Below are 57671 nucleotides of genomic sequence, written 5' to 3'. Positions count from 1 at the left end.
TGGTATTTATTCACTCCTTTATTCTCATTCAAGCATCCCTGCCATTGTAACATAGGTTGTGATCGATCATGAACACTTGCCATGTCAGTGTATAATATAAGAGTAGCCCTAAATTAATAAAGCAAAGAACCATGCACGAGGAGGATATCAATGACAACACCTGTATATATTTTGTCTGGATTTCTAGGCAGTGGCAAAACCACCATGCTTCAACATATGATTCAAGAATGGAAATCCCTTGGCAAAACACCTGCTGTGATTATGAATGAGATCGGCGATGTCAATTTGGATGGGATGATGGTCGATCAAGATGTGGCGATGGCTGAATTATTAAGCGGATGTATCTGCTGTTCGATTCGTGCTGATCTAAGTATGGAATTATATAATTTAATGGAAACCGAAAAGCCTGATGTGATTATTATCGAAGCTTCCGGTGTGGCGAATCCAATCGAAATTCTAGATGCGGTTACAGAGACTTCATTGTACAACCGTATGGAATTAAAAAATTTGATAACTGTAGTCGATGCAGCTCATCTATGGGAATTGTATCAAGAGCAGAAAGGCAAAACATATCGTTTGATGCAAGAGCAGATTCGGTGTGCTTCTGTATTGATTTTGAATAAAAGTGATCGTGTCGATGCAATAACTATTACAAAACTAGAAGCTATTCTACGTGGATGGAATGCGTATGCACCTATTCATACGACAGTGCGCTGTGAAGTGCCGAGTACCATCTATACAGACCTTTCATCGGTCGTTGATGCCAAAGAAACATTAGCGCAAAATAAACAGACTTCAACTTCGACTGAACACAGTCATGATCATACCCATTCCGAGCATATGCACGGTTCACATAGTCATGTGATGGCATATACCCATTATTTTGAGCATCCGATTAATAGTGAAGCTTTTGAGAATGTAATCCGGTCTTTACCGACTGAAGTTTATCGTGCAAAAGGGATTCTAACATTTAACGACACCGCAAGTCGTTTTTTGTTCCAATATGCTTATCGTGAAATGGACTTTATGAAGATTACTCCACAAAAAGCAGTCCCTGATGTCGCTGTTTTTATTGGAGAGCATTTCGACAAAGAGTTGATAAAGGAACAATTGCTAGTACTGGAACAGCAAGCAGCTAAATTATTGTAAGTATGCGGTTTCAATACGAGCATAGCCGGGGTAATAGTTCAATATAACTATTCCAATCTTAACGGAGGTCATGAAAATGATGGCTAATCAAAAATTATACCATGCTCATATTGAAGCTTGTGTCGAGGCTATGAATGCTTGTAATCTTTCGTATGTAGCTAATTTGAAAGAATATAATCTTGAGAAATTGTGTGACTGTATACGTATTACTCGTGAATGTGCAGAGATCTGTTCTTTTACAGCACAATCGCTAAGTCAAGGTAGCCAATTTGCTGGTGAAATTGCTGAATTATGTGCTAAAGTGTGTGAAGCTTGTATTGATGAATGTTCAAAACATGACAATGCGCACTCTCGTGAATGTATTGAAGCCTGCCGTCGTTGTGTAGACATGTGTAGAGATTTGATGGTAGCTGTATAATCTACTACTTTATACATAGACAGTAAGGATAACCATAACTATTTTCAGAACCTTTGCATATTTGCGAAGGTTTTTTTATTGCAATTTTTAGGTTGCGTAAACCTAACACCGTATGTATAATACAATCTAAACTTTACATTTATCATTCATGAACGAGAGAGTAGCCATAACGATCACTGTTTAAGCAGCGAGCCGGGAGAGTGAAAGCCGGTAAAACATTCGTAGGTGAACCGCACTCGGGAAATGACTTATTCAAAAGGTGAACACGATCATGGATCTAATTTACCTGTATAGATAAGTCCGGCTGACACCGTTATCGTTATCAAGCGACAGTAATAGGATGATGGAGCAGATACAATGATGGTAGCATCCACATATACATACTGTACAAAGAGTGGTACCGCGGGAATGCTTATTATAAGCGCTCGTCTCTTAAGTGATAACTCACTTAAGCAGATGAGTGCTTTTTTTGTATTTTGTACATAGTCAAACCAGTACCTAGCAAAGATACAACATGAATCACCACATGAATTTTAAAATATACGTAAAGGAGAATTTACAGATGAAATTAGCTCATTTATTCAAACAACAAGTCGCTTCGATGTTGCAACCTGTAACCTTAATGACTGAAGAAGAATTGATTCAAATGCTTGAAGTTCCGCCAACGATTGATATGGGTGATCTGGCATTTCCTTGTTATACTTTTGCCAAAACATGGAGACGTTCGCCTGACCAGATTGCGACAGAAATAATAACAGCAATAGAACAACCGTTAGCAGATGCTCATATTCAGGCACAAGCTGTAGGTGCTTATATCAATTTGACTTGGGATCGTGCTTATTATGGAACTGAGATATTATCCAGTCTAGAAGAACAACAAAATACAGAACTTCAGATAGGTACAGGTAAGCGGATTGTAATCGATATGTCATCGCCTAATATAGCCAAGCCTTTTGGAGTAGGGCATTTGCGTTCAACCATCATAGGAGCGGCTTGCATCGGATCTACCAAGCCGTAGGGTATGAAGCGATTCGAGTCAATCATTTAGGAGATTGGGGAACACAATTTGGTAAATTAATAACCGCTTACTTACGGTGGGGCGATCCAGAGCAATTGAAGCTGAATCCTATAGGAGAATCGTTAAGAGTATACATTCAATTTCATGAAGAAGTTGAACAGAACCCTCGGTTAGATGATGAAGCAAGAGATTGGTTCCGCAAATTAGAACAAGGCGATGCTCAAGCTGTAGAACTATGGCATTATTTTGTAGACGTAAGTATGCAGTCGCTTCAGAAAATGTATCAACGGCTAGGGGTAGAGTTTGATGCTGTACTTGGTGAAAGCTTTTATAACGATAAAATGCCTGCTGTGATTGCGCAATTGCAGCGTCAGCAATTACTTGTCGAAAGCGATGGAGCACAGGTAGTGAGATTAGATGAACAGGAATTACCACCATGTTTGATTTTGAAATCAGATGGGACAACGATTTATCCGACACGTGATCTGGCGACTGCTATTTATCGCAAAGAAATAATGGGTGCAGATCAGTTGATCTATGTAGTAGGTGGAGAGCAGACATTGCATTTCAAACAGGTATTTGAAGTGCTTCATAAAATGGGACACTCATGGGCAACAGATTGTATTCATGTGCCATTTGGCTTAATGAAAGTTGATGGTAAAAAGATGTCTACTCGTAAAGGAAAAGTGGTCTTTTTGGAAGAAGTATTGGATCAAGCTGTAGAATGAGCAACACAGATTATTGCTGAAAAAAGTCCTGATTTGCCGAATAAAGAACAGGTGGCTGAGCAGATCGGTATTGGCGCGATTATTTTCGGGGATCTCAAAAATAATCGTCAGAATGAGATCGATTTTTCATTGAAAGACGCTGTAACTTTTGAAGGAGAGACAGGTCCCTATCTTCAATACACCTATGCTAGAATCCAAAGCATTTTGCGAAAAGTACAAACAATGAATAATTCACATCATAACCAGACCACGATCGAACTGGAAACAAATACAACGAATAGAGAATGGAGTCATGTGAGCTGGGCTTTGCTGATCCATTTATCAAGATACACATACGAATTGGAACGAGCAGCAACACAACATGAACCTTCTATTATCGCTAGATATACACTAGAAACTGCCAAGTTATTTAACCAATTTTATAACAAAGATAGGATCGTGGATGCTCCGCTGTCTGTGAAGGCTCAGCGTATGTCACTTACTATGCAAACAGGACTTTATTTGAAAAGGCTAATGACTTTACTTGGACTGCAAACGCCAGAACAGATGTGATTGCTGTATAATTGATGTGCAACAAATGAGAACTTCTATACGTCTAGGGCATTGTAAGGTTGAATAAAAACCAAATTATTCGACAGTAGACCTATTCAATGGAGGGATGATTACAAATGTGGAATCATAAGAAAAAAGCAGTAGCAGTATTAACATTATCATTGGCGATTGCAGGAGCAGGAAGTGCAAGTGCTGCTTCTACATTTACCGATGTGAAAGACAAAGATAATCAAACAATCATCAATATGTTACATGATAAAGGAGTTATTAATGGCGTGACTTCTACTCAATTCAAGCCAGATATGACACTTACACAGCCACAAGCGATTCAGATTTTGGTCAAAGCTTTTGAATTAAAAGGGGATGTAACAAAACCGGGTGATGATCTAGTTCGTAAAGCATGGTATACCGACGCTTTACGTATTGCTGAAGCTAACAATATATCGATCCCTTCATTTGATGCTGAGAAAAAAGTAACTCGTGAGCAATTTGCAATCTGGTTACATGAAGCAATTAATGTGACAGGTAATTATCCTACAACCAAAATGTTTGCAGTCTTTACCGATCAAGATCAAATTAGTAAAGAAGCTTCAGGAGCGATTCAAGATTTGGTCAATATGAATGTGATTGATCGTAGCTCTGTAGGTAAAGCATTTATGCCTACCAAAGAAATTACACGTATGCAAGCCGCAGAATGGGTATACCATGGTGTACAAATGGTAGATCGTTATAACAAAGCAAATGATGATACAACTACTCCTGCACCAGGTGAAACGGGTGATGATCAAATGGGCAATGAGCCAGAACTAAGTGTTGCTCCAGCAGATACAGCAGATCAACAAACAGTAACACTAACTGTACAACTTCCTAACCCGGGTTATTCAGTAGAAATTACTAAAGTACAGTTAACCGATGATAAGCGTGCAGTGGTTAGTTACAATGTGAAAAAACCAGCTCCAGGTGAAATGAATCCTCAAGTGATTACAGAAGGTAAAGTAACAACAACGATTCCTGATGGATATACACCTGAATTGGCTAAATAAGACTCCATTCAATAAGTATAAAGCATAAACAAAAAGACCTGAGCCACTGTATAGGAATGTACAGTTAAACTCAGGTCTTTTTTATGATGTTCTTTCTGGGGTGTAGGTCATTTTACAGTTTCTACAATATAATCATGCACCGTTTATGGTTTGATAACAGGAGGTTCAGTAATCTTTTTCTTTTCATATAGATTAGAGCTTACTTTGAACCAATCAAATAAATGAGTCACGATTACTTTAAGTACAGCATAACCAGGAACAGCTAACAAAATTCCAATCACTCCGAATAATTTACCTGCTGTCAAAATCACAAAGATAATTGTAATCGGATGAACTTTAAGAGATTTACCCATGATCTGTGGCGAAATGAGTTTACCTTCTATTAATTGTACAATCGTCCATACAATCACCATTTTTAATAACATAAATGGAGAAGTCACTAGAGCCACTATCAATGCTGGAGTAATCGCAATAGCAGGTCCCAAATAAGGAACAATACTTGTACAAGAAGCCATAATAGCTAGAATTAACGAATAATCAAGACCGATAATCTGATAGCCAATATAAAGTAAGATCCCGATACATACACTCACAATAATTTGTCCACGAATATATGAACTGATCTGATGATTCATTTCAGACATTACTTTACCGGTTTGACTACGTAAAGTCACAGGAATAAATTTCATAATGAAATTCGGTAATTTAGCGCCATCTTTAAGTAAGTAAAATAAAATAAATGGAACGGTCACAATCGATAATACGGTTTCCGTTAAAGCTCCCAAAAATCCACCAATACCAGTAAACGTCTGGTTAATAATAGAAGACCCTTTTTCCGATAAATTCTGTACCAGATCGTTCGGATTGATACTGAACGTATGTTGTATTTGCTTGGATACATCTCCGCCTAGCCAGTATTGAATCTGATTCACAATGCCATCGTAAAAGGATGGAATATTACGAATTAATTCTCGAATCTGCGTCTGAATCACAGGGATGACAAGGCTAACAATTAATACAATCAGACCGATAATAAGAAGATAAAGTAAAATGATGGAATATATTCTTTTTACTTTGCGTTTTTCCAGAAAATTGACTAATGGATTAAATAAGTAAAACAGAATACCGCTCAGAATAATAGGCAAAATTACAGTTTTAATTAAAACGAAAAGCGGGGTAAAGACATAAGGTATTTTGGAAAGTACAAAAATGTTTATTGAGATTAACAACAAGACTAGCAAAAAAATGACAAACCGATTGTTTAGAAAAAATAATTTGAATCGCTCGCTCCAAGGTCGAGTTCGTTCCATGGCCATTCATCCCCTTTAAGACATTATGCTCTAGTTATTTTATTTGAAAAGCATTAAGTTAACAATAGCTTGCCGCAAGCAAGAGAGCAAGTTACATATGTAAGGATATGAAAAAAGACACAAAAACGTTTATTGCGTCGAAAGACTCATAAAATTTACTTTGCTATGACTTTTGTCACAACGATATTGCTTATTATTTGCTAAAATTTAAATTAATAAGTGACTCTATCGTACAAAAGTGAGTATAGGTAGAAGCAAAGTATAACTCATCTCTTTACTCATTATCCAACATATGGCCTTATTTATTTCTACTCCAAATCTTAGATCTATGAGGTGTATCATGAAATTATCATTAGGTTCAAAGTTAGTTTTAAGTTTTATCGGCGTATCTATTATTACGTATGGAACAAGTGCCTTTTTTATTTTCTATTTGAAAGCGTATTTAGCAACAGAAATGAGTGATTGGTTATATGTGTCTATTATATTGTTGATGGGCATTACTTGGAGTGGGATATTAGGATTTGCGATTTCTAAATTTTTAACTAAACCAATCGTTAATCTATCCAAAGCAGCCAAGCGTGTATCCGCAGGCGATCTGATGGTAGATATCCCAGAGCGTCGTGAAGAAGATGAAATTAAAGTATTGAATGATGCTTTTCGCGTCATGGTGAACAATATTAAAGATATTATTAACGATATTGCTAGTAATACCACGACCACATCTCATAATGCTGAAAATCTAAGTCATTCGATTACCGAAGCGACCAGTCAGATTGAGTCCATGGCAACGGTAGCAGACGATATTTACCGTGGTGTAGGCAAGCAACGTGAATCTTCAGAGTCTTCACTACAGACCGCAGAACAGATGTTGGAATCTTTTCAAGAAATGAAAGAAAAGTCGTCTCATATGCGTGCCTTGTCTGGTAATATGGAGCAGTCAGTAGAAGCAACCAAAAATATCTTTTTATCACTCAAATCAGGCATGAGCACATTATCCGAATCTCAGACACAAGCGGAACAAACGGTACGTCTGTTAGATCATCAAGCTTCTGATATCGGTGCTGTTACAGGAACAGTCAAAGAATTAGCAGAGCAGACTCATTTGCTAGCGTTAAATGCTTCTATCGAAGCGGCTCATGCGGGGGAACATGGAGCAGGATTCGCTGTCGTTGCTACAGAGATTCGTAAATTGGCAGAACAAAGTAACGATTCAGCACAGAAAATTCATAGTCTGATTATGGCGGTACAAGCTCAGATTCATGAAACGGTGCAGTTGATTCATAATCAAAATGAATTGGTACAAAATGAAACCTCCAACACGCATAAAGTAGAGTCTACACTGATCGAATTTTTAAGTGTAGTGTATGAGTTTATGTCTGCGGTTCAATTGATGGAAGACTCTATTACAGAACAAACAGATCGTGTAGAACTCACATATCAGAATGTGCATACGATTCGTCAAATGGCAGATACCTTTTATGAGGGAGCCAAACAAATTTCGATGGCAACTCACGAAGAAACGGCTATTATGGAAGAAATTTCTTCATCTTCTGATGAGTTAAGCACAATGACCAGTCGCTTATTAGAAAAAACAAAAGCGTTCTCATTGTAAAATTTGAAATAAATTAGTAAAAAAGAAGCCTGCATCATCCAGATTAATGGATCATGCAGGCTTCTTTTTATGTTGTGCGTCCAGCAAGATGAGCAGGGACTTGAACTTCTTTGTCTTTCGCAGACTCGGTACCATCAGCGACCATATTGGAACCTGAACCGACTTGCATCCGGTACATCTGACGATAACGTCCATCTATTTCCATTAATTCATCATGACTACCACGTTCTACAATTTCACCACGATGCAAGACGAGAATCTGATCTGCACTGCGAATCGTAGATAAACGGTGAGCGATAATGAAAGTGGTACGTCCTTTTTTCAAAACATCCAAAGCGGATTGAATCAATGCTTCTGTCTCTGTATCAATATTCGCTGTTGCTTCATCCAGAATAAGAATCGCTGGATCAAAAGCAAGTGCTCTAGCAAATGAGATCAATTGACGTTGCCCCGCAGAGAGTGTACTTCCTTTTTCCATAACAGGTTCATCATAGCCTTTAGGAAGATCAGACAGAATCTGTTCTGCACCGACATCACGTAAAGCTTGTTCGATACGTTCACGCGAGATCTGTTCATTTTCCAAATTGACATTAGAAGCAATCGTTCCTGTAAATAGATAAGGATCTTGAAGCACGATGCCCATATGCTGGCGTAACCATTGTTTCGGCAATTGTTGAACATTTTGACCATCGATTGTAATCGTGCCTTGCTGTGGATCATAGAAGCGGAAGAGCAGGTTAATGATCGAACTTTTACCAGAACCGGTATGACCGACCAGGGCTACAGTCTGACCTTGCTTCGCTTCAAAGCTAATATGTTTGAGCACAGGATCTTTTTTGTAAGCAAAAGTTACGTCTTTAAATTCTACATTCCCTTGATAACGAGGCATAGCACCATCGGTCACTGGCTCGCCTTTTTCATCCATTAACTCGAATACACGTCCTGCGGATACCATAGATAAATCGAGTGCAGCTAGTTGATTGACCATACCTGTAACCGGTTGGAACAATCTTCCCAATACATCGACAAAAGCGTACAGTACTCCTAATGAAATGACACCTTCGACTCCGCCTAATGCAGAAGCACCGAAATACCATAACACAATCGCAAAAGTAAGACTGCGCAAAACGTTAACTAGATTATGGGAAGTAAACGCATTTAGATTTAACATTTTATTCTGATAGAACAGGTAATCGTTATTCAAATTCTCAAATTCTTCTTGAGTCTGACGTTGCTTACGGAATACACGAATAATCGACATTCCTTGAATTGATTCATTGATAATAGCATTAATTTCACTCAGTCTAGAACGAATAATCGTATTATATTTGGTTGCTATTTTACGATAAAGTACGATCCATAGAACGAGTAGAGGGATTACAAACAAACAAATCATACCCAGACGCCAGTCTAGTAAAAAGAGTGCGATATAGACACCAATCATATAGACAATCCCTGAACTAAAGTTAGCCAGTACAGCGACAAATAAATCTTTGACAGCTTCAGTATCATTCGTAATACGGGATACTACTTTACCTGCTGGCAGATTATCGAAAAAAGGAATTGGCAATCGCTGAATATGAGCATACAAGTCTAAGCGTAATTGCTGAATGACTTTGTTGGCAGACGATTGGAGCCAGTACGTTTTCCCGAATTCCATAATAATCGTGATCAACAAGAATACAAAGTACCAGCCAATTAGCTTATAAATACCCGGCAATTCAGGTTGATAAAACGAAAATAATTTGTTGGCTGTCAAAGGAACAGCTGGATAAGAGGCTGTACTTTGATTATTTTGAATCGTTAATACACCATCTGTAAATGTTCGTTCACCTTTGGTTGAAGGTACAGAACCTTCGACAAAATAAAAACTGGTTCCACTCTGGATCACATGAGCCTGTGCTCCTTTAGTTTCACCTTCTGTCCAGAAACCTTCACGTTTGTAATAGTTGCCGTTATACAGTACAGCATTTGTACTGGAAGAAGTCTGATAAAAAGGTTGTTCAATCGCGAATAAATGATTATCAATAATATTTTTAGCGATAAAGGGACCTGCAAGTTCAGCCCCTACACCGATCGCTAACATGATCAATGCTATAATAAAAGTTTTTTTCGAGCGTAACGCATATTGGTAAAGCCTTTTGGTAATCGTTTTGTTATCGAGCTTCGTTGTCGGTTGCTCGTTGTAATCTTGAGTCTCCAATGCAGACACCTACCCCTCTAAGGAATCCGCCAATTGCTGACGTTCATATTGCTCACGATACCAGCCATCCGACTGTAGCAATTCAGCATGGGTTCCTTCTTCAATAATTTTTCCGCGATCCAGTACGACGATATGATCTGCATGTTCTACCGCTGAAAGGCGATGGGTAGCGATCAATGTCGTTTTACCTGCACGTTTGGTACGAATATTTTCAATAATTCTAGTTTCTGTACGAGCATCGACAGCGGATAAAGCATCATCGAGAATCAGTACCTCAGGTTCAGAGATAAATGCACGAGCAAGCGATACACGTTGTTTTTGACCGCCTGATAAAGCTACGCCACGTTCACCCACAATCGTATCTAGACCATCAGAAAGCGTATGCAGATCTTTATCAAAAGCTGCTGTATGAATCGCATTCAACACTTCATCATCGGTAGCGTCTGATTTACCGAAGCGAATATTTTCACGCACACTACGAGAGAAAAGGATTTGTTCTTGCGGAACATAACCGATCCAACCGTGTAATTGATCTTTGGCAATATCCTGAATAGGTACATCACCAATCGTAAGATTTCCTGCTCCTGTAGGATATTCATAGAGCAGTTGTTTGAGTAGCGTGGATTTACCACTACCCGTTCTGCCGACTACGCCTAGAGTCTCACCTGCACGAATCTGTAGATTTAGATGCTCTAGATTATCGACAGTGGACGTAGGATAACGGAACGTGACATCTTTAAATTCAATTTTATGAAGGGAAGGAACATGCACAGGTTGAGTAATATCATCTACATCAGGTTTTACATAAAGAACTTCGTTCACACGATCTAGCGAAGCGCTACCACGTTGCATCAGATTGATCAATTCACCAATCGCAAACATCGGCCAGATCATCATTCCTAGATACAAGTTGAAAGAAACCAGATCGCCAAGTGTTAACTCATTATGGAACACCAGATAAATTCCGTACCCGAGTGCAATAATATAACTCAATCCCACAAATAGTCGAATTGTAGGTTCAAATAGCGCATCCACCATAACGACTCGTAAGTTTTTGCGATAGACGTCGTCAGTGATCTTTTCAAATCGATTCTCATCAAAACGTTCTTGTACATACGCACGAATAACACGTACACCAGCAACCGATTCGAGTACCTGATCGTTCATATCACCGAAAGCATCCTGTGCCAGTGTATAACGTGCATGAACCACTTTACCGTAAATCGCCATAGCCAGTGCTATAAAAGGAAGTGGAAGAATAGCCGCAATCGTTAATTTCCAGCTAATTACGAATCCCATCGCTAACAGTATCGTTAATAAAAAGAACGTGGAATCGGTAAGAGTTAACATGCCGAATCCTACAGTCATAGACACCGCACGTAGATCATTGGTGGCACGAGCCATCAAGTCACCTGTACGGTTCCGTTCAAAAAAGGGCGGAGTCATACGTAGCAAATGAGCCATAAAGCGAGTACGTAATAGACGTTCTACCAGATTTGATCCACCGAATAGACTATGCATCCATACATACGTAATTCCATAGATCACAACCAGAATAGCTAATGTGACGGAAATATAATAAACCAATGAAGACACGGTAATCGTACCGCCTGAAATCTCATCAATCGCACTGCCTAGTAACTTAGGAGGTGCTAATTCAAGTACACCGGCAATGATCAATAAAATAATACCGATCAAATACCGCTTTCGTTCGCGGCTGAAAAACCAGCCTAAATTTTTAAAAACAGCAAACATATACTCACTACCTTTCTGTCGAACACTTGTCAAAATCCACATAAAAAGACACGTCGTCTGCAAACGCAAACGACGTGTCTTGTATGGACATCATATAGCGCGATTGCTAAGCAACCGCCATATGACAAATAATTATCATGTTGGATAGAGATCAAGCGTGATTTAAAGTACGCAATCTACTTGAAGGATTCCATCTGCTGGGGTGCTCCGATATTTAATTGTGATAAAGCTACGGGAACATAGGCGTGGTTATGTACATTCATCATTTTATCCATGGAGATTCACCCTTTCTTCTTCAAAGTAGTATGCAGATGGTAATAACTTCTAAATTAGTACCTGTCTGCTGTTGATTGTATCACTGCAATTTTTGCATTGTCAACGTAAAATTCATAAAATCTTCATATTTTTTTAATATATAGCTATTTTGTTGCAAAGAAATGAATCAAAAAAGCAATAAAGATATCATGTTATAATAGGATAGAAAATAGGGTAAAGGTAAAAAAGAGAGGTGGTATAAATCATGAGTATAGCCGTATCTGATGAAGCCGCACGCTGGTACAAAAAAGAATTGAGTCTAGCTGAAGGCGATGCTGTTCGCTTTTATGCACGATACAGCAGTAACAGTGAAATTCATCCAGGGTTCTCACTAGGTATTTCTGTTGAACCACCAGTGAGCCCGGCATTAACGCAAGATGTAGAAAATATCCATTTCTATATGGAAGATCAAGATTTGTGGTATATCAACGGATATCGCCTGAATGTTGAATATATTGAGCATGAAGACGATATTCGGTATGCGTACATGCCTGAATCTCAATAAAGCTCGCTGTATTATTGGATCATCGATTCAAAAAAAGCTTCTTCCTTGTTATGAGGAAGAAGCTTTTTTTACGTATTTTACTTGGGATAATCTAAATTTATTTAGACAGTAGGTGTGCCTTCAAGAGCAAATGCGAAATCTTCGATATCGTATACTTGCACAGGAATCTTGGCTTCAATAATTCGATGAATCATTTCAAATTGATCAGTCAACATCGGTGCTTCTTTTTTTAGCGCAGAAAGAATCATTTCCGTTTCAATCGGATCAAAAGATTCGCCATAGTGAGCGTTATCCATCGCATTAATGATTTTTAATTGGACTTTTTCACTGAGTAAAATAGCCGAACTTTGAGCCCATGGAACCTGAAGAGAACGCTGAATTTTCTTTTTGTTCAAGGGTTCTTCAAAATAAGCAATCAATTGCTGAATTCTTGTTTTGACATACTGATTCTCATTATCTTCATTCATTAACGGTTCAGTACTTTCCGCAAATTCATATAACTCCATAATACTTGTGTAAGGCACAATATATTCTACCGGTTTTTCCGGATCAAGCAGTTGACCATAGATGGCGATCATAACCGCTTCAATAACAAAAGTTTGAGACATAGGTGTATCCTCCTGGATGATGCTAACACATTCAATATAAGCATTTTATCATCGATTCATATTTAGAAAGTATATCATACCTAAGCCTATCGGATAAGCATAATCGTTGAATGTGGTTGGTTATAGTCATTATAGAGGCTACGATTTGCCAATTAGTAGAGATAATAGACCTGCGGCAATCAATGGACCTACAGGTACACCTTTGAAAAAGGCTACGCCTAACAGTGTTCCTATTAACAATCCAGCCACTACAGTAGGTTGATTAGTCATTAATATCGTGCCCCGTCCACCAAGATAAGCCACGAATAAGCCAATTCCGATCGCAGCAAGCGATTTCCAGCTGAGAAAAGAAGAAAGTATCGTATCCAGTGAAATTTTACCACTGGCAAGTGGGGTCATTACACCGATCGTCAAAATAATAATACCAATTGTTAAGCCATATTTCTGTAACCATGGAAAGGCTTGATGCCAGCCTAATACGCGAATAAGCAATAAGACTAGCATAGCAATCGTTACGGTTGAGTTATTACCAATAATCCCGAGCGCCGCTAGAACTAACAAAATCAGTGCAGGTGTATCGATCGCAGCCATTTTGATAAGATCACTCCTTTCTTGACATCTTTAAATAGCAAAATGCCCGCATAAGCGGACACCTTTACATTTAAATGATTACCTTTTTTATCGTGGATAAATTTTTATTAATGAGCCAGTTGTTTGTGAATATGATTCGCAATTTTGTTACCGTGACGACGACCTGTCTCAATAAAGACTTCATTTGCATTACGACCAGAAGCGATAACGCCAGCTACATACAAACCTGGAATATTCGATTCCATCGTTTCCAGATCGAACTTCGGTTTATCCATATCGTCACTCATTTCAATCCCAGCAGATGTGAGTAATTTACGATCAGGATGGAAGCCTGTCATAGCCAAAACGAAATCATTCTCAATCGTTGCTGTTTCGCCATCATTTTGCGTAATGGTGACTTGAGACGAAGTAATCTCTGTGACTTTAGAGTTCAAGTGAAGAGTGACATTGCCTTTTAACACCTGACCTTCAAATACAGGACGTACCCATGATTTGATATTTTGAGAAAGATCGCTACCACGGTAGACCATATCGACATGAGCACCGACACGTACGATTTCAAGAGCAGCATCGACAGCAGAATTACTTCCGCCAATAACAGTTACCCGCATACCCGCATAAGGATGAGCTTCACGGAAATAGTGAGTTACTTTATCTAATTCTTCGCCCGGAATACCTAGATAGTTCGGATGATCAAAATAACCTGTAGCAATAATAACTTTACGTGCTTTATATGTTTTGTCTTCGCCATGACGATTGGTTGTCTGAATCTCAAACGTACCATCTTGTCGTGGTTGTACTTCCAAAGCTTCCGTATAAGGCTGTACACGTAGATCGTAATGACCTGCTGCACGGCGATAATAAGCTAAAGCTTCATGACGGAAAGGCTTGTCATACGGAGTAGAGAACGGCAAATCTCCGATTTCTAACAATTCAGCTGTACTAAAAAATTGCATATTCGTTGGATATAAGTAAATCGAATGTACCATATTATACTTTTCAATCAATAATGTCTTCATGCCTAAACGTGTGCATTCGATTGCAGCAGATAATCCGCAAGGTCCAGCACCAATAATAATTACATCTTCCATCACAGTGGTCTAGCTCCTTCCATAATCTCTTTTCTGTATAGACGATCTTTGTCCGTTCAGATCGTTATTAAAATAGAACCATATTTATCCTACCTTAATATGTTATAAAATTCTAGTTTGCTTAGGCACATAGACACAATTTAAGATGCAAAACGCACAAATTTGTAAAAAATTGAATCAATTCATGTTAAATGAGGTACAATAATAGTAAGCACAAAAAAGTTAGCAACTTTCTTTAGAGGTATCTGAAAACGTTTTCGCACTCGATCGCTTAGTTATCCCAGAATGAGGGAGGAGAGACCGATATGTCTGTACTTGGACTATTTAAAAGAAAAGACAAAGAAGACGTCAACAAGTTCCCGTCGGTTCATGTAACACTAGACGAATTGCGCTGTGCAGTATTGCAATTTGAACGTGAAATGGGTAATGGGATTAATCGTACCGTACTAATGAAAGAAGATAGCAGCTTGGACTTGCCACGTATCGCTCGTTATTTAGGTGGAGTGAGTGATCAGAAGTTCTATTTATCCCGAGAGACTTTTGAGATTTTTGCAGAAGAAGACAAGTCTATTCCGTATCATTTGGATCGTGTACAGCTTGCTGTAGATGATTATATGAATGAAACTGGGAAATTACCGATTGTAGAAGACTCCGTGTATTTTGAAGTGGATTCTCGAATGTTGTATCAACAGCATTATTTGCATGAGCTTCCTGAGTTCAAATTGTATATGACCGATCAAGAAATGATGGTAACCCATCGTCAGCCTGTAGCGTTACCCGATGTCAAAGCACAGGAAGATCGTTCTTACGTATTGTTGTAATTTATAATGAAGTTTAACTAGGAACATTCACAGATCAAAGAGAGTAGATTCTCTGCACACTGTATATTGATAAAACCCCGCTGATATCTAAGCGGGTTTTTTGCTGTATTTAATCAAGGTACGGTTCAAGCACTGACACAATCTGCTATACTTTTAGTAAATGATGATGTATAGAGATTACATATAGGAGTGAGAGAGATCATGAAGATTAGTGCAGTTATTTTTGATTTGGACAATACATTAATGGATCGAGATCATACGTTTCGAACTTTTTCACAAAAATTCGTTGCAGATTACTTGGGTCATGTCGATGAACAGAAAGCCAGAGATATTGTAGGGTATATGCGGATTACTGATGCAGACGGCTACCGGGAAAAACAAGGTTTTTTTGAAGAATTAGTTGAGCGTTTGCCCTGGTTAGAAAGACCGAATGCAGATCAATTATTTGCGTACTATAAAGAACATTATATGAAAGAAGCCCGTCTTATGAATCATGCCCTTGAAGCTATTCATGCATGTCAGGCTCAAGGATACAAATTAGGCATATTAACCAATGGACACCATGAAATACAATACGGCAAAGTAGAACACTTGGAATTGGAATCTTACTTCGATGTGATCCTGACTTCAGGTGAAGCAGGGATCAAAAAGCCAGATCCGAAAATTTACGAGATGATACTGGAAAAGTTAGGCACGACGGGGGAAGAAACTGTATTTGTAGGCGATCATCCTACGAATGATATCTGGGGAGCTTCTCAATCAGGGATGAGAGGCATTTTCCTGCGACGAAGTTTTGAGTGGGATAAGCAGTTAGATGTAGAACCGTGGTATGTGATCAATGAGTTGAACGAGTTGGAAGATATTTGGCAGGGAGTTAAGAAATAGTGTTGGGATACTTATAAAGAATTTAATTTAAAAATAACTAAGACCTTATTTATAAGGTCTTTTTAGCATGTCTACAGACTTAAATGAGATTTACATACATAAGCATCTACTTTAAATTTACCTACTATATAAACTGTAAACCTACAAAGTAAAAGCCCATCCTATTTTGTTTGTTACATATTAAATCTATAAACAGATTATTTTCAACCTTTACCAAAACCTATATTTCGACATATTTTGCGAAGATAAAAGGTTCTTATACTCAGAAGTGTTAGTGATGTAGACGTCTAAACAACTTGGAGTACTAACGCTTATAGTCATGATCGTTTTGACAGATTACATATGTGCAGATCGGGTGGAGAAAGGAATGAATTATGAAGTGGTATGTACAGGCGTTAGGTAAACGCAAAGTAGTAGAGTTTTTATTGTTAATTGTGTTCGTTGTTTTCTTTCTAGGGCCACTGCTCAATCTATTGATTCTAGCGGTATCTGGAAAATGGCAGTATCCTGCGGCTTTACCGCAAAGCTGGTCATTGCAATGGTGGCAATTTGTTTTGAGTCAAGATGACGTATTGCAGTCGATCTCTCTGTCCTTTTTGATCGCTACTGTCGTTACGGTATGTTCGATCATTGTATGTGTGCCTGCGGCGTATGCATTTGCTCGTATTTCATTTCCGCTCAGTAAATGGTTTTTGTTTTCTTTTTTACTGACACATGCGTTTCCCAAAATGGGGCTTTACGTATCGATTGCAGTTCTATTTTACAAATTCGGGCTGATGAACACCTTTGTTGGGATTGTGCTTATTCATATGGTCAACACATTGATGTATATGACATGGATTCCGGCTTCTGCTTTTCGCAGTGTACATCAAGCGCAAGAAGAATCAGCACGTGATGTTGGAGCAGGACCACTTCGAGTATTTTGGAAAATTACGTTTCCGATGGCTTTCCCGGGTATTATGGTCGCTTCCATTTTCACTTTTCTTGCTTCCCTGGATGAAGCGCAAGGAACACTGCTAGTCGGGATTCCTGATTTTAAAACGATGCCGATTATTATGTACTCGATTATTGCAGATTATCCCAATACAACAGGTGCTGTATTTTCAGTCATTCTCACATTACCTACAGTGATCTTGCTAGTGGCGGCACGTAAGTTTGTAAGTGCTGATGTGTTGTCCGGTGGATTTCAAGTGAAATAATCGATTTGGTACATGTTCTAGATGAAATAAGACATAGAGAGCAGGAGGAGCTATGAATACAACAGTAGAGTCGCAATTATCGATTCGGAATTTGAGCAAAGTATTCAAAACAGGCGATGGTGTGAGAAATATTTCGCTAGATATCGCCAAAGGCGAAATGGTGACATTGCTCGGCCCTTCCGGATGCGGTAAAACAACTGTTTTGCGTTCGATCGGCGGATTTTTAGAACCGGATCATGGAGATATTTTGATTCGTGGAAATAGTGTATTGAATTTGCCTCCTGAAAAAAGACCGACAGCGATGGTATTCCAAAGCTATAACTTATGGCCGCATATGACGGTGTATGAAAATCTAGCATTTGGTCTCAAAATTCGCAAATATAAAAAGCCCGATATTGAACGTGAAGTAACAGCGGCGTTGGAATTGGTACAACTCAGTAGCGCAGCAAGCAAAAACCCTACCCAATTATCTGGTGGACAACAGCAACGAGTCGCTTTGGCTAGAGCTTTATTGTTAAAGCCCGATGTGTTATTGCTAGACGAGCCCTTTTCAGCATTGGATGCCAAGCTACGGATGGAGATGCGCGAAGAATTGCGGGATATCCAGACATTAACAGAGATGACGATGGTATTTGTCACGCATGATCAGGAAGAAGCCTTGTCGATCTCAGATCGAATTGTAGTGATGCATGGCGGGCAGATTGAGCAGTTATCGACACCACAAGAGATCTATGATGCTCCGCAATCGTTATTTGTAGCTAGCTTTATCGGTCGTATCAATGTATTGAAGGGGGTGAGTGATGGACAGCATATTACAGTCGGTGAATTACGTGTACCGAATCCCAATGTAGCATTACCGATTGGAGATTGTATCGTTGCTGTCCGTCCAGAAGACATTTATCTGTCAACGCAAGCAGGGGGCTTAGAAGGTCAGATTCGTCAGGTGATGGTACTCGGTCATTATGCAGAAATATCGGTCAATTATGAAGAAGAAACGTTAAAAGTATTTGTGCCTCGCGAACAAGCAGCTACCTTACATCCAGGTCAATCTATCTCACTGATGTTTCATAAAATGAATGTTTTTCCAGCTATCAGTGTATCCGAAGTAGCACCAAGACAAGAAGCTCACGCTTAAATCATTTTAAAAGCAGTTATTTTAAAGGAGGATGTTCTTGTGTTTAACAAAGCTAAAATGAGTATGCTATTGATTCTTGGATTATGTCTAGCAATGGGTTTGGCAGGATGCGGTGGCAAATCAGCTACAGAAGCAGCAAGTGCAAGCAGTAATTCTTCTACACCATCGACAGAAATTTCATTGTATACCGGTGGTTCTCTCAATGTAAAAGAGTTATGGGAAACGTTGATTCCAGCCTTTGAACAAGCCAATCCAACGATCAAAGTAAAATTGGTCTATCTTCCTTCAGGTACAGGTGGACAATCAGCACTGGATCGATTGTTAGCTGCCAAGCAAAGTGGACAAGCTAATGTCGATGTCGATTTGTATGAAGGTAGCTTGGATGATATCTCAAAAGGCAACAAAAATGGAATCTGGGCGAAACTGGATACAACAGGTGTGCCTAATCTCAACAATATTGATGCTAGTGTACTTAAACAAGTAGATGATATGGCTGTGCCTTACCGTGCTTCTTCTGTCGTACTGGCGTATAACAGTCAAAATGTACCTAATCCTCCCAAAACAGCAGACAAGCTATACGATTGGATTCGTCAACATCCTGGTAAATTTGCCTATAACGATCCATCTACAGGTGGAGCAGGTAGTTCATTTGTAACTACAGCGATCTATAACTTTTTGCCTGCTGAAGATATGAACAGTAGTGATCCTGCCATTGCACAGAAATGGGATCAAGGATTTAACTTATTGAAAGAACTAGGACCTTCTATGTATCAACAAGGAGTCTATCCGAAAAAGAATCAAGGCACTCTAGATTTACTCGCTAACGGTGAAGTTGATATGGTTCCTGCATGGTCAGATATGGCGCTTGAACAGACTAGCAAGCAATTATTACCTGACACGACTAAGCTGACGCAGATTAGCCCTGCTTTTACAGGTGGTCCTTCTTACTTAATGGTTCCCGAAATGTCGACCAAAAAAGAAGCTGCTCAAAAACTGCTTGATTATATCCTGACACCAGAAGCACAAACGATTGTGGTGAACAAAATGTATGGATACCCAGGAATTAAATGGGATCTGATGTCTAAAGAATTACAAGATAAATTTGCAAGTGTCTCCGCTTCATACCGCCAATTTAACGGTGGAGATCTTCAACAAGAGATTTACAAACGCTGGCAGACAGATGTCGCTGGTCAATGATGATGAATGCTAGTGTAAAAAAAGGGATACTAGGGCTTGCTCTAGTTATCCCTTCCTTTCTTATTTTGTTTTTTGTCGTGATTGTGCCTATTGTATATGCTATTCGAGAAAGTCTGATTGATGAAAATGGTAGTGGATTCGGATTAGCCAATTATATTCGTTTATTCACTGAACCGACGATGCGTAAAAATATTATATATACCTTAAATGTAACGATTGTGTCTACTTTATTATCGTTAGTGATTAGTTACTCTTTAGCTGTCTATTTACGTTTTGGTCATAGTTGGGTTGTGAAATGGATTAACCGATTGTACTTTATTCCGATGTTCGTACCCGGTGTTATTGCGACTTACGGTCTGATCACGATGTATGGTAATCATGGTTGGTTATCACGGCTACTGTTGTTGATCGGAATCGATACTTTCCCCAAAATTATCTATGATTATAACGGTTTAGTACTTGCCAATCTGTGGTTCAATATTCCATTTGCTACGATGTTGCTTAGTTCTGCTCTGGCGGCAGTCCCTAACTCGGTAATCGAAAGCGCGCGTGATGCTGGAGCGAATATAGGGCAATTATTTTTCCGCTTTGTATTACCCCTTTCATACAAAACGATGTGGGTAGCTATCACGTTTATTTTTATGGGTGTGATCGGAAGCTTTACCGCTCCTTTTCTAATCGGAGCTAATTCACCTCAAGTATTGGGTGTAGCGATGCAACAAGTCTTTTCTAATTATCAGGAGACACATACAGCAAGTGCTATGGCTGTGTTGATGTTCTTACTATGTTCTGTCATGGGGTATTTCTATATTCGAACGATGGGGAAAGAGGGATAATCGTGATGAATAACACTCAAAGCCACTCTACCGTTATCAGTACTATACAACTGAATACATCATTAGAACGTTCACAACGTTGTTATATGCAATGCGAAGTGACTGCCAAAGGATTCGTAGAACTTCATTTGAAAGCAATGAGTAATAGTCACTGGCAACAGAAGAATCATGAATCTGCAATGGTTCGTATGTATGTGAATCAACAGTATAATCAAGATTTGATTTTGTTTTATGGCAAAGAGTCTTTTGTATATACTCGCCTGATTGGGCAATTAGAAGCAGGTACGTATGAGATCGAATTAGAGTTTCGTGAGCAAGAATCACCTTCCAAAGTGAATCTTGTTTATTTGGAGCAGTGTGAATTTCACTGGATCAGTCCTGCCTCTTCATCAGCGCTCGTTTATCAGCATACTCCGATTCTGTACGGACGTAATTTGACTCATGATTATGAAAGCACATTTACAGATACACCACTGCTACTGATGTACTGGATGCAACAGAAGGAAAGTCGAACCATTATTGAATATCATATGGTTTTTAGTCATGAAGATGAAGGCACACCGTCAGGTTTATTGATGAGTAAGTGGGGCAGAACAACAGATATTGAATGGATGTATCGGGTGGAACTTGATCTTGCAGGTCATCTTCTTACAGCGACTTATCAAGGCCCTAATCACGTCACAACTGCTTTTCAAGGAAATACCGACTGTGGAGGTCTACCTATTTTGCAAGCGGCAACAGCCAATGGAAATTTTGTAGATGAAGTTCGTTCTGATTATCGGTTGATTTTGCCACCATCGTATCGCTGGTATCCTGAGCAAGAACCTCGTGAGCAGATTATGAGTGATTATCCATTTACGTATCAGGTCACCAATTGGGAAATGAATCGTCAGTATATTGTAGAACGTAATCACGATGCTTCTTCATGGAAACTTGGCGATCAGCGTCAATATTTGTTTATCCAAAGTTCCAAGTTTGCGTTAGATGTCTATAATTCACGAGCAGACGTACAGCAGACTTGTCTTGATTATCAAGTACGTTTGCAGGGACAAGATGAATGGTTTTCTTCTAGCTTTGGCGATTTACGAGTAGCTGATTTTCGTGCTGCTTATCAAGGTCCTGATTTACATTTTTCGACGACCATTAAGTTGCGTTCTGGTATATACGTAGATCAGATTGCTGAGATTCGAGTCACTCTTTTACCAGAAGGGGTTAATCGTATAGGGGTGAAAGGGATCTATGCCTTTATGCTTGATCATGAATATGTACCGACTAAAGGGATTCAAGCTTCTACACAGGTCGAACTCACTTCAGATGAACCTACACAGACATTATGGAGTTGTATGACACTTATATAGAGATAAATGCGATAACATAGCGACCCAGACAGATCAGTGAATAGGAAAGGGGATATTTGTACATGGAGAAATGGTTGAATGTGTCCGGTCGTATTGATTCATCCGCTACACAGACTCATATTACGTATACTTTTCCAATACTAGAACAGTCCTCAATGATTCGGATTGAGTTCAACTATACACCCAAAACATTAACAGATACCCATCAGGCCAAAGAAATGATTGAATCTGCCATGTTGAAATATGGCTATAACGATCCACAAGTGCAAGACTGGCAGAAGTATGCGCCTTTACACAATCTGATTACTCTTTCTATTGATGATCCGCAGACGCATCGCGGTCAAGCTCATCGGCAAGATCCGCAACAGACACACTTTTTATCAGCAGATCATGCTTCTCCTGGATTCTGGAAAGGATTCAATCCAGTAGGGCAATGGAAAGTAACGTTAAGTATTCATTCTGTTGTTACACCTGAATGTGATTATCAGCTTGAAGTATGGGGGAACTAACAAGATGAAATGGATACCTTCTGAATTACATACCCATACACTGCATAGTGATGGACAACATACATTAGATCAACTGGTTCAATCGGCGCTAGCTCTAGGCATTGATTGCATTGCGTTAACCGATCACAATACACAATCAGGGCTACAAGATCGTCAACGTGTACAAGCAGAGACAGGTATTCATATCGTGCCCGGGATGGAATGGACGACTTTTTATGGGCATATGCTCACACTCGGTATTCACGATTATGTAGATTGGCGTAGTTATGGTATTTATGATATTGAACAAGGGATAGATGAAGTACATGCACAAGGTGGACTTGTAGGGATTGCTCACCCATTTCGTATTGGTAGCCCTATCTGTACGGGTTGTTACTGGGAATATCCTATCTATAACTGGGAAAAAGTCGATTATATTGAAGTCTGGTCTACCTTAATGCCTGCTATAAAAAAGGATAGTCAGCGTGCATATGCTTGGTGGACATCTTTACTTAATGAAGGGCATCGTATTACAGCGACTAGCGGGCGGGATTGGCATCGAACAGAAGATCATGATGCACCTGCGGCTATTACGTATTTGGGCACAGAAGATGAAGATCAGTTGTGGTATTCATTAGATATCGTACAGACTTCCGATACACCGTTTACCGATCATGTAGAGTTGGAGCCTAAAGATAATTCGGTTCTTACAGCTATGCGTCAGGGAGCAGTCACGATTACAATGGGGCCACTACTTACATTTACAGCTCATGTAGTTAATCCTATCCATGATAATCATGCGAAACGGTATAGCATCGGGCAAGAAATCGATTGTCCACAAGATCAAATCTTAAAGTTAGAAATAGCATTAGATACGATCTGTCGTCAAAAACATTATCTGTTAGTGGATCAATCTTTACGCTTGGTGGTGAACAGTAATCAAGGAATATTGTTCGAACAACAGATTCCTGTACAGACAGAAGTCTATGATTGTGAATTGGTACAAGTAGAGGCATTAAGCTGGGTACATGTAGAGTTGTATGGGTATTTTGCCGACATGTATAGCATGATTGCGTTCACGAATGCGATTTATATTACACATTCATCTTAAATATATAACTTATTGCATGTGATCATACGTATAGAAAGGATGAATTGTACAGGATGTCTGCCAAGCAGGAAACGATCAAATCCCGTATCGAGCAATGGATAACAGAACATAATATTCATGCTGGAGACAAACTACCCTCTGAATCCAAGCTGGCGACTCAATTTAAAGTCTGCCGTACGACCGTTCGTGGAGCTATACGTAAGCTTCAAGATGAAGGGAAATTAGTTGTCAAACACGGCAGTGGAACATTTCTAACTCAGGCCCTTCAACATATCCCAAGTTCACTAGATCGATTATATAGTATAGGAGATATGATTCGTTCAGCAGGGCTTATCGAAGATCAACGATTAGCTTATATTATATTAGAAAAATGTCCTCCTGAAGTAGCCGAACGTATGGAGTTGTCTGTGGATGAACCGATGATTGTTTTAGAACGTTCACGAATGGCTAATGGAGAAATTGTTGCACATTCGATCAATTATATGCCTGTTCAACTGGTCGGTAATACATTTGATGAAAGTGTATTTACAGGTTCTTTATTTCAACATTTAGAACAACAGGTAGGCATAGAGATTGTAGGCGCCGATTCCGAATTAACGGTTCCACTGGCTACCGATCCTCATAGTCGTAAATTACTTGTGCACCCACAATCCTCTGTTTTATTGTTAAAGCAGACTCATTATGATGAAATGAATCGCAAAATATTATATTCATATGATTATGTCCGTAGCGATATTTTTACCTTTTGGATAAGACGAACACGATAACAATTTAAAAATTAATTGATAATCATTATCAATTGCGAAAAAGAATGCTATAATAACCATCTAGATGTAGTTTTACACTACTGAGATGGTTATTTTTTGTAGATATTTTACATATATTTTGTAGATATCATACCTATATAATAAAGAAAGGAGAACTATAGTCCAACGCTATCAACATACAAGTAATTTATTGCGTTTAGTAAGAAATCGTCTGAGTCCGTACGCATTATATACCTGTATTGATGAAGGTATACATACATTTTGAAGTCTATACAACCATAATGAACTACACATCAATGAGGAACAGAAAAGGAGACAGTAATGTTAAAACGTTTTTTTTCTTATTATCGTCCATATAGAGGACTATTTATTATCGATTTTGGTTGTGCTATTATTGCAGCTATTTTGGAGCTAGCCTTCCCACTGGCTGTAAATCGAGTGATTGACGATTTGCTTCCAGGCGGGGAATGGCGTGTGATTTTGTGGGCATGTATTGGATTGTTAGGCATATTCGTAGTCAGTTCGTTTCTGAATTACGTGGTTACCTATTGGGGACACAAACTAGGTATTAATATTGAGACCGATATGCGTAAAAAGCTGTTTGATCATGTACAGCGGTTACCATTTCGCTTTTTCGATAATGCGAAGACAGGGCATCTGGTATCACGTATGACCAATGATCTGATGGATATTGGAGAGATTGCTCATCATGGGCCAGAAGATTTGTTTATCGCTGTGATGACACTTGTTGGTGCATTTGCTTTGATGGCTAGTATTAATATGGATCTGGCGATTTTGACGTTTGTGGTAGTGCCGTTGATGATTTATTTATCGCTCTTTTTTGGACGCAAAATGTCAGTTGCTTTCCGGCGTATGTTTGGAGATATAGCTGATTTTAATGCTCGTGTTGAAAATAACGTAACAGGTATGCGTGTAGTCCAAGCTTTTGCTAATGAAGATCATGAGATTAGTCAATTTGCAATTAATAATGGACGTTTTCGTCGTACCAAGCTTGTCGCTTATCGGATTATGGCATGGAACTCATCGATTAGTTATATTTTGATGAAATTTGTATCGATCTTTGTGCTTGTTTGTGGAACATGGTTTGTCATTGAAAAAGGCATGAGTTACGGTGATTTTATTGCATTTGTTCTATTGTCGAATGTATTTCTAGCGCCGATCAAGCAATTGAATTCAGTGATTGAGACGTATCCTAAAGGAATAGCTGGATTCCGCCGTTTTGAAGAATTGCTAAATACCGATACAGAAATTCATGATCTACCTGATGCCAAAGAAGTGAGTGGGCTGAAAGGCAATATCACCTACAACAATGTATGCTTTGGATATGAAGGTAAAGATTATATTTTGAAAGGAATTGATCTTCAGATTCGTGAAGGAGAGACAGTTGCTCTTGTAGGTCCTTCAGGTGCAGGGAAAACAACGATTTGTAGCTTGTTACCACGATTTTATGATATTGCCGAAGGGGAAGTGACGATTGATGGTATCGATATTCGTCAGATGACCTTATCATCGTTACGTTCACAGATTGGTGTGGTACAACAAGAAGTATTTTTATTTGATGGTACTATTCGTGAAAATATCGCTTATGGCAAACTTGGAGCGACTGAAGAAGAAATATGGACAGCCGCACGTCAAGCACAGCTTGAAGAAGTGATTACTTCCTATGAAGAAGGCATGGATACGATTATAGGTGAACGTGGTGTGAAGCTATCTGGTGGTCAAAAACAACGTCTATCGATTGCTCGCATGTTCCTCAAAAATCCACCAATTTTGATTCTAGATGAAGCGACATCTGCATTGGATACCGAGACAGAAGCCGCAATTCAGCAATCGCTCAATGAATTGTCGCAAGGTAGAACGACTTTGATTATCGCCCATCGTCTAGCAACGATCAAAAATGCAGATCGTATTATTGTGGTGACCAAAGAAGGTATCGCCGAACAAGGTGCTCATGATGAACTGATTCAAGCGGGTGGAGCATATAGTCGTCTGCATGCCGCTCAATTTGGTACGTAAAAGGTAGTGAAGTAAAACTATGATGTAGCTCAGTCTATACAATCCTCAAGCCAGTGTCTTTCTTCAGAACAGATTGTTCTTGAGATCGATACTGGTTTTTGATGGGTTTGTTGAACGCAATCCACAGCGGCTACAATAGACGACTGTAATAAATAACTGATGGTTTACGTAGAACAGAAATAAGAATTATTTTATGATACATACAACAAAGGAGGAGGAATATTTTATGCAATCAGAAATTTATTTAAAGCCACTTACACTGACACATGCTGATTCATTATTGCAGTTACGTCATCGCAATCGAGATTATTTAAAAGCATATGAGCCTATTCGCCCGGAATCGTATTGGACACTTGAAGTTCAGCAAGAAATGCTAATCAACGGGGAACTGAATTTTGAAGCAGGTCAAGGATATGTATTTGGCATATTTCAATCTCTTCATGATCAATTGGTAGGACGAATCGAGATTAGTGGAATTGCTCGTGGCCCTTTTCAAAATGGAAATATCGGTTATTTTGTAGATCAAGATCATCATGGCAAAGGGTATGCTTCGATGGCTGTTCAACAGTGTCTACAGTTCGCTTTTACCGAAGGACAACTTCATCGGTTACAAGCAGGTGTAATGCCATGGAATACGCCGTCATTACGTGTTTTGGAAAAGTCAGGATTTCGCCGTGAAGGACTAGCTGAGCGTTACTTACATATTAATGGCAACTGGGAAGATCATGCTTTGTATGCAATCACGATAGAAGATTGGCAACGTCTGAATCTTAATTACAAATGAAACAAAAACTCCTTTGACAATGAGCACTTCTAAGCTCAATATCAAAGGAGTTTGATTTAACTAGTTAGCTAATTGAAACGTATAAAAATATTCTTATTCGATCATATCATTTACTATATTATTCTATTGTCCCTACATTGCCCAGCTTGCCTGTGAGTTCAATCGCATTGTACAACATAACTGCGGCTTCGGCACGGGTAATAGGTTCATCGGGATAAAATTTGTTTTTGGAATCAAGTGTAGCAATTTCTCTGTGAATAACTTGTTGTAGCATTTGCTGATCCATCGCAGATAACGAATTATCGTCTGCTATTTCTTCGTTGGCAGTCGCCGAAGCAATATTGTTACCACCCGATTCATTAATATCAGGATCAACTTGTTCTACCGCTTGCCAGAGCAAGGTAGCAAATTGACCACGCGTCATCGCAGCAGTTACATCTACATCTGCCGGAATATCGAGTCCATTCAGATAAGCGACAATCATATCATTGCTATACCATGCCTCATTACTGATACGTGTATAGTAATCACTAGCTTCCGGCTTTTTGATAAATCGCATATTATCGAGATTAAGATCAAGCCCTTTAACAAGTGCGCTTACACCTTGTGCTGTATTTAATGCACGTTCTGGTGCATATTTCGTATCAGTCATGCCTGTCAAAATATGATACTCATCCAAATATTCAATCTTCTTTTTGTCTAATGTGTTATCCAGATCATCGAAAGCGGCAAAAGCTTGGCTACCTGAAGCAAATAATAAAACACCTGCAAGCCCTACTAACCATTTACGAACTATCATTGAACTCACCCCTACTTAGATAGATTGGAATGCTTAGACTTTACAAAAGTTGGATTATATTTAGTGTAACTGACAGTTGAATATAAATCTATATGATGATTCCGATCACGAACTTTGATTTTTTGTGCAGAAGGCGTTACCTTATATAGAGGAACTTTTGTTCATCCGTCATAAATAACATATAAATAGAGTGGAGGAATCACACATGAACAACCAAAATGAACGCTTGCTTGTATTTGCAGGCTCTTATGCAGAATCAACAGATAACGGGTTATATGTATATAGTTTGGACGAAGCAACCGGTGAATTGACTCAGACTGATGCTTTTATGGGACTTAAAAATCCTACATTTGTAAATGTCGATGCTGCCGCAGGTCGATTATATGCTATCGGTGAAGCTGCTTATTCTGATGGCACTAAAATTGGTGAAGCTTCTTCGTTTGCGATTGATCCAGCGAAAGGAAGTCTTCATTTATTAAATCGTCTAAATACTGTAGGTGCACCTACATGCCATATTCAGCGCTCAGCAGATAGTAAGTACTTGAGCGTAACCAGTTATCATGGAGGAATGGTAGGATTATTTGCGATTCGTGAAGATGGTCAGATTGGTGAATCGTTAGATGTACAACAACATGAAGGACATAGCGTACATCCGAATCAAGATCGTCCACATCCACATTCTTCATTCTACGATCCTACAGGAAAATACCTATTGGTTCAGGACTTGGGCTTAGATCGCATTTATACTTATGCACTAAATGAAGAAGAAGGTAAGTTAGAGCGTGTAGCAGAGCAAGTGACTGCACCTGGTGCAGGGCCTCGTCATCTTGTTTTCCATCCGAACGGAAAATATGCGTTTGTGATTAATGAACTTAATTCAACGGTTACAGCTTATCAGTATGATGGAAGCAACGGTACATTAAGCGAAATTCATAGTATTTCTACATTACCAGCAGATTATGATGGTGAAAATGGTTGTGCTGAGATTACGATTTCCAAAGATGGTCGCTTTGTCTATGGATCAAATCGTGGACATGACAGTATTGTTCAATATGAAGTTGATCAGGCGACAGGAGAGCTTACGTTAGTACAACATGTATCGACTGAAGGCGGTCATCCAAGACACTTCTCTTTAACACCTAATGGTAACTATGTATTAGCGGCTAATCGTGATGGTAATAATATCGTTACATTTGCAGTAGATGCTGAAAATGGTAAATTAACATACACAGGTAAAAGTATAGAAGTTTCTAAACCTGTATGTGTATGGTCTGTATACATGTAATTGCATTGCATCTTGATTAAATAGAATTCTATTTACATCATAATATCGATCAGAAAATCGTGTCTTCTAGTTGCTGGAGAGCATTCTAGGTAGACACGATTTTTTGTTATGAATCATATCTTCTTTTGGCGAGAATAGTCAGTGAAATGTTTCAATTTTGCGTATAGAGGTAAAGTACAGTAACTGCTATTCTTTCTATACTATAGACGATTCAGATATAGCCAAAGGAGAGATCAATGATGACTGAGCCAAGAAAAAACGATAAAATTGAAGAACAACAAGGCAAGCGTGATCATCCAGAACATTATCCTACTGAAAACGAAAGTTTGTTTGACCGTTTTGAGTCGGAACAGAATGTAGATCCTATGCCTATGGAAGATTTAAATATGGAGAAAAAAGAAGAAAAAGATAAAGATGCGACGAAATCTTCGTCTTCGAGTGAAAATGCTTATCCAGAAGGTATGGCTAAACGTTTAGAAGAACAACAAAAAGAAAAAGAGAACAATAAGTAAATCTACTTTAATAAATACACGATCTTCTAAATAAAGCAATTGATCAGCTGCTAGTTATAGGGTTGATCTTTTTTGCTACACAGATGTTGTAACACATAAATAGAGAGATTGTACTGAGGAAAGGTGAAGAGGATGGCATTTGGTATAGATCGATCCCAGCTAAATGATTGGAAACAACAGGTAAGTAATGGACAAATTGCTTTTTTGACTCACTATTGGATCGATAATCGATTCCCCAATATGCGTACAGTAACCAAAGTCGGTTGTGCTGATATTGAGAAATTGCAAAAATGGTGCAAAGACCATCAGTTAAACCCCCGGTATATCCATTTTCGTGATCGTTATCCTCATTTTGATTTGTTTGGAGTAGAGCAATTACGTATTTTGAGAGAAGAAGGACTTCAAGATCATATCGATCGCTTTAGAATTCGTTAACCTACATCTTGTATAACCCGCGATTCACAACACTACATTCGACAAAATAACAAAAAAATTTTAAAAGGTATTGAAATCGGTTACAAGCAGATATATAATAAGCGTGTAGAAACGTTTCGACAAAATGGTATAAAACAATACATTATTCATTTTATGCAGAATACACTATAAATTAGTGAATAAAGCGCATAAAATTAGCTATTTTAGCTGAAAATCCATAAAAATCCATTTTTTATATCTACATTTAAGGTGTTGATAGAAAAGGGTAAATCATTTTTTTATGATTTTATCGAAACGTTTCGATTAGCAAATTAACACCAGGGGGGAAGTCAATGGGAGCAACGATCAAGGATGTAGCCGCTTTAGCGGGTGTCGCAGTATCGACTGCGTCCTATGCGCTAAATGGAATCGGAAGAGTTAGTCCTAAAACACGCGATAAAGTGATTGTTGCTGCTAAACAGTTGAATTATCAGAAGAATGGGATTGCTTCTGATCTTAAGCGTTCCAAAACAAATACAATTGCTCTACTGTTAAGCGATCTATCCGGTCCGTATTACTCTAGATTGATCAAAGGCGTGCAAGAAGTGAGCCTGAACAATGGATATGACTTGATTGCTTGTAGCTCAATTGGTGGAGAATCCTCAACAGCTGTGAAGTTTATCAAAGAGAAAAGGGTAGATGGAGCGATTATCCTTGCTCACAATATTCCAGATCGTACGATTTTGGAATCGGCTCGTGAAGGATTCCCGATTGTTATGTTAGATCGAAGGTTAGAGCATGAAAGTGTTTGTTATGTTGAAGCAGATAATGAAAAAGGTGGCATTTTAGCTACTGAGCATCTGATCGAAGCAGGACATCGCAAAATTGCTTATGTATCCGGTCCGGCAAGCAGTAAGCACAACAAAGACCGCTATAACGGCTTTGTACAAGCGATGAATAAGCATGGCTTAACGATTGAACCACGCTGGAATCTGATCGGCAATTTCACAGAAGAAGGCGGTTATCGTGCAGTCAAATTAATGATTGCGCAAGGAGAAATTCCAGAGGCTGTATTTTTTGCAAATGATGAGATGGCATTAGGAGGCATTACGGCTTTGAATGAAGCTGGAATTGTTGTTCCTGATGATATATCGGTTATCGGTTTTGATGATATTGTGCAAGCCCGATTTTTGACACCGTCTTTGACTACAGTAAGACAGCCAGATTATGAAGTAGGGGCATTAGCTGTACATCTGATTTTTCAGATTTTAAAAGGAGAGACGGTAAGCCCGCAATACAAACTGGATACTGAGTTAGTTTCCCGGGGGACTGTACGAGCTCCTTTATAAGTTACATCTGATTCATCACAAGCAAGATGGATTGTAAGCATTTTCTATAATAATAAAGAGGTGAATTGAATGACAAAAACATGGAAAACCGTTGTAGCTTGTATGTTGATCTTTTCTCTGATCTTGTCAGCATGTGGCAACAAAGAAGAAGCAGCGGCAACAACAGCAGATGGCAAACGTGTATTGAAAGTATGGGGGATGGGTGCAGAGGGAACAGCACTTGCTAAGATCGTACCTGATTTTGAAAAAGCTAACCCGGATATCAAAGTCGAAGTACAAGCGATTCCTTGGGATAATGCCCATGACAAATTGCTAACGGCTGTCGCTTCTAAAAAAGGTCCTGATGTTGTGCAAATGGGACTGGGTTGGATTCCTGAATTTGCAGATGCTGGAGCATTGCTAGATTTATCTTCTTACACAGAGAAATATCCAAATCTGAAAGTAGATAACTTCTTCAAAGGTGCTCAACAAACAATGACATACAACGATCAATTGGTTGGTATTCCATGGTATATCGATACTCGCGTATTGTTCTACCGTGCAGACTTGCTAAAACAAGTTGGTTATAACGAACCACCAAAAACGTGGGCTGAATTGAAAGATGCAGCAACCAAATTGGCAGCTAGAGGCAATGGTAACTATGGTATTTTGCTAGATAGCCAGGATCAAGTATTTACACTTCCGTTTGCTTGGGAAAATGGTAGTGAAGTGATTAGCAGTGACAACAAAGCTCAATTTAATCAACCGCAATATGTAGAGGCTGTTAAATACTTGAGTAGCTTCTTTACTGAAAAACTAGCACCTTCTCAAGTCGATTTGAAACTTCTACCATCATTTGGTGAAGGTATTATCCCTATGTTTATCAGTGGACCATGGTCTGTACAACAGATCAAAGATGAATTGCCTGATCTAAAAGACGATCAATGGGGTACGGTTACGATTCCAGCTAAAGATGAAAACGGTAAAAGTGCTTCTATCTTAGGTGGATCTAGTCTATCGGTATTCAGCAGTGCAGCAAATAAAGACGATGGAGCTAAATTTATTTCGTACATGAATGAACCATCTGTACAAGTGAAATGGTATGAATTGACCAAAGATTTACCTTCTACAACCAAAGCATGGGAAGACAAATCACTTGCTTCTAACAAAGATATTCAAACGTTCCGTACACAAATGGATACAGCACGTCCAGCTCCATTCGTAAAACCTTGGGAAAGTATTGCTGATCTAATCAAAGCAGCGATGCAAGAAATTACAATCGGTGGTGCTGACGTTCAACAACAAATGGATCAGGTGAACAGCCAGGCTGATGATTTATTGGCCAACTAATCTCATGATATCCACAGGGCAGAGGTGCTGCCCGATACATGTTTTACAAGTTCGTGTAGTATCCTTTGCCAAAGATTCATATGCCTTTACTAAATAAACGGGGTGAAATGAATGTTTAAAATGTGGAAATCAATGTTGGTATTGTTACTGATCAGTTCATTAGTATTAGCTGCTTGTGGAAATAAAGAAGAAGCAGGCGTGACCACAACTTCAGATGGTAAACGTGTATTGAAAGTATGGGGAATGGGTGGAGAAGATAATGCTATTTCGACACTGATCCCTGCTTTTGAAAAAAAATATCCAGACATTAAAGTAGAAACTCAGTTTATTCCATGGGATAACGCTCATGATAAATTGCTAACTGCGGTCGCTTCCAAAAAAGGACCGGATGTTATCCAAATGGGTACCACATGGATTCCAGAATTTGCTGAAGCCGGAGCATTGCTTGATCTGACTCCATACACAGAAGAATTTCCTAATCTCAAACCAGAGAACTTTTTCAAAGGTGCTCAAGAAACCATGACGGTTAACGATCAGTTAGTCGGTATTCCATGGTACTTGGAGACTCGCGTACTGTTCTATCGTACAGATTTGTTGAAACAAGTAGGTTATAACGAAGCTCCGAAGAGTTGGGCTGAACTGAAAGATGCAGCGACCAAATTAACAGATAAAAGCAAAGGGAGATACGGTATTTTGTTAGATACTCAGGATGCAGCGTTCACCTTGCCTTATGCTTGGGAAAATGGCAGTGAAGTCATCAGCAGTGATAACAAAGCACAGTTCAATCAACCTGCTTATATCGAAACGATTGAGTATTTGACTAGCTTCTTTAAAGAAGGATTAACACCTAACGAGAGCGATATCAAATTATTGCCTTCATTTGGTCAAGGCTTAATTCCAATGTTCGTGAGTGGTCCGTGGTCTGCGAATCAGATCAAAACAGATCTACCTGATCTGAAATCAGATCAATGGGCAACAGCTGTAATTCCTCCAAAAGAAGAAGGTGGCAAAAGCGCTTCTATTTTAGGTGGATCTAACTGGAGTGTATTCAGTAGTGCAGCCAACAAAGATGATGCTGCTAAATTTATTGCTTTCATGAGTGATCCTGAAACACAAGTTGCTAAGTATAAACATGATCAGGATCTACCTGCCAACATGAAAGCTTGGGATAACGAAGTCTTTAACAATAAACCTATTGTTCAAACATTCCGTGACCAACTCGATACAGCACGCCCATCTCCATTTGTAAAATCATGGGAATCGATCGGTGATCTGATCAAAGCTGCTCTACAACAAATTACGATTGGTGGAGCAGATATCAAAGAGCAGATGGAAGAAGTGAATACAGGGGCAGATAGTCTACTCGCTGAATAAGCACCTGCCAAAACTATATTTAAAATATCTACATTATCTATTGTTCTCATCCGATTCCAGCTTAGATGAAATGATCTACGGTGAATCTGGATGAGATCGATAGTACACCAGAACGTCAAAACTTCTGTGAAGGAGGGAATCCAATATGCAAAACGCTTTGCAAAAATTAAACAAATATAAATATCCGTATTTGTTTATTGCACCCACGCTAATTATTTTGTTTTTGTTTTCATTTATTCCTATCTTTATCGCTATTTTCATCAGTTTTACAAACATGAACTTATCGGGATTGGCTGACTTCTCGAATATCAAATTTAATGGATTTGATAACTTTGTTCGATTGTTCTCGGATGCAACATTCCAGAAGTCGATGTTCAATACTCTTATTTTTGTAGTCGTTGGTGTTCCTTCAGTTGTTCTTATTTCGATGGCCATTGCGATTTTGATTAATCAGGGTACCAGTTGGCTTTTCAAATCTTTCCGAGTGATTTACTACATGCCTTCGATTACAAATATCGTAGCTGTAGCTGTAATCTGGGGATATTTGTATAACTCTCAATATGGTCTCATTAATCAGATGTTAGGCTTTATCGGGATCGATCCTGTCAGTTGGTTACAAGATCCTGTTATTGCTAAGTTCTCACTGATTATTATGGCAGTGTGGAAAGCGATCGGTCTGAATATGATCATTTTCTTAGCAGCGTTACAAGGGATTCCGCGTACGTACTATGAAGCTGCTCAGATTGATGGAGCAAGCCGTTGGGAACAGTTGACTAAGATTACGGTTCCTTTGCTCAGCTTTGCTACTTTTTTCGTATCGATTACAACACTAATCGGCTGGATTCAATTTTTTGAAGAGCCGCTTGTTATGACCAAAGGTGGTCCAATTAACAGCACGATGTCTATGGCATTATTTATTTACAACACAGGGTTCCAACGCAATAACTTTGGTTATGCAGCAGCAGGTTCTATTGTTCTATTTGCAATTATTATTCTTGTAACAATGATCCAGTTCAAAGTACGTAAAAAAGACAGCGATGTAGAATACTAAGTTCTGTAGTCAGCTTAATAAACAGAACAAAGTATGAAGGGAGGTTCCAAAATGGATATTCAAGTCAAACCGGTCTACAAAACGATAGTGATTACGCTGCTACTTCTTGGGAGTATAGCGATGTGTATCCCTTTTGTATGGATGATTCTTGCATCCTTCAAACCAGAAAGTGAAGTTGTAGCCTTAACACCGAAGTTCTGGCCACAACAAGCTACGCTTGAGAACTATGTACGTCTATTTACAGAGATGAGATTTGCGACCTATTTGTGGAACACATTAGTTATCGTATTTTTCTCCTTTATTGGTTTATTTTTAAATGCGGCAGCAGGGTATGCATTTGCTAAGTTCGAATTCCCGGGTCGTAATGTTCTCTACTATCTTGTATTAGGAACAATGATGATTCCTTCTCAAGTTACAATGATTCCAGTCTATCTATTGCTGAATCAGATGAACCTAACCAATACAATGGCAGGTATTGTTTTACCAGGTATGGTTAATGCGTTTGGTATTTTCTTATTCCGTCAATTTATGACAACCATTCCGGCTGACTTGATCGAAGCAGCACGATTGGACGGAGCCAGTGAATTACGTACATTCTTCCAATTGGTAATTCCGATTGCGAAGCCAATCTTTGCAGTACAAGGGATCTTAACCTTTATCGGCGGATGGAACAGTTTCTTGTGGCCGTTGATTATTGCCAATGATGAAAATCTATACACGTTATCAGTTGGATTATCATTATTGAAAGGTCAATATGGTGGTGACTTTGCTATTCAGATGGCAGGTGCTTCATTCATGGTTGTACCGATTGTTATTCTGTTTATCTTTATGCAGCGTCATATTATCGAAGGATACACCATTTCAGGTATGAAGTAATTTCATACCTGAATCATGATTACAATGCTGTAGCAGCACAAGAGACAATTCGTTCTACGAGAACGTATTTTGGATAGAAGAATACAAGTTTACTTTTTGGAGGGATATTGAATGTCAACAATACAAAATCAAACACAACAAACAGGACTTTTCCAAAATGAATATGGTTATTTTACAGAAAATGGTCGTGAATATGTAATTACCAATCCACGCACACCACGTCCGTGGAGCAATATTATCAGTAATGGCGATTACTCCTTTATGGTATCGCAAGCAGGTGGCGGTTGCTCATGGCGTGGTAATGCAGGGCAGAACCGAATCACTCGTCTTTTCCAAGATGTTATTAAAGATTCATGGGGTAAATTTATTTATCTACGTGATCGTAACTCAGGTAAGTTCTGGTCAGCAGGCTGGAAACCCGTTATGGCAGAATATGAATTCTACGAAGTACGTCATGGTATTGGTTATAGCGTATTTACACAACAAGTGGATGGCATTCGCAGTGAGTTAACCGTATTTGTAGCTCCTGATGCACCACTTGAAATTATGCAGCTCAAAGTAACTAATAACAGCACAACAGCGCGTGAACTGGATGCAACAACTTATTTTGAATGGGCTCCAGGTTTTGCGCCAGATGAGCATCGTGAATTCCACAAAATCTTTATGAACTCTGAATATAAACAAGACCTGAACGCGATTCAGCTTGAAAAATACTTATGGAGCTTCCCGGATGAAAAAGGACGCAGTAACAATGTAAGCTGGCCTTATACAGCGTTCCATGCGGCAAGTGAAACCCCTTCTTCTTTTGATGCAGACAAAGAATCATTTGTAGGTATGTATGGAGAAGAATCTCGTCCACAAGCAATGATTGATAAAGAATTAGCAGGTAACAGTGGACGCTTTGGTGATGCTACAGCTTCTTTACGTGTAGCGATTAACTTAGAAGCAGGCGCTTCACATACCGTTGTATTTACAATTGGTGCAGCAGAGCAAGAAAAAGAAGATGCAGATGCATTGATCCAAAAATATACAACCGTAGAAGCAGCAGAACGTACACTTCAAGATGTACATGCATTCTGGAGTGAACTCATTGATGTTGAAGAAATTCACACTCCTGATCCAGCGATGAATATTATGACTAATGTATGGTTGAAGTATCAATCTATCTCTTGTCGTCTATGGGGTAAAACAGCCTATTATCAAACAAGTGCAGGATATGGTTACCGTGACCAATTGCAAGATTCTCAGATTTTCTTAACAAGCAAGCCAGAACTGATGCGTAAACAAATTCTTATGCATGCTTCTCAACAATTCCAAGAAGGTGATGTACTTCACTGGTGGTTCACGATTCGTGGCGGCGGTCCTCGTACACGTTGTTCAGATGATTTGTTATGGCTTCCGTTCATCATGGATGCGTATCTGAAAGAAACACAGGACTACGATATCTTAGATGAAGTTACTCCGTTCCTTGATGGTGGAGAAGCAACAGTATATGAGCATTGTAAATTAGCGATTGAGAAAACATTCTTACGCTTTAGCCCGCGTGGTGTTCCGTTAATGGGTGAACATGACTGGAATGATGGTCTAAGTGCGATTGGTTATGAGTGGAGAGGTGAAAGCTTCTGGGTAGGTGAGTTCTTATACCTTATCCTAGGTAACTTTGCACCAGTAGCAGCCAAACGTGGCGATCAAGTCTTTGCAGATAAAATGGTTGAAGTACAAGGTAGCTTAAAAGCAGCATTGAACAAATATGGTTGGGATGGCGAGTGGTATCTACAAGCGACCAACGATGATGGTTTAAAAGTAGGATCGAAAGAAAATGAAGAAGGTCAAATCTTCTTGAATCCACAGATGTGGGCTGTTATCTCTGGCGTAGCTGATCAAGAGCGTGGACAACAAGCAATGGATAGCGTAAGTAAACATTTACTACGTGATCATGGTGCTTTGCTATTGTACCCTGCTTATACTAAAGTTCGTCGTGATATCGGTTATATTACTCGCTATGCTCCAGGCTTACGTGAAAACGGAGGTGTGTATACGCATGCAGCTACTTGGGCAGTATGGGCGTATACACTGATTGGTCAACCAGAGAAAGCGTATGAAGCGTATAGCAAAATTTGTCCACCTAACCGTTCTGATGATCCTAATGGTTATGTAGGCGAGCCGTATGTAACACCAGGTAACTCGGATGGTCCAATCTCACCTAACTATGGTCGTGGAGGCTGGACATGGTATACCGGTTCTTCGCAGTGGTTACAACGTATGGCAACCAACTGGATTCTAGGCGTACGTGCTGAGAATGAAGGTCTATTGGTAGATCCAAGTATTCCGAAAGACTGGAAAGAGTTCACGTATCGTCGTGCTTTCCGTGGAGCTACGTATAATCTGCATGTAGATAACGCAGCAGGGGTAGCTCGTGGTATTAAAGAAATCAAAGTCGACGGTAAAGTAATCGAAGGCAATATCTTGCCAGATTTCCGTGATGGTAAAGAACACGAAGTTAAAGTCATTATGGGTTAATATGTTCTAACGATCTTGTCTGAATAGATCGAAGCATAGGTAAGCATGAAATCATAAACAAATTATAAATAGCTCTGTCTGTTCGTGATACTGACTTGATCTGAAGTCGTATATTCGGACAGACAGAGCTTTTCTCTATATCAGCAATCTCGTTTTTTGAAAATAAATTATAGATGCATAAAAGATGCACAAAATATTTTACGAATAATGATCTGAAATGTTAAAGTGAATTACAAATAACCCTATCAAATTTCATTCATCCAATGTAAACATGAAGAAGTGAGTGTAAGAGGAGAGATACGATGAGTTGGCATATCAAAACGTTTGATGAATTAACATCTTTAGAAATGTATCGCATTTTGCAAGAACGAACAGCTATTTTTGTGGTTGAACAGAACTGCCCTTATCAAGAAGTAGATGGTAAAGATATCGCCAGCTATCATCTTTACAAAGAAGAAAAGGGTCAGATTGTTGCGTATTCAAGACTTCTTCCTTCCGGTGTAGCCTATCCAGAAGCTTCGATCGGTCGAGTGATTGTAAAGCGTGAATATCGTGGAAAAGGATTAGCGCAAGAGCTATTTCGCAAAAGTATCGAATTTATTCAGCATGAATTGAAAGAAGACAAAATTAAAATCCAAGCTCAGCATTACTTAGAGAAATTTTATAGCAGTTATGGATTTGAACCGATCTCAGAAATGTATCTAGAAGACGATATTCCTCATATCGATATGATGCGTATCACAACATCGTAATCGCAAATGATCTCAAAAGTGAACAAAAAAAGGAGGATGTGTGAAGTAGTGGTGACACTTTTTTACATGTCCTTTTTGCTACGAAATCAATCTCAGGAAGATTTGGGTAAAAATAGTAAGCATTTAAATTGGAAATTCATACCTATGTATTGTAGAATGGGAAGAGTAAAGAGTAATTTAGTACGAATGAGGGGGCATGCACTGCTCAGTATTCAACTAGAATGTGCAGAATGATATATACAAAATGCGATATGTCTATTCTCAAAATCTCTGTTTTCCTGTATTTGGATTAAAAATAGCCGTAAAAGGGCTAAAAAACCTGAATAACTCTTTATGTGCAGCGTGAGAAAACGTTTTCTTGAAAAAAAGACGTTTTACTCGTTCATAGTCTAATTTTAGGCTATTTTGTGATCAATCATATAGAGGTATAATTAAATATGTTGCAATTCCGTCACAAATATATTCACAAAAAATTCAAGACGGAGGGAATCCTCGATGACAATCGACGAATCAAACCAACCATGGCTGTGGGAATCGTATTACGGACCCAATTTGGGGTATGTACAAGAACAATATGAACTGTACAAACAAGATCCGAATTCTGTAGATGAAGGATACCGTGAACTTTTTGAACGTTATGGAGAGCCTGTTGCTCCTGTTACCGTATCATCTGGTCAAACAGTGGTAAGTAGTAGTACAGAAACACCAGCTAAAGTAGACACTAATTTGCTTAAGAAAGCGGTTGCAGCCGAACGTTTAGTATGGAATATCCGTACATACGGGCATCTGGCAGCGGACATTGATCCGCTTGGACTAAGTACAGCGACTGATGTTCGTTTACTTGATCCAGAGCAATACGGACTGGGACAACGTGACCTTGCACAATTACCAGCATCATTGATCTGGGAAAATGCACCTCCTGAAGCAAAAGACGGATGGGAAGCTATCCAGATGTTGCGTAAGAAGTATACAGGTCCACTGGCTTATGAATTTGCACATGTACATGATGAAAAGGAGCGTAACTGGCTCAACCGTCAAGTTGAAACAGGATCGTCTACACTTTCATTGGATGACGAAGAACGCATTGAATTGTTCAAGCGTCTAGTGGAAGTCGAACAATTTGAAGAATTCTTGCATCGTACATTTATTGGACAAAAGCGCTTCTCAATCGAAGGTAATGATGTCCTTGTACCGATGCTAGATTCAATCGTACGTATTGCTGCACGTAGTGGCGCAAGACATGTCTTAATGGGAATGGCGCATCGTGGTCGTCTAAATGTATTGGCTCATGTTCTTGGTAAGCCATACAGCAAGATTTTCTCCGAGTTCCATCATTCACCAAATAAAGACACAATGCCTTCTGAAGGCTCGATGGGTGTTACTTTTGGCTGGACAGGTGATGTGAAGTACCATTTAGGTGCACATCGTTCTGTTACTCCAGAAGGGCAAAGCTTTGAAACTCGTCTGACACTGGCAAACAATCCAAGTCACTTGGAATATGTTAACCCGGTGGTTGAAGGATTTACTCGTGCTGCACAGGATGATCGTACAGACAAAGGTTATCCTCGCCAAGACCCTGACAAAGCAGCAGCTATCATCATGCATGGTGATGCCGCATTCGCAGGTGAAGGTATTGTCGCAGAGACGCTTAACTTTAATCAGCTAACAGGTTATCAAAATGGCGGTACTATTCATATTATTGTTAATAACCGTCTAGGCTTCACAACAGACAGTGGAGATTCACGTTCGACTCATTATGCAAGTGACCTTGCTAAAGGATATGAGATTCCAATTATCCATGTGAACGCAGATGATCCAGAAGCTTGTCTACGTGCTGTAGCTATGGCGACTGAATATCGTAATTTATTTAAAAAAGATTTCTTGATTGATCTGATTGGCTACCGTCGTTATGGGCATAATGAGACAGATGATCCTGAAACGACTCAACCTATTATGTATGGCAAAGTGAAAAATCACCTTCGTGTAGCTTCACTATATGGTAACAAATTGGCGAAGCAAGGTGTTGTGGATGAAAAACGTTATGAGCAGTTCAAAGCTGAAATCCAAGATCATCTAAAATCGATCTACGAAGAAGTGAAAACAGATCATACTGAAGATTCCAATGCACCTCTAAATCGTTTGGAAGCAGATAGCAAAACACCTGAAGCTTCTACTGGAGTTCCTGCTAATCTACTCAACACGATCAATGAGGGATTGCTGAAATGGCCAGAAAACTTCAATGTGTATCCTAAACTACAGCGTATTCTGGAACGTCGTGCAACTGCACTTAGTCCAGAAGGCAAAGTTGATTGGGGACATGCAGAAACACTGGCATTTGCTTCAATCTTAGCAGATGGTAAGCCTATTCGGATTACTGGACAAGATGTAGAACGTGCGACATTTGCTCATCGTAATCTAGTATTGCATGATGCACAGACAGGTGAACCTTTCTGTCCGTTACATCGTTTGCCAGAAGCGAAAGCATCATTCGCTATTCATAACAGTCCATTGTCTGAAGCTTCAGTACTTGGATTTGAATATGGATACAATGTGTATGCACCGGAAACATTAGTAATCTGGGAAGCACAATACGGCGATTTCACTAATGCAGCGCAAGTTATTATTGACCAGTTTATCTCAGCTGGACGTAGTAAATGGACACAAAAATCCAGTCTTGTGATGTTGTTGCCACATGGTCATGAAGGTATGGGACCTGAGCATTCTAGTGCGCGCCCAGAACGCTTCTTGCAATTGGCAGCCGAAGATAACTTTACTGTAGCTAACCTGACTTCTGCGTCACAATACTTCCATCTACTTCGCCGTCAGGCACGTAGTACTCAGGAAGAAAATGTACGTCCATTAGTGGTGATGGCACCGAAAAGTCTAATTCGTAATCCGCGTGTTGCTTCATCACCTGCGGAATTTAGTGAAGGAACGTTCCAACCGATTTTGCAACAAAAAGGTCTGGGCGACAAAAAGAATGCTGTACAACGTGTGATCCTTTGTACGGGTAAAGTAGCGATCGATCTCGAAGAGGCTTTGGATAAAAACAAAGAAGAAGACTACTCTTGGTTACATGTGATTCGTGTAGAACAACTGTATCCATTCCCGAAAGAAGAAATCAATGCTGTTCTAGCAGAGTTTACGAACTTGCAAGAAATTATCTGGTTACAAGAAGAACCGCAAAACATGGGATACTGGAGATATACCGATGCACGCTTGCGCGATTTGGCACAAGAAGGTGTAGCTGTAAGTTATATCGGTCGTCCAGAACGTTCTAGCCCGGCTAGTGGTTATCAACATATTCACGCCATCGAACAACAGCGTATACTAGGATTAGCACTCAAACAAAATTCTTTACAGAACAACATATCCCTGGGAGGTAGTCGGCTGTGAGTGAAATTAAAGTACCCGAAATGGGCGAGTCTATAACCGAAGGAACGGTATCAAAATGGGTTGTGAAAGAAGGAGACACTGTCAGTCAAGGAGATGTACTGCTTGAGCTTGAGACAGATAAAGTCAACTTGGAGATCAGTGCCGAAGAGGATGGAGTTGTAGAGTCTATCACCAAGCAAGAAGGTGAAACAGTACAAGTCGGTGAATCTGTAGGTGTGATCGGTGCTGGAAGTGGAAGTAGCAAACCTGCTGCATCTGAATCCAAACCAGCTCCAGAATCCAAGCCTGAAAGTAAATCAGATGATGTCGTTACAATTAACTATCCAGCAAAAGGTGCTGAGCCTGCTGCTGAAAAAGCAACCGATAAATCGACAAATGCTGTAACAAGCAAACCAGATAATGGGGATGCTATCGGTACACCGGCTGCTCGCAAGTTAGCTCGTGAGCGTGGTATTGATCTAGGATCGGTACAAAGCAACGATCCGATCGGCAGAGTCAATCCAGACGATGTACGCAAACATGGTGACAAACCAGCACCAGCGAAATCTGAAGCTGTACCTGCTAAAAAACCTGTTGAGAACAATCCAGCTAAACCGGCAGATCGTCAACCGATGTCACGTCGTCGTCGCACGATTGCGAATCGTCTAGTTGAAGCTCAGCATAATGCTGCAATGTTAACAACATTTAATGAAGTAGACATGACAGCGATCTTGGATGTTCGTAAACGCCGTAAAGATGCGTTTAAAGAGAAATATGATGTAGGTCTAGGATTTATGTCTTTCTTCACGAAAGCAGTTGTAGGGGCACTTAAAAAGTTCCCTATGGTCAATGCTGAGATTGATGGCGATGATGTTATTGTGAAGAAATTCTATGATATCGGTATTGCGGTATCTGCTAAAGAAGGTCTTGTGGTTCCTGTTGTTCGTGATGCAGACCGTCTAGGTTTTGCTCAAATCGAAAAAGAAATCGCAACGTTAGCTTCTAAAGCACGTTCAAACACATTAGGATTGTCTGAGCTTCAAGGAGGTACATTTACAATCACTAACGGTGGTGTATTTGGTTCCTTGCTTTCAACGCCAATCTTGAATGCACCGCAAGTAGCGATTCTGGGTATGCACAAAATCCAGCTTCGTCCGGTAGCAATTGATGCAGAACGTATGGAAAATCGTCCGATGATGTATATCGCATTGTCATATGATCACCGTATTATTGACGGTAGCGAAGCAGTAAGCTTCCTCGTTAAAGTCAAAGAATTGCTTGAAGATCCAGAAACATTGTTGATCGAAGGCTAATTTATTATCAAAAAAGGAACTTCCAGATCGTTGGAAGTTCCTTTTTTATATTTTATTTGTGATCTGTTCTGTATAATAGGGTTATTTGGGGGATAAACTACAATAAAGATTCATCATTCATCTCAATATGAAGGGGTAAAGTAAAATGAACAAATTATTATTTATTTGCAGTCGTAATCAATGGCGTAGCTTAACCGCTGAAAAAATATTTGAACATCTTGAAGGATATCAAGTACGCTCCGCAGGAACAGAAGAGAACGCACGTATCAAAGTAACCGCAGGTCATATCGGTTGGGCAGATATTATTTTTGTGATGGAGAAAAAGCATAAAAGCAAAATTCAATCTAAATTCAATGAAGAACTGCTAGGTAAAACTATTATTTGTTTGAATATCCCAGACGACTATGGATTTATGGATGAAGAATTGATCGGATTATTAGAATCAAGCGTTAGCGAATATATTGAGATTACATAACGTATAAGATTCAATAGTAAAGGAGATAAAATGATTAAAAGATATATTCTATTGAGCTTGCTGTGCATAGCAATCTGTATTGGATTAGGTCATATTAAGCATCATATATATCCAGATTTAACTTTTTATTCGATAGCTTTGGGTCAAACTAAAGAACAAGTGAGATCGGTTGAAACATTAAAGCCTATGAATATGAGTATAGAAGAGGAAAGCTTGGATATGTTGGTTTATCAGGATACGAATCGTCAGATTGCCATTATGTATTATTTTGACCGAAAAACTGAAAAGTTATATAGAAAAATGATCAATTACTATGATTATGAGCATAAAGATCAATATTTAACTAAAGCAACAGATGTATTCAATCGACAATATGGAAAGTCCACTGTGTTCAAGAATAAAATAGGTACAACGTTGAAGTGGGTAGATGAAAAAGTACAAGTTGAAGTAGTGGATAGTTTGTTTTTAGAATTTGTTATTGAACTGTATAGTGACACAAAATATTTAGATCAATAGTAAATGATGAGTATCACGTATCTTTGATCTCTCCTTATATCTAATTGCTATATATAACTTCTATCATCTTAATAATGTTATTCAATATGTATGCATTTGGGTATATTGATTACAGGCTGAAAATAGATGCTTTTTTTCTGAAACTAAAGTACGTCAGTCATTGTTTGATTCAATCGAAATTACATCTTTCTTAAGTGGAAAATGTGTCAATCGATGAACTCAATATATGTAAGTACATAGACAGAATAAGTGGCAATAACGTTTTAGGAATGAATAGGGAGAGATGATAATGGAAAAGGGAGCCAGTCAAAAGGCATTTTTACGTAAAATTATTTTGATATCTACATTGGGTGGATTGCTATTTGGTTATGATACAGGGGTAATCAACGGGGCTTTACCATTTATGTCAGCGGCACTCGGGCTGAACTCGTTTACAGAAGGATTAGTCGCTAGTATTCTACTGTTTGGTGCAGCATTCGGAGCGATCGCAGGCGGACGGCTTTCTGATTACTTGGGACGTAAGCAAAATATTATCTATCTAGCAGTTTTGTTTTTCGTCGCTACCGTCGGTTCAACCCTTGCTCCTAACGTTACCGTTATGGTCATTTGTCGCTTCTTATTGGGACTTGCTGTAGGTGGTGCTTCGGTAACCGTACCTTCGTATCTAGCAGAAATGTCTCCCGCAAACAAACGTGGCGGTATTGTTACCCGTAATGAACTAATGATTGTGAGTGGTCAATTGCTTGCCTTTATCTTTAATGCCATTCTAGGGATAACGATGGGTGATAATACCCATGTATGGCGCTATATGTTAGCGATCGCTTCTATTCCAGCAATCTTCTTATTTTTTGGAATGTTACGTGTGCCTGAAAGTCCACGTTGGTTAGTGGCAAAAGGCAAAAATGAACGGGCATTAAAAGCGCTTCGCAAAATTCGTACAGAAGAACAAGCGAAAATAGAAGTAGAAGAAATCAAAGCTTCTTTTGATGCAGAAGAAAGTACAGAAAAAGCAGGCTTTAAAGATCTTGCTGTACCTTGGATACGCCGTCTGATGTTTATTGGATTAGGTATCGCAGTTGTTCAGCAGATTACGGGTGTTAATTCGATTATTTATTATGGTACTGAGATTCTTAAAGATTCAGGTTTTGAAACTAAAGCAGCTTTGATTAGTAATATTGCGAACGGTGTAATCTCGGTAGCCGCAACATTTTTGGGAATGTGGTTGTTAGGTAAAGTAGGTCGTCGTCCGATGCTTAGAACGGGTCTAATAGGTACAACATGCGTATTATTACTGATTGCGATTTTCTCAGCAGTATTGGAAGGTTCACCTGCATTGCCTTATGTAATCTTATCCTTAACCGTTACCTTCCTTGCTTTCCAACAAGGCGCGATTTCTCCGGTAACCTGGTTAATGTTATCTGAGATTTTCCCATTACAATTACGTGGATTCGGAATGGGTGTGACCGTATTCTGCTTGTGGATTGTTAACTTCTTAGTTGGATTAACCTTCCCTATATTAATGGCAGGTATTGGACTATCCGCAACATTCTATTTGTTCGCAGCTTTAGGCTTACTGGCGATTACATTTGTACAAAAATATTTACCAGAAACCAAAGGCTTTACATTAGAAGAATTGGAAGAGAAGTTCCGCAATTATGGTAAAAAGAAACCTAAAAAAGCTAAAGTGAAGCCTGCACCAGCCAAGTAAAAAATTGCAGATTAATAGTAAATCATTGAATAGATCATTATATATAAATACTGAAGCGACTTCTAAGGTTCTGATAATCCTTATGAAGTCGCTTTTACTTTATTTTTTCGGTATGATTACCATACGTATACTTACAAAATACATAACTATCAAGTAGGAGGATAGATAGTGTTTACCTCTAAACCTGTGCATAAGCTTTTATCTGCGAGCAAAAGAGTACGATTTTATTACAGTGTAGCTATTATAATAACTATTGCACTTGGATTAGCATCACGAATATATGCGTCTACGTTACCTGATATTCTATCCGATCATGCAGGAGATGTGCTATGGGCAATAATGATTTATATAGGAATACGTATCATATGGGTACATAGAAGTCTGTTATTTGCTGCAATATTAAGTTTGTTATTTTGTTATCTAATTGAATGTAGTCAGCTATATCAAGCCATATGGATTAACGACATACGTCATACTATGCTTGGCGGATTGGTCTTAGGCAAAGGATTTTTGTGGATTGATCTGGTTCGATATACATTCGGTATACTGCTCGCTGTAGGACTTGATGATATGATGTTGAAATTAAGGAGGGTCAGATGATGAATAAAGAGGATATTACCCAACAACTTTTACATGAATTAGAAGGAGAGAAAGAAAGCTTTATATTGCACTTACGAGTAGATCTCGACTGGGATCATGTACATTTGGTAAAAGTATTCAAATTGATGGTAAAGTATATCCAGCAATTAGAATCGACAGCACCTTTGGAACGGCATATAGCAAGTGGATTTTGGTTCTTCACGAATTTTGTCAAAGATTGGTCATCACATGATAATTTCCGCTCTCGAAATGCTTATCCAGAATTGTATTATCAGGGTATGTATGAATTGATCTTTTTGCTGACAGATTGGTATTTTTCAGGTGAATGTCCATTTGTAGAACCAGAAGCGTTTGAACAAGAATGGAACCGTCTAACTTTACTCTTAAAAGAAGAAACACAGTAAGCCAAATAGCGTAACATCTCAAGGTAGTAATCGCCAAGATGATACGCTATTTTTTACCATAAATTACTCTATGCTATACGATAATACTAGATAGAAAGCGGAGAACATATACCTTTTACTTAGCTGCGGATTGAATATGTTCCCATAGTACGCTATTCACATATTGGCCTTCACCCGTCACATCTTCACCGAACCAATCGGGCTTTTGGAAATGTTCTACATCTGCTTCTTCCGCAAATTCTATTTCGATGGTTATAAGATCCTTTTGTACCGTATTATGATAAATATCCAGATCAAAATGATAGTCATTCCACTTCACTTTTTTACGTGTTTTGATTAAAGGAGTTACCTCTAACTTACCTATTAGCTGTTCATAAATACCAGCACCAATATCAAATTCTGTTTCTTCACGTACTAGCCCTTTGCCTGCTTTGTGCGTCATTGTGAATTGCTCTTGACCATTAATGACTAATTTGCGTACTCGCAACGTCTCGGATTCACTGGTAGCCAAATAGGTCTGATGAATTTCTTGTGTCTCTACAATATCCAAATCTGTAGGATAAGTATGTAATACGTATTTTTTTTCGATTTCTTTACCCATCATAAATCCTCCTGAGAATCGATTTTCTCTATTTTAACATATTGCAAAAGGTTTATTTACATAGTGATTGGTTATACCTATAATGATAGGGACATTTGCGGAAATAGGAAAGAAATATGTAATGGAGGTGAAAGTAATGAAGTTAGCAGAAGCATTAATAGTACGATCTGATGTGCAGAAAAGAATAGAACAGATGAAAGTACGTCTGAGCCGAAGCGCTAAAGTACAAGAAGGTGAAAAGCCACCTGAGCGCCCCAATGAATTGCTAAAAGAAATGGGTCATTTGTTAACCGAATTAAATGTACTGATCAAACGAATTAATCGTACCAATGCACAAGTGATCTTTGAAAATGACACAACATTAGCTGATGCATTAGCCGATCGAGATACGCTTGGATTACGTCGCAATATACTAAATGATCTGATGCATACAGCCAGTATCAAGCAAGATCGTTATACCAAGTCAGAAGTCCGTTTTCTAGCGACCGTAAATATTGGAACGTTGCAAGAAGAGATGGATCATCTGGCCAAAACGTATCGTGAACTGGATACTCGTATTCAAGAACTGAATTGGAAAACCGATTTGGTTGATTAAAGATCATACTGTACACACTTACAAGTTGGTAATCTATTATCTATAAGGCGAGCATACAAACCGCCAACTGGTTTAAGTTGGACCGTTGGGTAGAAATGAGGGGCAATTTCTGAAGGTTCGAGTCCTTTAATGATAAATTAGCCTTGTATTGTTACATGAGTACAACTCACCTATTATTGTTACTACCACATGCTGATTATAGATATAGACGAGGGCGGGTTCGGGGATTTGTAAGATCTGTTTACATAATAATTGAGTGGTAATACAATCAACTCAAAAATGACTCTATGATATACAGGGTCATGTTTTGAGTTGATTATTCTTTTATCCATTGATCAGAAAAGTTAAAATTAGAGATTTCTTCCCACTTCGTGTACAATAAACAAGAGACTGAGAATGATTATCATAGAGGAGGAAGTTATAGATGAGTATTTCAGAAAGTATTCGTAATCGTCGTTCGATTGGTAAAGTAAAGCAGGACTCTATTCCACGCGAAAGTATTGAGCGTATTTTGGAAGCAGGGATCTGGGCACCGAATCATCGTTTAACTGAACCGTGGAAATTTTTCGTATTAGAAGGTAATGGACGTAATAAGTTAGCAGAAGCATTAGCTAGCGTAGCAGGTAATGGTGAAGTTACTGAAGAAAGTCTATCTTCTGCACGCAAAAAGGTAGAACGTGCACCATTAATTATCGCTGTAGCGGTAGAACCTGAGGACAATCCTAAAATTATCGAACTTGAAGAATATGGTGCAGTCTTTGCAGCCATTCAAAATATGTTGCTTGAAATTCACGAGTTAGGACTAGGCGCAGTCTGGAGAAGTGGCGAACCTTGTTATCACGAATTGATGGGTAAAGCTTTTGATCTAAGTGAAAAAGGTAAAATGCTAGGCTTTATCTATATTGGTGTACCGGAAAATAAGGATCAACAAAGTAAGCGGACTCCATTTGCTGAAAAAACAGTCTGGATTAGTGAATAAGGTAGGAGGAATACGATGATTACATGCTATCTCAAATATGTGATCGATCCTTACCAAGTGAAAGAATTTGAGCAATATGCGAAGATGTGGATACCGCTAGTTAACAAATTAGGGGGCACCCATCACGGATATTTTCTTCCACATGAAGGGGCGAATAATATCGCTTATGCTTTATTTTCTTTTCCAAGTCTTGCGGATTACGAACGTTATCGTCAAGAGATGGCGGTAGATGAAGAATGCCAGCAAGCATTTGAATTTGCTAATAAAAACAAGTGTATTATCAGTTACGAGCGTAGCTTTATGCGTCCTGTTTTCGAATAATCTTATTCCTATTTGAATAAAAAAGCCTTTCACGATCAAGAGCATTCGTCGGAATCCGCTCTAATCATGAAAGGCTTTTATTTGTTAATCTATCAGCTTATTAGACATTGTATTGAAAATTAGCATCCTTTTGGCAATTAAAGCTTACCTGCGCTTACTTCTTGACCTAGCTTTTGACGAATATCGTCTGCGGCTTCAACCATTAATTTCAAAGCAGCCACAGTCTCAGGATGTGCACGAGTTTTTAATCCGCAGTCCGGGTTAATCCAGAACAATTTCGGATCAAGTACACGTAGAGCGCGTTCGATCAACTGTACCATTTCTTCTTTGGCAGGTACACGAGGACTATGAATATCATAGACACCTAGACCAATGCCTTTATCGTACCCATGAACTTCAAAAGAAGAAATCAATTCACCATGGCTACGAGATGTCTCAATAGAGATAACATCGGCATCCATATCTTTGATCGCATCAATAATATCATGGAATTCGGAATAACACATGTGAGTATGAATTTGTGTTGTTTCTTGTACAGCGGCTGTAGATAGACGGAACGAACCTACTGCCCAATCCAGATATTCTTGCCATTTGCTACGTTTTAGAGGCAATCCTTCACGTAGAGCAGGCTCATCTACCTGAATCATTTCAATACCCGCCGCTTCAAGTGCTAGAATCTCATCTGAAATAGCGCGTGCGATCTGGTAAGACACTTTACTACGAGGAATATCGTCACGTACAAATGACCAGTTTAGAATCGTTACTGGACCTGTTAACATCCCTTTAACAGGCTTAGTGGTTAATGATTGAGCATATTTTGTTTCCGTTACGGTCATTGGTTTTACAAAATGGACATTACCATAGATCACTGGTGGCTTCACGCAACGTGAACCATACGATTGAACCCAACCAAAGCGTGTAAATGTAAATCCATCTAATTGTTCTCCGAAAAATTCAACCATATCAGTACGTTCAAATTCACCATGTACCAATACATCTAATTTCAACTCTTCTTGAATCGAAATCCAATCTTGAATCTGTTCTTCAATAAAACGATTATAGTCTGCTGGCGACAATTCTCCTTTACGCCATAATTGACGAGCACGGCGTACTTCGACCGTTTGTGGGAAGCTACCGATCGTCGTTGTAGGCAATAATGGTAATTTCCATTTTTCTGCATGAATCACTTGACGCTGTGCAAAAGGAACATTGCGTGTAGCCGAACCTTCATCTTGTTGTAGATGTTGTTCTTGTGGAGCACGCCATGACGAATGAGCAATACGTTCTACGGCTTCACGACTGCGATCCAATGCTTCTTGTACCGCGCTTGCACCGATATTAGCAGCTTTCGTTAGCAAAGCCAATTCTTCTAATTTCTGATCTGCAAAAGCAAGAGCGTCTTTGATAATTGGATCAAGAGACGTTTCGCTGTTGGTGGTTACCGGTACATGTTGTAGACTGCAAGACGGCTGAATCAGTAAACGATCGGCAGGTACAGTTTGAGAAATAGTTTGAATCAATTCAATTTTATCTTCTAATTTGGAACGCCAGATATTGCGACCATCGACTAGACCTACGCCTAGAATTTTGTCTTCAGGGAATCCCCAATCATCAAGGTTGTTCAGATTTTGCTCTAATCCATGTACAAAGTCCAAGCCAATTCCTTGTACAGGTAGATCGATCAATTTACCAAAATCATCGACACCTTCAAAATAAGTCTGTACTAGCAAGTTCACATCAGGAGTCGCTTGATTGAACTGAGCATAAATGTCTTGCACCCATTGCCATTCTTCTGTAGATACTTCTAGCGCAAGGGATGGCTCATCCATCTGAACCCAGCGTACACCTGCTTTATTCAATCCTTGCAATATTTCAATATAAAGTGGAGCTAACTGATCCAGCCAATGCTTGAATTCAGAAGCTTCATATCCTTTAGACAGTTTGAGGAAGGTATACGGGCCAATCACTACAGGTTTGGTCTCAATGCCTAGTTCTGTTTTGGCTTCTAAGTATAGTCGCAGTGGACGGTTTTCTGTTAATTGTGGTGTGATTCCACCCAGTTCTGGGACAATATAATGGTAATTAGTATTGAACCATTTGGTCATTTCACCTGCTGTAGCATTGTCTGTCCCACGAGCAATATCAAAGTATTGTTGTAGTGATACTTCACCACCTGTATAGCCAAATCGCTCTGGAACTAATCCGAAAGTGACCGCAGTATCTAGAACCTGATCATAATAGGAAAAGTCGCCTACAGGAATCAGATCTATACCTGCTTTGCTTTGTTTACTCAGATGAGCGAGACGCAAATCTTTCATCGTTTGTAAAAAGTCAGTTTCAGAACTTTTGTTACTCCAGAACGCTTCAAGTGCTTTTTTCCATTCCCGTTGTTCCCCTAGACGTGGATAACCGATATTGCTACTCAGTACTTTTGGCATTATTATTCCCCCTGAAAGTGGATTGTTTGTTACAATCATCATAGCGCATTCTGGTAGGATATGGTTATACGTTTTGCCTATATCCTATCATGATCACACGCTATAGCTAGATAGCCTTTTTGGTCAAAAAGTCATTTGATGGTAAGATAAAAGAGAAGACATATCTATACATAATTGAAGCAGGGAAGATGAAAGGAGATCATCATGAGTATTTTGTATTTATTTTGGGCGTTTTTAGGTCAAGCTATACTAGGGATATTGATTACAGGATTGAACCGATTCGGATTAGCAGCAATCTGGTTAGATTATGTACCTACTGTTATTGTAAGCGTTTTGTATTTTATTGGATTTATGAAATTAGAAAAAGTAAATCCACAATTCGCCAAAGGTAAAATAGCTGCTATCAGTGCGGCTGTACTTGCGATTATTCAGATCTTTTTACCCGGTCAAGCCAATGTATTACCTTTACCGTGGTGGCTGGCTATCGTATCCTTACTCGTTATTATTGCAGATTTATTTATTATTTATACCGTATGTAAAGGTATCGGTGAACTGGCAGAAGCACAGAACTTACCAGATTTCAAAAAAGTATCTTATCAGCGCTGGATCATTTATGTATGTAATCAGATTGTAGCGTTGGCTGTATTAGCGATCAGCGCTTTTGTATCTTCTACAAGTGAAGGCAATTTGGTTATACTAGCAGGATTACTAGGAGTTATATACGTTATTTTTGGTCTACTTGTGTATATCTTAATGGCTACATTCATCTGGAAAGCTCATAAACTATTAGATATCAAATAGGAGGAATTCTTAATGACTAACGTATTGGTATTAGGTGGCACACGCTTTTTCGGCAAAAATCTAGTGGAATTGCTATTGAAAGAACAGATCAAAGTAACACTACTGACTCGTGGCAAAACGGAAGATGAATTTGGAGATCAAGTGCAACGCTTAGTGGTAGATCGTGAAGATGCAGTAGCTTTGGAAAAAGCGATCGGTGATCAGCAATATGATGTTGTCTACGATAATATTTGCTTTACACCACAGCAAGCACGTGAAGCAGTATCTATTTTCCAAAACAAAACCAAACGTTATATTTTGACTTCTAGCTTATCCGTCTATGATTTCGGCACAGGTATATGCCACGAATCAGATGTAGATACACATCATTATACAATTGATGCAGATCCAGAAGCAGAGCTTAGCTATGGAGAAGGCAAGCGTCAAGCAGAAGCTGTTTTTTTCCAACAAGCTGATTTTCCAGTAGCAGCTGTACGATTTCCAATTGTGTTAGGGCCTAATGATTATACCAAGCGGTTACATTTTCATGTCGAACGTGTATTAAGTGGTAAAGTGATTGGCATTTCGAATCTTGAAGCACAGATGAACTTTATTCATGAACAAGAAGCCGCTGAATTTTTATTCTGGTTAGGCATTTCTTCCGAATTGATAGGACCTGTTAATGCCCGTTCTGACGGAGAAGTCAGTCTACGTGAATTGGTACAGTGGATAGAGCAGGGTACCGAACAACAAGCGATTATTCAAAGCGAAACAGATGATGAAGCACAGTCTCCTTTTGGTGTGCCTGATTCATGGATTATGGATACGTCCAAAGCGAAACAAGATGGATTTCAATTCTATGTATTATCGGACTGGATGCCTGCATTGATAAAGCAAATGGCTACACAAACAAATAGATAAAGTGATCACAGAATGGAGCTTGACGATGGTCAATGATATTTTTATAGGTGATATTCCTTTAGTAGATGGAGTGATTGAACAAGTCATTCTTTTACCCGATCAAGTGAAAGTATACTTCCGAACCGATCAAGGGATATCTACTGTATTTTCTTTAGAGCAAGTAGCAGGAGTATGGGATCGCCGCTCCGCCGGACAAGAAATAGGCGGTATGCGGACGGTTCCCTGGTCACGTACCGATGCACAGATACGTGATGTTTTGATGGCGCAAGTAGAACAAGGAGAATTGAGCGAAGAGTTATTAAGTAGTCTTTCAATCTATTCTTTTATTAGTAGCTGGGGTGAACATTCTATTTTGGATATAGCAGCTAGTGAAATACGGACTCAGCGTTAATCGTCAAATATGACTAGATTTATTCATACGACGATAAGCTGCAATCAGAAATGGTAGACCAAGCGCACAAGTCAATGCTAACGGTACAAATATCTGGACACTGTGTGCTGCGCCTCTAGCATCAAGTAAAAAACCTCCGAGTATAGGGGCGCAGACACTACCCAGATTATTAAATCCAATCGTTCCAAAATACGTTCCTTTCCATTCTGGCTTGGCAATACGATCTATTAACATATCCATCATCGTAAATAACAATACTTCACCGATTGTGAAAATAACGGTAATTAACATAAAGGCTACACCAGTACTTGCTAATCCATATAGAAGTAAGCTTGTCGCTACAAACACATTGCCCACAATTAAAGAAACAACAGGCGCAAAGCGTGAAGCCCATTTTACTAATGGATATTGTACAACCAGTACAGTAATAGCATTGAGTGTTAACATATAAGCAAACCATGTTGTACCATTTTGTAAATGAGGAACCAATGCTAAATATTGCGGTAAAGTTGAATTAAGATGTCCATAACCCAGTACACAGAATGTGGTGCCGATCAATATGTATAAAAAGACTCGATCTTGAGAAATAATGCGTAATGCTTCTTTTAACGTAATCCGTTGTTCATTCGTTACGGAAGAGTTGCTATGCACAGGATGTTTACCAAATTGAAAACTAAGAATAATCGTATAAAGTACATAGATACACCCTGCCATTACAAAAGCACTGCTTGATCCATCACGACTTAACCATAATCCTAGCAATGGGCCGAAAACAACGCCTACATTAACCGCTGTATAGCGCATATTAAATACTAGCAATTTTTGCTCTTGTGGAGTCACTTCTGATAACAGTGCTCTAGAAGTAGGCTCGAATAAAGAGCGACAAAGCCCATTTAGCGTATTTACTATAAAAAACATCCAGATTTGATTGGAAGCAGCAAAAGCAAAAAACACAATACTCCACCCTGTAATTGATAAAATCATTACTTTTTTACGTCCGATCCGATCTGAGATATAACCTCCATAAAAGCTAGCAAATACCCCTACTAATGAACTGACAGCTACTGTAATCCCTGTTTGTGTAGGTGTCGCTCCCAAAGACTGGGTAAGATAAATCGATAAAAAAGGAATACTCATCGAAGTCGCCATTCTTCCAAATAACGTTCCTATAATGATTGTCCATGCTAAAGGGTGAATATGACGTAACGATAATAAAGAGTTTTTCATAGAATAGAGGTACTCCTTTCTTATAGATGATACAAAAAATTATTTTCTCACCCTTATAAAAGGCTGTCAAGATCACTTACTATTCTATACTTATCTTTAGAAACGAATTGTCATATAATGGTATGAAATCGACAAAGGAGGAATAGACATGGCCGATGCAGTGTCTCAGTTTTATCAATCTTATAATGAAGATTCAAGATTCGAACGTCCATCTCGAGCAGTTGAATATCTAACGACTCTACATATGATAGATACATGGTTATCTCAGTTACCTCCAGCATCTGCGATCTTAGACAGCGGAGCAGGAAGTGGTGTATATGCCCTTCATTATGCAGATCAAGGGCACTCTGTAACAGCTATCGATATTACACCTAAACATATTGAGCAAATTCAAGCCAAAATCGTGCAATCTAAGCAAGTATTATCTGTACAAGCAGAAATCGGTAATGCTATTCATTTATCTAATATTTGCTGTCTGCTCAGGCTGAGATTGTCGATCATGCAGGAGCAGATGGAATAACGCATACTATAGATGGTTCGATAGATGTGATGGATAAAGATACATATAACACATGGATCAACTATCATTTTCAGACATGCCGGGAGCGTAGTATTTTAGGATTAAGTACGCATGGATTGATTGTAGGACGTAAAAGTTAAAAGTATATATATCTTAAAATTGTAAAATAGATATTATAAATAAATACATGTCAAAAGCTAGTGGCCTTAAAGGTTCTGGCTTTTTTATATACCAATAATGATATATAAATTTGTTCTGAATGTTTGTTTTACTAAAGACAAGGGTAAAGTATACGAGAAGCAATTGAAATAATAGTAATATACTAACTAATTGTTATTATTCGATATTTATATATGCCTATTCATTATTAAGGCTATCCTAAGGAGGATATTATTATGACATTAGTACAATCAAAATATACACATTGGAACAAGCAATTTATAGCTGGAGAATGGGTAGAAGGTTCTTCTGACAAAATGATGCAAAATAAAAATCCTTATACAGGTGAAACATTAGTAGAATGGCGTTCTTCGGATGAGAATGATCTAGATAAAGCGTACAAAACAGCGCAAACAGAAGGCAAGAAATGGTCTAAAACGCCTCTTGCTGTACGTGCTAAAGTCATGCGTGAAGCGATGATGCAAATGAATGAACGTAAAGAAGAAATCGTAGATCTGTTGATTGCTGAATCAGGTAGTACCCGTCTCAAAGCAGAACGTGAATGGATGAC

Annotated in this window: 53 protein-coding genes and 1 pseudogene (2 of these 54 cut by a window edge); 43 read left to right on the top strand and 11 right to left on the bottom strand. The window is 39.0% G+C overall.

Annotated features, from left to right (window positions below):
• On the bottom strand, position 1 holds a 1-nt sliver of the coding sequence (locus RCP16_RS09665) for a MogA/MoaB family molybdenum cofactor biosynthesis protein (protein ID WP_137222761.1). It extends 512 nt beyond the left edge of the window; a 1-nt sliver of its 513-nt coding sequence is all that appears in the window; only part of the start codon is in view: it crosses the left edge, with 1 base visible at position 1; its stop codon lies beyond the left edge, outside the window.
• A 149-nt stretch (positions 2–150) separates the two neighbouring features.
• Here RCP16_RS09665 and RCP16_RS09660 point away from each other — a divergent pair, with 149 nt between their 5' ends.
• From RCP16_RS09660 to RCP16_RS09640, 4 genes and pseudogenes are all read left to right on the top strand, one after another.
• On the top strand, positions 151–1149 hold the full coding sequence (locus RCP16_RS09660; RefSeq protein WP_137222763.1) for a CobW family GTP-binding protein: 999 nt from the start codon (positions 151–153) through the stop codon (positions 1147–1149).
• A gap of 76 nt (positions 1150–1225) precedes the next feature.
• A complete protein-coding gene (locus tag RCP16_RS09655) occupies positions 1226–1567 on the top strand; it encodes a four-helix bundle copper-binding protein (RefSeq protein WP_371748215.1) in 342 nt (113 codons plus the stop codon).
• 562 nt (positions 1568–2129) lie between these two features.
• Positions 2130–3865, top strand: a pseudogene (gene argS, locus RCP16_RS09650) (arginine--tRNA ligase).
• Positions 3866–3981: 116 nt separating this feature from the next.
• On the top strand, positions 3982–4908 hold the full coding sequence (locus RCP16_RS09640) for a protease complex subunit PrcB family protein (RefSeq protein WP_137222769.1): 927 nt from the start codon (positions 3982–3984) through the stop codon (positions 4906–4908).
• Positions 4909–5051: 143 nt separating this feature from the next.
• On the opposite strand, the gene RCP16_RS09635 is transcribed toward RCP16_RS09640, so the two are convergent.
• Positions 5052–6218 (bottom strand): AI-2E family transporter, encoded by a 1167-nt coding sequence (locus RCP16_RS09635; RefSeq protein WP_137222771.1) that lies wholly within the window; start codon positions 6216–6218, stop codon positions 5052–5054.
• Positions 6219–6558: 340 nt separating this feature from the next.
• On the opposite strand from RCP16_RS09635, the gene RCP16_RS09630 reads away from it, so the two are divergent.
• A complete protein-coding gene (locus RCP16_RS09630; RefSeq protein WP_308642307.1) occupies positions 6559–7830 on the top strand; it encodes a methyl-accepting chemotaxis protein in 1272 nt (423 codons plus the stop codon).
• A gap of 67 nt (positions 7831–7897) precedes the next feature.
• Here RCP16_RS09630 and RCP16_RS09625 read toward each other — a convergent pair whose 3' ends face one another.
• On the bottom strand, positions 7898–10033 hold the full coding sequence (locus RCP16_RS09625) for an ABC transporter ATP-binding protein (RefSeq protein ID WP_308642471.1): 2136 nt from the start codon (positions 10031–10033) through the stop codon (positions 7898–7900).
• A gap of 9 nt (positions 10034–10042) precedes the next feature.
• Positions 10043–11788 (bottom strand): ABC transporter ATP-binding protein, encoded by a 1746-nt coding sequence (locus RCP16_RS09620; RefSeq protein WP_069327304.1) that lies wholly within the window; start codon positions 11786–11788, stop codon positions 10043–10045.
• A 520-nt stretch (positions 11789–12308) separates the two neighbouring features.
• Between RCP16_RS09620 and RCP16_RS09615 the strand changes: the two genes are divergently transcribed.
• Entirely contained in the window at positions 12309–12608 is a 300-nt protein-coding gene (locus tag RCP16_RS09615) for a HesB/YadR/YfhF family protein (protein ID WP_069327303.1), read from the top strand.
• Between the two features lie 101 nt (positions 12609–12709).
• Here RCP16_RS09615 and RCP16_RS09610 read toward each other — a convergent pair whose 3' ends face one another.
• The 3 genes from RCP16_RS09610 to RCP16_RS09600 all read right to left on the bottom strand — a co-directional run bounded on the left by RCP16_RS09610 (position 12710) and on the right by RCP16_RS09600 (position 14898).
• Entirely contained in the window at positions 12710–13216 is a 507-nt protein-coding gene (locus RCP16_RS09610) for an ADP-heptose synthase (protein ID WP_069327302.1), read from the bottom strand.
• A gap of 138 nt (positions 13217–13354) precedes the next feature.
• Complete coding sequence (locus RCP16_RS09605) at positions 13355–13798, bottom strand: DUF441 domain-containing protein (RefSeq protein ID WP_069327443.1); 444 nt, start codon at positions 13796–13798, stop codon at positions 13355–13357.
• Between the two features lie 116 nt (positions 13799–13914).
• Positions 13915–14898 (bottom strand): YpdA family putative bacillithiol disulfide reductase, encoded by a 984-nt coding sequence (locus RCP16_RS09600; RefSeq protein ID WP_069327301.1) that lies wholly within the window; start codon positions 14896–14898, stop codon positions 13915–13917.
• 305 nt (positions 14899–15203) lie between these two features.
• On the opposite strand from RCP16_RS09600, the gene RCP16_RS09595 reads away from it, so the two are divergent.
• The 12 genes from RCP16_RS09595 to RCP16_RS09540 all read left to right on the top strand — a co-directional run bounded on the left by RCP16_RS09595 (position 15204) and on the right by RCP16_RS09540 (position 27516).
• The gene (locus RCP16_RS09595; RefSeq protein WP_137222777.1) at positions 15204–15719 is read left to right on the top strand and encodes a DUF3939 domain-containing protein; all 516 of its coding nucleotides are present in this window, start codon (positions 15204–15206) and stop codon (positions 15717–15719) included.
• Positions 15720–15920: 201 nt separating this feature from the next.
• Entirely contained in the window at positions 15921–16604 is a 684-nt protein-coding gene (locus RCP16_RS09590; RefSeq protein WP_308642306.1) for an HAD family hydrolase, read from the top strand.
• A gap of 374 nt (positions 16605–16978) precedes the next feature.
• On the top strand, positions 16979–17803 hold the full coding sequence (locus tag RCP16_RS09585) for an ABC transporter permease (protein ID WP_069325850.1): 825 nt from the start codon (positions 16979–16981) through the stop codon (positions 17801–17803).
• A gap of 52 nt (positions 17804–17855) precedes the next feature.
• Positions 17856–18938 carry an ABC transporter ATP-binding protein gene (locus RCP16_RS09580; protein WP_308642305.1) on the top strand — a complete coding sequence of 361 codons (1083 nt, stop codon included), beginning with the start codon at positions 17856–17858 and terminating at the stop codon, positions 18936–18938.
• Positions 18939–18977: 39 nt separating this feature from the next.
• A complete protein-coding gene (locus tag RCP16_RS09575; RefSeq protein WP_308642304.1) occupies positions 18978–20135 on the top strand; it encodes an extracellular solute-binding protein in 1158 nt (385 codons plus the stop codon).
• 2 nt (positions 20136–20137) lie between these two features.
• Entirely contained in the window at positions 20138–20971 is an 834-nt protein-coding gene (locus tag RCP16_RS09570; RefSeq protein WP_308642470.1) for an ABC transporter permease, read from the top strand.
• A 5-nt stretch (positions 20972–20976) separates the two neighbouring features.
• A complete protein-coding gene (locus RCP16_RS09565; protein WP_308642303.1) occupies positions 20977–22329 on the top strand; it encodes a hypothetical protein in 1353 nt (450 codons plus the stop codon).
• Positions 22330–22391: 62 nt separating this feature from the next.
• Complete coding sequence (locus RCP16_RS09560; protein ID WP_069325854.1) at positions 22392–22838, top strand: hypothetical protein; 447 nt, start codon at positions 22392–22394, stop codon at positions 22836–22838.
• A gap of 4 nt (positions 22839–22842) precedes the next feature.
• Positions 22843–23928: a CehA/McbA family metallohydrolase gene (locus tag RCP16_RS09555; protein ID WP_308642302.1), complete on the top strand. Its 1086-nt coding sequence runs from the start codon at positions 22843–22845 to the stop codon at positions 23926–23928.
• Positions 23929–23981: 53 nt separating this feature from the next.
• Positions 23982–24695 (top strand): GntR family transcriptional regulator, encoded by a 714-nt coding sequence (locus RCP16_RS09550; protein WP_308642301.1) that lies wholly within the window; start codon positions 23982–23984, stop codon positions 24693–24695.
• 321 nt (positions 24696–25016) lie between these two features.
• Positions 25017–26732 (top strand): ABC transporter ATP-binding protein, encoded by a 1716-nt coding sequence (locus tag RCP16_RS09545; protein ID WP_069325857.1) that lies wholly within the window; start codon positions 25017–25019, stop codon positions 26730–26732.
• Between the two features lie 226 nt (positions 26733–26958).
• Positions 26959–27516 (top strand): GNAT family N-acetyltransferase, encoded by a 558-nt coding sequence (locus RCP16_RS09540; protein WP_308642300.1) that lies wholly within the window; start codon positions 26959–26961, stop codon positions 27514–27516.
• 118 nt (positions 27517–27634) lie between these two features.
• Here RCP16_RS09540 and RCP16_RS09535 read toward each other — a convergent pair whose 3' ends face one another.
• Complete coding sequence (locus RCP16_RS09535) at positions 27635–28315, bottom strand: S-layer homology domain-containing protein (RefSeq protein WP_308642299.1); 681 nt, start codon at positions 28313–28315, stop codon at positions 27635–27637.
• 205 nt (positions 28316–28520) lie between these two features.
• Here RCP16_RS09535 and RCP16_RS09530 point away from each other — a divergent pair, with 205 nt between their 5' ends.
• The 17 genes from RCP16_RS09530 to RCP16_RS09450 all read left to right on the top strand — a co-directional run bounded on the left by RCP16_RS09530 (position 28521) and on the right by RCP16_RS09450 (position 48168).
• A complete protein-coding gene (locus tag RCP16_RS09530; RefSeq protein WP_308642298.1) occupies positions 28521–29600 on the top strand; it encodes a lactonase family protein in 1080 nt (359 codons plus the stop codon).
• 236 nt (positions 29601–29836) lie between these two features.
• Complete coding sequence (locus RCP16_RS09525; RefSeq protein WP_371748214.1) at positions 29837–30112, top strand: YczO family protein; 276 nt, start codon at positions 29837–29839, stop codon at positions 30110–30112.
• 132 nt (positions 30113–30244) lie between these two features.
• Complete coding sequence (locus tag RCP16_RS09520; RefSeq protein WP_069325862.1) at positions 30245–30547, top strand: hypothetical protein; 303 nt, start codon at positions 30245–30247, stop codon at positions 30545–30547.
• 332 nt (positions 30548–30879) lie between these two features.
• Positions 30880–31875 carry a LacI family DNA-binding transcriptional regulator gene (locus tag RCP16_RS09515; protein WP_069325863.1) on the top strand — a complete coding sequence of 332 codons (996 nt, stop codon included), beginning with the start codon at positions 30880–30882 and terminating at the stop codon, positions 31873–31875.
• A gap of 69 nt (positions 31876–31944) precedes the next feature.
• A complete protein-coding gene (locus RCP16_RS09510) occupies positions 31945–33204 on the top strand; it encodes a sugar ABC transporter substrate-binding protein (protein ID WP_308642297.1) in 1260 nt (419 codons plus the stop codon).
• A 111-nt stretch (positions 33205–33315) separates the two neighbouring features.
• Positions 33316–34578, top strand: coding sequence for a sugar ABC transporter substrate-binding protein (locus tag RCP16_RS09505; RefSeq protein ID WP_069325865.1), 1263 nt, complete (start codon positions 33316–33318; stop codon positions 34576–34578).
• A 145-nt stretch (positions 34579–34723) separates the two neighbouring features.
• Positions 34724–35629, top strand: a complete 906-nt coding sequence (locus RCP16_RS09500; protein WP_069325866.1) for a carbohydrate ABC transporter permease — start codon at positions 34724–34726, stop codon at positions 35627–35629.
• Positions 35630–35680: 51 nt separating this feature from the next.
• Complete coding sequence (locus RCP16_RS09495; protein WP_069325867.1) at positions 35681–36505, top strand: carbohydrate ABC transporter permease; 825 nt, start codon at positions 35681–35683, stop codon at positions 36503–36505.
• 111 nt (positions 36506–36616) lie between these two features.
• Positions 36617–39025: a glycoside hydrolase family 94 protein gene (locus RCP16_RS09490; RefSeq protein ID WP_069325868.1), complete on the top strand. Its 2409-nt coding sequence runs from the start codon at positions 36617–36619 to the stop codon at positions 39023–39025.
• Positions 39026–39327: 302 nt separating this feature from the next.
• On the top strand, positions 39328–39777 hold the full coding sequence (locus tag RCP16_RS09485) for a GNAT family N-acetyltransferase (RefSeq protein ID WP_308642296.1): 450 nt from the start codon (positions 39328–39330) through the stop codon (positions 39775–39777).
• A 495-nt stretch (positions 39778–40272) separates the two neighbouring features.
• Positions 40273–43173 (top strand): 2-oxoglutarate dehydrogenase E1 component, encoded by a 2901-nt coding sequence (locus tag RCP16_RS09480; protein WP_069325870.1) that lies wholly within the window; start codon positions 40273–40275, stop codon positions 43171–43173.
• Complete coding sequence (odhB, locus tag RCP16_RS09475) at positions 43170–44465, top strand: 2-oxoglutarate dehydrogenase complex dihydrolipoyllysine-residue succinyltransferase (RefSeq protein WP_308642295.1); 1296 nt, start codon at positions 43170–43172, stop codon at positions 44463–44465. The genes RCP16_RS09480 and odhB overlap by 4 nt, the downstream gene beginning before the upstream one ends.
• A gap of 145 nt (positions 44466–44610) precedes the next feature.
• Positions 44611–44940 (top strand): low molecular weight protein tyrosine phosphatase family protein, encoded by a 330-nt coding sequence (locus RCP16_RS09470; RefSeq protein WP_308642294.1) that lies wholly within the window; start codon positions 44611–44613, stop codon positions 44938–44940.
• A gap of 30 nt (positions 44941–44970) precedes the next feature.
• A complete protein-coding gene (locus RCP16_RS09465; protein ID WP_308642293.1) occupies positions 44971–45456 on the top strand; it encodes a hypothetical protein in 486 nt (161 codons plus the stop codon).
• 289 nt (positions 45457–45745) lie between these two features.
• Positions 45746–47164: a sugar porter family MFS transporter gene (locus RCP16_RS09460; protein WP_069325872.1), complete on the top strand. Its 1419-nt coding sequence runs from the start codon at positions 45746–45748 to the stop codon at positions 47162–47164.
• Between the two features lie 168 nt (positions 47165–47332).
• A complete protein-coding gene (locus RCP16_RS09455) occupies positions 47333–47764 on the top strand; it encodes a ribosomal maturation YjgA family protein (protein ID WP_308642292.1) in 432 nt (143 codons plus the stop codon).
• Complete coding sequence (locus RCP16_RS09450) at positions 47764–48168, top strand: hypothetical protein (RefSeq protein WP_308642291.1); 405 nt, start codon at positions 47764–47766, stop codon at positions 48166–48168. Before RCP16_RS09455 ends, RCP16_RS09450 begins: the two co-directional genes overlap by 1 nt.
• A gap of 115 nt (positions 48169–48283) precedes the next feature.
• Here RCP16_RS09450 and RCP16_RS09445 read toward each other — a convergent pair whose 3' ends face one another.
• The gene (locus tag RCP16_RS09445; protein WP_308642290.1) at positions 48284–48769 is read right to left on the bottom strand and encodes a CYTH domain-containing protein; all 486 of its coding nucleotides are present in this window, start codon (positions 48767–48769) and stop codon (positions 48284–48286) included.
• A gap of 136 nt (positions 48770–48905) precedes the next feature.
• On the opposite strand from RCP16_RS09445, the gene RCP16_RS09440 reads away from it, so the two are divergent.
• The 3 genes from RCP16_RS09440 (at position 48906) to RCP16_RS09430 (ending at position 50664) form a co-directional block, all read left to right on the top strand.
• Entirely contained in the window at positions 48906–49364 is a 459-nt protein-coding gene (locus RCP16_RS09440) for a DIP1984 family protein (RefSeq protein ID WP_308642289.1), read from the top strand.
• A 424-nt stretch (positions 49365–49788) separates the two neighbouring features.
• A complete protein-coding gene (locus RCP16_RS09435) occupies positions 49789–50343 on the top strand; it encodes a nitroreductase family protein (protein WP_308642288.1) in 555 nt (184 codons plus the stop codon).
• 15 nt (positions 50344–50358) lie between these two features.
• Positions 50359–50664 carry an NIPSNAP family protein gene (locus tag RCP16_RS09430; RefSeq protein WP_137222809.1) on the top strand — a complete coding sequence of 102 codons (306 nt, stop codon included), beginning with the start codon at positions 50359–50361 and terminating at the stop codon, positions 50662–50664.
• 137 nt (positions 50665–50801) lie between these two features.
• Here the strand turns inward: RCP16_RS09430 and metE are convergent, their stop codons facing one another.
• On the bottom strand, positions 50802–53102 hold the full coding sequence (metE, locus tag RCP16_RS09425) for a 5-methyltetrahydropteroyltriglutamate--homocysteine S-methyltransferase (RefSeq protein WP_308642287.1): 2301 nt from the start codon (positions 53100–53102) through the stop codon (positions 50802–50804).
• Positions 53103–53306: 204 nt separating this feature from the next.
• Here metE and RCP16_RS09420 point away from each other — a divergent pair, with 204 nt between their 5' ends.
• Genes RCP16_RS09420 through RCP16_RS09410 form a run of 3 tightly spaced genes read left to right on the top strand, consistent with a single transcriptional unit; the run spans position 53307 to position 55194 of the window.
• The gene (locus RCP16_RS09420) at positions 53307–53903 is read left to right on the top strand and encodes a hypothetical protein (RefSeq protein WP_137222812.1); all 597 of its coding nucleotides are present in this window, start codon (positions 53307–53309) and stop codon (positions 53901–53903) included.
• Positions 53904–53915: 12 nt separating this feature from the next.
• The gene (locus RCP16_RS09415) at positions 53916–54803 is read left to right on the top strand and encodes an NAD-dependent epimerase/dehydratase family protein (protein ID WP_308642286.1); all 888 of its coding nucleotides are present in this window, start codon (positions 53916–53918) and stop codon (positions 54801–54803) included.
• 25 nt (positions 54804–54828) lie between these two features.
• Entirely contained in the window at positions 54829–55194 is a 366-nt protein-coding gene (locus RCP16_RS09410) for a hypothetical protein (protein ID WP_308642285.1), read from the top strand.
• A 3-nt stretch (positions 55195–55197) separates the two neighbouring features.
• Here RCP16_RS09410 and RCP16_RS09405 read toward each other — a convergent pair whose 3' ends face one another.
• Positions 55198–56421, bottom strand: a complete 1224-nt coding sequence (locus RCP16_RS09405) for an MDR family MFS transporter (protein WP_308642284.1) — start codon at positions 56419–56421, stop codon at positions 55198–55200.
• Between the two features lie 148 nt (positions 56422–56569).
• On the opposite strand from RCP16_RS09405, the gene RCP16_RS09400 reads away from it, so the two are divergent.
• Together RCP16_RS09400 and RCP16_RS09395 are read left to right on the top strand one after the other, a co-directional pair.
• Entirely contained in the window at positions 56570–56941 is a 372-nt protein-coding gene (locus RCP16_RS09400) for a class I SAM-dependent methyltransferase (RefSeq protein ID WP_308642283.1), read from the top strand.
• A gap of 395 nt (positions 56942–57336) precedes the next feature.
• On the top strand, positions 57337–57671 hold the 5' end (the start) of the coding sequence (locus tag RCP16_RS09395; protein WP_308642282.1) for an aldehyde dehydrogenase family protein. Its footprint extends 1138 nt past the window's final position; only the first 335 of its 1473 coding nucleotides appear in the window; the start codon lies at positions 57337–57339; its stop codon lies beyond the right edge, outside the window.

Source organism: Paenibacillus nuruki, from assembly GCF_963311185.1.
GTDB classification, from domain to species: domain Bacteria; phylum Bacillota; class Bacilli; order Paenibacillales; family Paenibacillaceae; genus Saccharibacillus; species Saccharibacillus nuruki.
This window is presented reverse-complemented; position numbering and strand designations above follow the sequence as displayed.

Excerpts from the sequence above, each read along its gene's own strand:
- RCP16_RS09660 (WP_137222763.1), top strand. The coding sequence starts at position 151 with ATGACAACACCTGTATATATTTTGTCTGGATTTCTAGGCAGTGGCAAA.
- RCP16_RS09655 (WP_371748215.1), top strand. The coding sequence starts at position 1,226 with ATGATGGCTAATCAAAAATTATACCATGCTCATATTGAAGCTTGTGTC.
- RCP16_RS09640 (WP_137222769.1), top strand. The coding sequence starts at position 3,982 with ATGTGGAATCATAAGAAAAAAGCAGTAGCAGTATTAACATTATCATTG.
- RCP16_RS09635 (WP_137222771.1), bottom strand. The coding sequence starts at position 6,218 with ATGGAACGAACTCGACCTTGGAGCGAGCGATTCAAATTATTTTTTCTA.
- RCP16_RS09630 (WP_308642307.1), top strand. The coding sequence starts at position 6,559 with ATGAAATTATCATTAGGTTCAAAGTTAGTTTTAAGTTTTATCGGCGTA.
- RCP16_RS09620 (WP_069327304.1), bottom strand. The coding sequence starts at position 11,788 with ATGTTTGCTGTTTTTAAAAATTTAGGCTGGTTTTTCAGCCGCGAACGA.
- RCP16_RS09615 (WP_069327303.1), top strand. The coding sequence starts at position 12,309 with ATGAGTATAGCCGTATCTGATGAAGCCGCACGCTGGTACAAAAAAGAA.
- RCP16_RS09610 (WP_069327302.1), bottom strand. The coding sequence starts at position 13,216 with ATGTCTCAAACTTTTGTTATTGAAGCGGTTATGATCGCCATCTATGGT.
- RCP16_RS09600 (WP_069327301.1), bottom strand. The coding sequence starts at position 14,898 with ATGGAAGATGTAATTATTATTGGTGCTGGACCTTGCGGATTATCTGCT.
- RCP16_RS09595 (WP_137222777.1), top strand. The coding sequence starts at position 15,204 with ATGTCTGTACTTGGACTATTTAAAAGAAAAGACAAAGAAGACGTCAAC.
- RCP16_RS09590 (WP_308642306.1), top strand. The coding sequence starts at position 15,921 with ATGAAGATTAGTGCAGTTATTTTTGATTTGGACAATACATTAATGGAT.
- RCP16_RS09585 (WP_069325850.1), top strand. The coding sequence starts at position 16,979 with ATGAAGTGGTATGTACAGGCGTTAGGTAAACGCAAAGTAGTAGAGTTT.
- RCP16_RS09580 (WP_308642305.1), top strand. The coding sequence starts at position 17,856 with ATGAATACAACAGTAGAGTCGCAATTATCGATTCGGAATTTGAGCAAA.
- RCP16_RS09570 (WP_308642470.1), top strand. The coding sequence starts at position 20,138 with ATGAATGCTAGTGTAAAAAAAGGGATACTAGGGCTTGCTCTAGTTATC.
- RCP16_RS09565 (WP_308642303.1), top strand. The coding sequence starts at position 20,977 with ATGAATAACACTCAAAGCCACTCTACCGTTATCAGTACTATACAACTG.
- RCP16_RS09560 (WP_069325854.1), top strand. The coding sequence starts at position 22,392 with ATGGAGAAATGGTTGAATGTGTCCGGTCGTATTGATTCATCCGCTACA.
- RCP16_RS09555 (WP_308642302.1), top strand. The coding sequence starts at position 22,843 with ATGAAATGGATACCTTCTGAATTACATACCCATACACTGCATAGTGAT.
- RCP16_RS09550 (WP_308642301.1), top strand. The coding sequence starts at position 23,982 with ATGTCTGCCAAGCAGGAAACGATCAAATCCCGTATCGAGCAATGGATA.
- RCP16_RS09545 (WP_069325857.1), top strand. The coding sequence starts at position 25,017 with ATGTTAAAACGTTTTTTTTCTTATTATCGTCCATATAGAGGACTATTT.
- RCP16_RS09540 (WP_308642300.1), top strand. The coding sequence starts at position 26,959 with ATGCAATCAGAAATTTATTTAAAGCCACTTACACTGACACATGCTGAT.
- RCP16_RS09535 (WP_308642299.1), bottom strand. The coding sequence starts at position 28,315 with ATGATAGTTCGTAAATGGTTAGTAGGGCTTGCAGGTGTTTTATTATTT.
- RCP16_RS09530 (WP_308642298.1), top strand. The coding sequence starts at position 28,521 with ATGAACAACCAAAATGAACGCTTGCTTGTATTTGCAGGCTCTTATGCA.
- RCP16_RS09525 (WP_371748214.1), top strand. The coding sequence starts at position 29,837 with ATGATGACTGAGCCAAGAAAAAACGATAAAATTGAAGAACAACAAGGC.
- RCP16_RS09520 (WP_069325862.1), top strand. The coding sequence starts at position 30,245 with ATGGCATTTGGTATAGATCGATCCCAGCTAAATGATTGGAAACAACAG.
- RCP16_RS09515 (WP_069325863.1), top strand. The coding sequence starts at position 30,880 with ATGGGAGCAACGATCAAGGATGTAGCCGCTTTAGCGGGTGTCGCAGTA.
- RCP16_RS09510 (WP_308642297.1), top strand. The coding sequence starts at position 31,945 with ATGACAAAAACATGGAAAACCGTTGTAGCTTGTATGTTGATCTTTTCT.
- RCP16_RS09505 (WP_069325865.1), top strand. The coding sequence starts at position 33,316 with ATGTTTAAAATGTGGAAATCAATGTTGGTATTGTTACTGATCAGTTCA.
- RCP16_RS09500 (WP_069325866.1), top strand. The coding sequence starts at position 34,724 with ATGCAAAACGCTTTGCAAAAATTAAACAAATATAAATATCCGTATTTG.
- RCP16_RS09495 (WP_069325867.1), top strand. The coding sequence starts at position 35,681 with ATGGATATTCAAGTCAAACCGGTCTACAAAACGATAGTGATTACGCTG.
- RCP16_RS09490 (WP_069325868.1), top strand. The coding sequence starts at position 36,617 with ATGTCAACAATACAAAATCAAACACAACAAACAGGACTTTTCCAAAAT.
- RCP16_RS09485 (WP_308642296.1), top strand. The coding sequence starts at position 39,328 with ATGAGTTGGCATATCAAAACGTTTGATGAATTAACATCTTTAGAAATG.
- RCP16_RS09480 (WP_069325870.1), top strand. The coding sequence starts at position 40,273 with ATGACAATCGACGAATCAAACCAACCATGGCTGTGGGAATCGTATTAC.
- RCP16_RS09470 (WP_308642294.1), top strand. The coding sequence starts at position 44,611 with ATGAACAAATTATTATTTATTTGCAGTCGTAATCAATGGCGTAGCTTA.
- RCP16_RS09465 (WP_308642293.1), top strand. The coding sequence starts at position 44,971 with ATGATTAAAAGATATATTCTATTGAGCTTGCTGTGCATAGCAATCTGT.
- RCP16_RS09460 (WP_069325872.1), top strand. The coding sequence starts at position 45,746 with ATGGAAAAGGGAGCCAGTCAAAAGGCATTTTTACGTAAAATTATTTTG.
- RCP16_RS09450 (WP_308642291.1), top strand. The coding sequence starts at position 47,764 with ATGAATAAAGAGGATATTACCCAACAACTTTTACATGAATTAGAAGGA.
- RCP16_RS09445 (WP_308642290.1), bottom strand. The coding sequence starts at position 48,769 with ATGGGTAAAGAAATCGAAAAAAAATACGTATTACATACTTATCCTACA.
- RCP16_RS09440 (WP_308642289.1), top strand. The coding sequence starts at position 48,906 with ATGAAGTTAGCAGAAGCATTAATAGTACGATCTGATGTGCAGAAAAGA.
- RCP16_RS09435 (WP_308642288.1), top strand. The coding sequence starts at position 49,789 with ATGAGTATTTCAGAAAGTATTCGTAATCGTCGTTCGATTGGTAAAGTA.
- RCP16_RS09430 (WP_137222809.1), top strand. The coding sequence starts at position 50,359 with ATGATTACATGCTATCTCAAATATGTGATCGATCCTTACCAAGTGAAA.
- metE (WP_308642287.1), bottom strand. The coding sequence starts at position 53,102 with ATGCCAAAAGTACTGAGTAGCAATATCGGTTATCCACGTCTAGGGGAA.
- RCP16_RS09420 (WP_137222812.1), top strand. The coding sequence starts at position 53,307 with ATGAGTATTTTGTATTTATTTTGGGCGTTTTTAGGTCAAGCTATACTA.
- RCP16_RS09415 (WP_308642286.1), top strand. The coding sequence starts at position 53,916 with ATGACTAACGTATTGGTATTAGGTGGCACACGCTTTTTCGGCAAAAAT.
- RCP16_RS09410 (WP_308642285.1), top strand. The coding sequence starts at position 54,829 with ATGGTCAATGATATTTTTATAGGTGATATTCCTTTAGTAGATGGAGTG.
- RCP16_RS09405 (WP_308642284.1), bottom strand. The coding sequence starts at position 56,421 with ATGAAAAACTCTTTATTATCGTTACGTCATATTCACCCTTTAGCATGG.
- RCP16_RS09400 (WP_308642283.1), top strand. The coding sequence starts at position 56,570 with ATGGCCGATGCAGTGTCTCAGTTTTATCAATCTTATAATGAAGATTCA.